Annotated in this window: 50 protein-coding genes and 1 tRNA gene (1 of these 51 running past the window's edge); 20 read left to right on the plus strand and 31 right to left on the minus strand. The window is 53.3% G+C overall.

What is annotated here, in order from left to right; translation table 11 throughout:
- Positions 1-266: 266 nt before the first annotated feature.
- The 4 genes from msrQ to FAP39_RS12465 all read right to left on the minus strand — a co-directional run bounded on the left by msrQ (position 267) and on the right by FAP39_RS12465 (position 3,572).
- Positions 267-851, minus strand: a complete 585-nt coding sequence (gene msrQ / locus FAP39_RS12450; protein ID WP_246059133.1) for a protein-methionine-sulfoxide reductase heme-binding subunit MsrQ — start codon at positions 849-851, stop codon at positions 267-269.
- A gap of 40 nt (positions 852-891) precedes the next feature.
- The gene (locus tag FAP39_RS17790) at positions 892-1,098 is read right to left on the minus strand and encodes a GDCCVxC domain-containing (seleno)protein (RefSeq protein WP_138016732.1); all 207 of its coding nucleotides are present in this window, start codon (positions 1,096-1,098) and stop codon (positions 892-894) included.
- A complete protein-coding gene (msrP, locus tag FAP39_RS12460) occupies positions 1,098-2,003 on the minus strand; it encodes a protein-methionine-sulfoxide reductase catalytic subunit MsrP (RefSeq protein ID WP_138016733.1) in 906 nt (301 codons plus the stop codon). Before msrP ends, FAP39_RS17790 begins: the two co-directional genes overlap by 1 nt.
- Positions 2,004-2,072: 69 nt before the next feature.
- Complete coding sequence (locus FAP39_RS12465; RefSeq protein ID WP_171006848.1) at positions 2,073-3,572, minus strand: FMN-binding glutamate synthase family protein; 1,500 nt, start codon at positions 3,570-3,572, stop codon at positions 2,073-2,075.
- Positions 3,573-3,696: 124 nt separating this feature from the next.
- Between FAP39_RS12465 and FAP39_RS12470 the strand changes: the two genes are divergently transcribed.
- Complete coding sequence (locus tag FAP39_RS12470; RefSeq protein WP_138016734.1) at positions 3,697-4,137, plus strand: DUF302 domain-containing protein; 441 nt, start codon at positions 3,697-3,699, stop codon at positions 4,135-4,137.
- Positions 4,138-4,180: 43 nt separating this feature from the next.
- Here the strand turns inward: FAP39_RS12470 and FAP39_RS12475 are convergent, their stop codons facing one another.
- Positions 4,181-4,678, minus strand: a complete 498-nt coding sequence (locus FAP39_RS12475) for an Lrp/AsnC family transcriptional regulator (protein WP_138016735.1) — start codon at positions 4,676-4,678, stop codon at positions 4,181-4,183.
- Positions 4,679-4,713: 35 nt separating this feature from the next.
- Positions 4,714-5,199 carry an Lrp/AsnC family transcriptional regulator gene (locus tag FAP39_RS12480; RefSeq protein WP_171006846.1) on the minus strand — a complete coding sequence of 162 codons (486 nt, stop codon included), beginning with the start codon at positions 5,197-5,199 and terminating at the stop codon, positions 4,714-4,716.
- A gap of 296 nt (positions 5,200-5,495) precedes the next feature.
- Here FAP39_RS12480 and FAP39_RS12485 point away from each other — a divergent pair, with 296 nt between their 5' ends.
- Positions 5,496-6,866, plus strand: coding sequence for an aspartate aminotransferase family protein (locus FAP39_RS12485; RefSeq protein ID WP_138016737.1), 1,371 nt, complete (start codon positions 5,496-5,498; stop codon positions 6,864-6,866).
- Positions 6,867-6,929: 63 nt separating this feature from the next.
- Here the strand turns inward: FAP39_RS12485 and FAP39_RS12490 are convergent, their stop codons facing one another.
- Both FAP39_RS12490 and FAP39_RS12500 read right to left on the minus strand, forming a co-directional pair.
- Positions 6,930-9,593 carry an AsmA family protein gene (locus FAP39_RS12490; protein WP_138016738.1) on the minus strand — a complete coding sequence of 888 codons (2,664 nt, stop codon included), beginning with the start codon at positions 9,591-9,593 and terminating at the stop codon, positions 6,930-6,932.
- 2,012 nt (positions 9,594-11,605) lie between these two features.
- Positions 11,606-12,738, minus strand: a protein-coding gene (locus FAP39_RS12500; RefSeq protein WP_246059129.1) for an IS3 family transposase whose coding sequence is annotated in 2 segments (ribosomal slippage) — positions 11,606-12,459 and positions 12,459-12,738 — 1,134 coding nt in all. Because the reading frame shifts where the segments join, the coding sequence is not laid out codon by codon here.
- A gap of 20 nt (positions 12,739-12,758) precedes the next feature.
- Between FAP39_RS12500 and FAP39_RS12505 the strand changes: the two genes are divergently transcribed.
- Positions 12,759-13,604, plus strand: a complete 846-nt coding sequence (locus FAP39_RS12505; RefSeq protein ID WP_212743424.1) for a hypothetical protein — start codon at positions 12,759-12,761, stop codon at positions 13,602-13,604.
- A gap of 497 nt (positions 13,605-14,101) precedes the next feature.
- Here the strand turns inward: FAP39_RS12505 and FAP39_RS12510 are convergent, their stop codons facing one another.
- Entirely contained in the window at positions 14,102-15,001 is a 900-nt protein-coding gene (locus FAP39_RS12510) for a LysR family transcriptional regulator (RefSeq protein ID WP_138016740.1), read from the minus strand.
- Between the two features lie 95 nt (positions 15,002-15,096).
- On the opposite strand from FAP39_RS12510, the gene FAP39_RS12515 reads away from it, so the two are divergent.
- The 3 genes from FAP39_RS12515 (at position 15,097) to FAP39_RS12525 (ending at position 18,143) form a co-directional block, all read left to right on the plus strand.
- Complete coding sequence (locus tag FAP39_RS12515) at positions 15,097-15,951, plus strand: MBL fold metallo-hydrolase (RefSeq protein WP_138016741.1); 855 nt, start codon at positions 15,097-15,099, stop codon at positions 15,949-15,951.
- A 344-nt stretch (positions 15,952-16,295) separates the two neighbouring features.
- Positions 16,296-16,931: a glutathione S-transferase N-terminal domain-containing protein gene (locus tag FAP39_RS12520; protein ID WP_171006847.1), complete on the plus strand. Its 636-nt coding sequence runs from the start codon at positions 16,296-16,298 to the stop codon at positions 16,929-16,931.
- Between the two features lie 24 nt (positions 16,932-16,955).
- Positions 16,956-18,143 carry an MFS transporter gene (locus FAP39_RS12525; RefSeq protein WP_138016743.1) on the plus strand — a complete coding sequence of 396 codons (1,188 nt, stop codon included), beginning with the start codon at positions 16,956-16,958 and terminating at the stop codon, positions 18,141-18,143.
- 126 nt (positions 18,144-18,269) lie between these two features.
- Here the strand turns inward: FAP39_RS12525 and clpB are convergent, their stop codons facing one another.
- Positions 18,270-20,885 (minus strand): ATP-dependent chaperone ClpB, encoded by a 2,616-nt coding sequence (clpB, locus tag FAP39_RS12530; RefSeq protein ID WP_138016744.1) that lies wholly within the window; start codon positions 20,883-20,885, stop codon positions 18,270-18,272.
- A gap of 224 nt (positions 20,886-21,109) precedes the next feature.
- Here clpB and FAP39_RS12535 point away from each other — a divergent pair, with 224 nt between their 5' ends.
- From FAP39_RS12535 to FAP39_RS12545, 3 genes are all read left to right on the plus strand, one after another.
- Complete coding sequence (locus tag FAP39_RS12535) at positions 21,110-21,811, plus strand: PEMT/PEM2 family methyltransferase (RefSeq protein ID WP_138016745.1); 702 nt, start codon at positions 21,110-21,112, stop codon at positions 21,809-21,811.
- Between the two features lie 60 nt (positions 21,812-21,871).
- Positions 21,872-22,570, plus strand: coding sequence for an orotidine-5'-phosphate decarboxylase (pyrF, locus tag FAP39_RS12540; RefSeq protein WP_138016746.1), 699 nt, complete (start codon positions 21,872-21,874; stop codon positions 22,568-22,570).
- 124 nt (positions 22,571-22,694) lie between these two features.
- On the plus strand, positions 22,695-23,951 hold the full coding sequence (locus FAP39_RS12545) for a DNA polymerase IV (RefSeq protein ID WP_138016747.1): 1,257 nt from the start codon (positions 22,695-22,697) through the stop codon (positions 23,949-23,951).
- A 3-nt stretch (positions 23,952-23,954) separates the two neighbouring features.
- Here the strand turns inward: FAP39_RS12545 and FAP39_RS12550 are convergent, their stop codons facing one another.
- Positions 23,955-24,812 carry an N-formylglutamate amidohydrolase gene (locus tag FAP39_RS12550; protein WP_138016748.1) on the minus strand — a complete coding sequence of 286 codons (858 nt, stop codon included), beginning with the start codon at positions 24,810-24,812 and terminating at the stop codon, positions 23,955-23,957.
- Between the two features lie 148 nt (positions 24,813-24,960).
- Between FAP39_RS12550 and FAP39_RS12555 the strand changes: the two genes are divergently transcribed.
- Positions 24,961-25,035: transfer RNA gene (locus FAP39_RS12555), tRNA-Val, on the plus strand.
- Positions 25,036-25,107: 72 nt separating this feature from the next.
- Positions 25,108-25,233 (plus strand): type B 50S ribosomal protein L36, encoded by a 126-nt coding sequence (gene ykgO, locus FAP39_RS12560; protein WP_009828855.1) that lies wholly within the window; start codon positions 25,108-25,110, stop codon positions 25,231-25,233.
- A gap of 74 nt (positions 25,234-25,307) precedes the next feature.
- Here ykgO and FAP39_RS12565 read toward each other — a convergent pair whose 3' ends face one another.
- The 9 genes from FAP39_RS12565 to FAP39_RS12605 form a co-directional block, all read right to left on the minus strand.
- Entirely contained in the window at positions 25,308-26,699 is a 1,392-nt protein-coding gene (locus FAP39_RS12565; RefSeq protein WP_138016749.1) for a peptidoglycan-binding protein, read from the minus strand.
- A 150-nt stretch (positions 26,700-26,849) separates the two neighbouring features.
- Complete coding sequence (locus FAP39_RS12570; RefSeq protein WP_138016750.1) at positions 26,850-28,070, minus strand: phenylacetate--CoA ligase family protein; 1,221 nt, start codon at positions 28,068-28,070, stop codon at positions 26,850-26,852.
- A gap of 188 nt (positions 28,071-28,258) precedes the next feature.
- On the minus strand, positions 28,259-29,083 hold the full coding sequence (locus tag FAP39_RS12575) for an ABC transporter ATP-binding protein (protein WP_138016751.1): 825 nt from the start codon (positions 29,081-29,083) through the stop codon (positions 28,259-28,261).
- A gap of 69 nt (positions 29,084-29,152) precedes the next feature.
- Positions 29,153-30,436: an ABC transporter substrate-binding protein gene (locus tag FAP39_RS12580; protein WP_138016752.1), complete on the minus strand. Its 1,284-nt coding sequence runs from the start codon at positions 30,434-30,436 to the stop codon at positions 29,153-29,155.
- A gap of 82 nt (positions 30,437-30,518) precedes the next feature.
- On the minus strand, positions 30,519-31,595 hold the full coding sequence (locus FAP39_RS12585; RefSeq protein ID WP_138016753.1) for a branched-chain amino acid ABC transporter permease: 1,077 nt from the start codon (positions 31,593-31,595) through the stop codon (positions 30,519-30,521).
- Positions 31,596-31,598: 3 nt separating this feature from the next.
- A complete protein-coding gene (locus FAP39_RS12590; RefSeq protein ID WP_138016754.1) occupies positions 31,599-31,853 on the minus strand; it encodes a hypothetical protein in 255 nt (84 codons plus the stop codon).
- Positions 31,854-31,859: 6 nt separating this feature from the next.
- A complete protein-coding gene (locus FAP39_RS12595) occupies positions 31,860-32,846 on the minus strand; it encodes a branched-chain amino acid ABC transporter permease (RefSeq protein ID WP_138016755.1) in 987 nt (328 codons plus the stop codon).
- A gap of 42 nt (positions 32,847-32,888) precedes the next feature.
- Positions 32,889-33,704 (minus strand): ABC transporter ATP-binding protein, encoded by an 816-nt coding sequence (locus FAP39_RS12600; RefSeq protein ID WP_138016756.1) that lies wholly within the window; start codon positions 33,702-33,704, stop codon positions 32,889-32,891.
- Positions 33,701-35,671, minus strand: coding sequence for an AMP-binding protein (locus FAP39_RS12605; RefSeq protein ID WP_138016757.1), 1,971 nt, complete (start codon positions 35,669-35,671; stop codon positions 33,701-33,703). The genes FAP39_RS12600 and FAP39_RS12605 overlap by 4 nt, the downstream gene beginning before the upstream one ends.
- Positions 35,672-35,866: 195 nt before the next feature.
- Here FAP39_RS12605 and FAP39_RS12610 point away from each other — a divergent pair, with 195 nt between their 5' ends.
- The 3 genes from FAP39_RS12610 (at position 35,867) to FAP39_RS12620 (ending at position 38,880) form a co-directional block, all read left to right on the plus strand.
- Positions 35,867-37,783 carry a PAS-domain containing protein gene (locus FAP39_RS12610; RefSeq protein WP_138016758.1) on the plus strand — a complete coding sequence of 639 codons (1,917 nt, stop codon included), beginning with the start codon at positions 35,867-35,869 and terminating at the stop codon, positions 37,781-37,783.
- Between the two features lie 4 nt (positions 37,784-37,787).
- A complete protein-coding gene (locus tag FAP39_RS12615; protein WP_138016759.1) occupies positions 37,788-38,492 on the plus strand; it encodes a response regulator transcription factor in 705 nt (234 codons plus the stop codon).
- 142 nt (positions 38,493-38,634) lie between these two features.
- Entirely contained in the window at positions 38,635-38,880 is a 246-nt protein-coding gene (locus FAP39_RS12620) for a WGR domain-containing protein (RefSeq protein WP_138016760.1), read from the plus strand.
- A gap of 87 nt (positions 38,881-38,967) precedes the next feature.
- Here the strand turns inward: FAP39_RS12620 and fdhF are convergent, their stop codons facing one another.
- The gene (fdhF, locus tag FAP39_RS12625; protein ID WP_138016761.1) at positions 38,968-41,745 is read right to left on the minus strand and encodes a formate dehydrogenase subunit alpha; all 2,778 of its coding nucleotides are present in this window, start codon (positions 41,743-41,745) and stop codon (positions 38,968-38,970) included.
- A gap of 204 nt (positions 41,746-41,949) precedes the next feature.
- Here fdhF and FAP39_RS12630 point away from each other — a divergent pair, with 204 nt between their 5' ends.
- Complete coding sequence (locus FAP39_RS12630; protein WP_138016762.1) at positions 41,950-42,609, plus strand: histidine phosphatase family protein; 660 nt, start codon at positions 41,950-41,952, stop codon at positions 42,607-42,609.
- A gap of 50 nt (positions 42,610-42,659) precedes the next feature.
- Here the strand turns inward: FAP39_RS12630 and FAP39_RS12635 are convergent, their stop codons facing one another.
- Positions 42,660-42,836, minus strand: coding sequence for a zinc-finger domain-containing protein (locus tag FAP39_RS12635; RefSeq protein WP_138016763.1), 177 nt, complete (start codon positions 42,834-42,836; stop codon positions 42,660-42,662).
- Positions 42,837-42,922: 86 nt separating this feature from the next.
- Between FAP39_RS12635 and FAP39_RS12640 the strand changes: the two genes are divergently transcribed.
- Positions 42,923-43,855: an ABC transporter ATP-binding protein gene (locus tag FAP39_RS12640; RefSeq protein ID WP_138016764.1), complete on the plus strand. Its 933-nt coding sequence runs from the start codon at positions 42,923-42,925 to the stop codon at positions 43,853-43,855.
- A 2-nt stretch (positions 43,856-43,857) separates the two neighbouring features.
- On the opposite strand, the gene FAP39_RS12645 is transcribed toward FAP39_RS12640, so the two are convergent.
- Complete coding sequence (locus FAP39_RS12645; RefSeq protein WP_138016765.1) at positions 43,858-45,435, minus strand: DUF5928 domain-containing protein; 1,578 nt, start codon at positions 45,433-45,435, stop codon at positions 43,858-43,860.
- 153 nt (positions 45,436-45,588) lie between these two features.
- Between FAP39_RS12645 and FAP39_RS12650 the strand changes: the two genes are divergently transcribed.
- Positions 45,589-46,407: a sulfotransferase family protein gene (locus tag FAP39_RS12650; RefSeq protein ID WP_138016766.1), complete on the plus strand. Its 819-nt coding sequence runs from the start codon at positions 45,589-45,591 to the stop codon at positions 46,405-46,407.
- Between the two features lie 273 nt (positions 46,408-46,680).
- Here the strand turns inward: FAP39_RS12650 and FAP39_RS12655 are convergent, their stop codons facing one another.
- From FAP39_RS12655 to nth, 6 genes are all read right to left on the minus strand, one after another.
- Complete coding sequence (locus FAP39_RS12655) at positions 46,681-47,292, minus strand: TetR/AcrR family transcriptional regulator (protein ID WP_138016767.1); 612 nt, start codon at positions 47,290-47,292, stop codon at positions 46,681-46,683.
- A 55-nt stretch (positions 47,293-47,347) separates the two neighbouring features.
- Complete coding sequence (locus FAP39_RS12660) at positions 47,348-49,087, minus strand: aldehyde dehydrogenase family protein (protein WP_138016768.1); 1,740 nt, start codon at positions 49,085-49,087, stop codon at positions 47,348-47,350.
- A 1-nt stretch (position 49,088) separates the two neighbouring features.
- On the minus strand, positions 49,089-50,717 hold the full coding sequence (locus FAP39_RS12665; protein WP_138016769.1) for a long-chain-fatty-acid--CoA ligase: 1,629 nt from the start codon (positions 50,715-50,717) through the stop codon (positions 49,089-49,091).
- Positions 50,718-50,754: 37 nt separating this feature from the next.
- A complete protein-coding gene (locus FAP39_RS12670) occupies positions 50,755-52,374 on the minus strand; it encodes a GMC family oxidoreductase (protein ID WP_138016770.1) in 1,620 nt (539 codons plus the stop codon).
- A 434-nt stretch (positions 52,375-52,808) separates the two neighbouring features.
- On the minus strand, positions 52,809-53,795 hold the full coding sequence (locus FAP39_RS12675) for an adenosine kinase (RefSeq protein WP_138016771.1): 987 nt from the start codon (positions 53,793-53,795) through the stop codon (positions 52,809-52,811).
- Complete coding sequence (gene nth / locus FAP39_RS12680) at positions 53,792-54,436, minus strand: endonuclease III (RefSeq protein ID WP_138016772.1); 645 nt, start codon at positions 54,434-54,436, stop codon at positions 53,792-53,794. Before nth ends, FAP39_RS12675 begins: the two co-directional genes overlap by 4 nt.
- A 180-nt stretch (positions 54,437-54,616) precedes the next feature.
- On the opposite strand from nth, the gene FAP39_RS12685 reads away from it, so the two are divergent.
- From FAP39_RS12685 to FAP39_RS12695, 3 genes are all read left to right on the plus strand, one after another.
- The gene (locus FAP39_RS12685) at positions 54,617-55,507 is read left to right on the plus strand and encodes a methylated-DNA--[protein]-cysteine S-methyltransferase (protein WP_425471427.1); all 891 of its coding nucleotides are present in this window, start codon (positions 54,617-54,619) and stop codon (positions 55,505-55,507) included.
- A gap of 83 nt (positions 55,508-55,590) precedes the next feature.
- Entirely contained in the window at positions 55,591-56,241 is a 651-nt protein-coding gene (locus FAP39_RS12690) for a YiaD family glycine zipper/OmpA-like lipoprotein (protein WP_138016773.1), read from the plus strand.
- A 109-nt stretch (positions 56,242-56,350) separates the two neighbouring features.
- On the plus strand, positions 56,351-56,896 hold the full coding sequence (locus tag FAP39_RS12695) for an NADPH-dependent FMN reductase (RefSeq protein WP_138016774.1): 546 nt from the start codon (positions 56,351-56,353) through the stop codon (positions 56,894-56,896).
- Positions 56,897-56,928: 32 nt separating this feature from the next.
- Here the strand turns inward: FAP39_RS12695 and FAP39_RS12700 are convergent, their stop codons facing one another.
- Positions 56,929-57,351, minus strand: coding sequence for a VOC family protein (locus tag FAP39_RS12700; protein ID WP_246059131.1), 423 nt, complete (start codon positions 57,349-57,351; stop codon positions 56,929-56,931).
- A gap of 69 nt (positions 57,352-57,420) precedes the next feature.
- Positions 57,421-57,671, minus strand: the final stretch of a protein-coding gene (locus FAP39_RS12705; RefSeq protein ID WP_138016775.1) for an NAD(P)/FAD-dependent oxidoreductase. 793 nt of this gene lie beyond the right edge of the window; the window shows 251 of its 1,044 coding nt (coding positions 794-1,044); the start codon falls outside the window, past its right edge — the gene reads right to left on this strand; the stop codon is at positions 57,421-57,423.

Below are 57,671 nucleotides of genomic sequence, written 5' to 3' on the forward strand. Positions count from 1 at the left end.
TACAAGAAATGTCACTTTTTCTTCAAAAATCACATTTTCCTAATAAAATCACAAACTTAACCAACCCGCATTTCAAAAACATACACCCAAACGCAACTTTATTACCAAACAACTCTCACCGCCACACTTACCCACAGACTTACCCACAGCACCCAATCCATCCCCCACATAAACAACAGGAATCAATACCCAAAATCAGACGAAAAAGAGACAACACAAGAACCCATAGAGGCAAATTCTCAGACTCAGACATTAGCAAACGATTCTTATCGTGACTTGGAAACTGCTCGCTTGTTCATGCGCGGCAGCCGCAACGCCAAAAGAAAGATAATGACTGCCAGATAGATCAGGGGTTCAAACTGAAACCCTTTTACAAGCATCACAAAATGCAGCCCACCTAGCAGCGCCACAACATACGTCAGCTTGTGCAGACGCCGCCAGCGCGGACCCAGCCGCCGCACCGAATACCCATTGGATGTAAGAGCCAAGGGAATCATCATCAGAAACGCCCCCATCCCGATCGTGATATAGGGGCGCTTGAGAATATCGGCCCAGACCTGAGACAGTATCTGTACGTCTAAAACCAACCAGACCAAAAGATGTGCCAGCACATAGAAAAAGGTCAGCACCCCAATTGCCCGACGAAACTTGAGTAGATTCAGGCCGACGTATTTTCGCAGAGGCGTGATCGCCAGCCCCGCCACCAATAACTGAAGCGCGGCCTCGCCCATCGCGTGCTCGAGCGCCTTAACAGGGTCCACACCCAGCCCACCAGTCAACCCGAGCCAGAACAACCATATGGGATAGAGCGCCCCCAAGGGGTAAATCGGCCAAGCAGGCAATCGTCGCATCAGCCGATTGGCGTGGTCGGTCAGATTTTGGGCCCTGATATCAAGCACAACAATTGTCGCCTTGCTGAACAGGGGGACACGCCACCGTTCCATACGAACAAAAGACGCAACAGTCGCCTGACTTGGGTCTCAGAACAATATGACAGTTCGGACATTCCAAAAACCACTGACACGTTTCAGTCGGCATTTGAAATGTCTCGGCATGGCCGCACTCTGGACATGTCAGAACTGATTCCAAGACCACCATTAGAAGTGTTTGCTGAGATCCATGCCCGCATACAGCTTGCCGACATCTCCCTCGTACCCATTCATCATAAGAGTTGGTTTGCGTTTGGCAAACAGCCCCCCGCCGATCGTGCGCTCTGACGCTTGTGACCAGCGCGGATGGTCCACCTGCGGGTTCACATTACTGTAGAACCCATATTCACGCGCGCCCGCCTTGTTCCAGCTTGTCGGCGGCTGCGTATCTGTGACGGTGATGCGCACAATAGATTTGATCGACTTAAAGCCGTATTTCCACGGGACAACCAAACGGATAGGAGCGCCATTTTGATTTGGGATGGGCTTTCCATAAATCCCTGTCGCCATAATCGTCAGAGGGTGCATGGCTTCATCCAAGCGCAGCCCCTCAACATAGGGCCACTCTAGAATTGGGTAATTCTGTCCACGCATTTCTTCCGGCCGGTGAAGCGTCTCAAAGGCCACGTATTTCGCATCACCCTTAAGGCCAGCCATTTGCAACAGGTCGGCCAATTCAAACCCATTCCACGGAACAACCATGGACCATGCTTCGACACAGCGGAACCGATAGATCCGTTCTTCGGTGGTCATCTTGGCCAAGATATCACCCAAGGCATAGGTTCCCGGGCGCTCGACCAGACCATCAATCTGAATGCTCCACGGATCAGTTGTCAAAGCGCGGGCATAGGTTGCAGGATCAGTCTTGTCGGTGCCGAACTCGTAGAAGTTATTGTAAGACGTGATCGTGTCCCACGTGTCTGGCTTCAAATCACCTGCTGCCAAGGCCGGAATCGCAGCACCACCCGCTAGGCCAATGCTGGCCAAACCAGCGATGATCTGCCTGCGATTAAGATAGTGTTCCTCGGGTGTGACATCCGCAGAGGTCAAAGTATTCTTCCAGCGCTTGGCCATCTTGTGCTCCTGTCATGGGTTCGATGTCAGAATTAGCCAGTGCAGATGCCCGTGCCAAAGCACAAAGTCTCACGAAGGCGTGGTTGTATTGTAACTTGGGTGAATTTTGTTCATCGGCACCGACCGCCCATTGGGTTGCACGATCCGTACATGGCGACGTCTCATCAGGCGCGGTTCGCTTACACCCACCGAATGGGCAATCGTTTCGACCTCTTTGATGATCGACTTGGCGTAATTTGCGACACGCTTGTATTTGCGATCCACCACGAGGCCTTTTTGGAACCGTGGATCATGCGTCGTGATGCCCGTGGGACAGGTGTTTTTGTTACATTTAAGCGCCTGAATGCATCCCAAGCTAAACATAAACCCGCGTGCCGAGGTGATAAAGTCCGCGCCTGCCGCCAAAGCCCACGCAATATCACCTGGATTCACCAGCTTTCCGCTGGCAATTACACGAATGCGATCCTTGAACCCGAACTCGTCTCGCAGATCCACAACCAAGGGAAGCGCCTCTCGCACTGGCATCCCGACCAGATCAATCAGGGGCATCGGCGCCGCACCCGTTCCGCCCTCGCCACCATCAATCGTGATAAAGTCGGGTGCAGCATCGGACCCACGGCGTTTGATTGTTTCGAAAAAGTTGCGGAATGTATCTTCTGCGCCAACAACTGTTTTGATGCCGACGGGTTTTCCGGTCACCTCGCGGATGCGCACAATCATATCGAGCAGGTGGTCGAAATTGTCGATCTCGCGATGACGGTTCGGTGAAATCCCGTCTTGCCCGACCTTCAGGCCACGAATGGCGGCGATTTCTTCTGTGACCTTTTCACCAGGCAAAATCCCCCCTTTGCCAGGCTTGGCGCCTTGGGCCATCTTGATTTCAAACATGCGAATGGTTTCGTGCGCCGCGATGGCTCTGAGTTTGTCATCACACAATCCCCCATGCTCGTCACGCACCCCAAACTTGGCCGTTCCAATCTGATAGACAAGATCGCACCCCCCCTCGAGATGAAAGGGCGATACGCCCCCTTCCCCGGTGTTCAGCCAAACACCAGCTTCCTTGGCCCCTTTACTCAGGGCCTGAACTGCGGGTTTCGAAATCGCGCCATAGCTCATCCCAGAGATATTAAAGATGGATGGCGCAATGAACGGTTGGCGCGCCGATGGCCCAATCTGCAGCGGTTCAGAGCTGGCAAACTGATCATCCAGCGGCGGAAACGGGTCATTTACAAAAATGGGAGTGCCCACCACGCTCAGATTGCGCGTTGATCCAAACGCAACCGTGTTTCCCTTGCCGTCGCCGGAACGCGTGACCCAGTCTCGCTGTGCTCGATTAAAAGGAAGCTCTTCGCGATCCATCGCAAAGAAGTACTGACGAAAAAACTCTCCCAGTTCACTAAAGATATGTCGAAACCGCCCGATCAAAGGATAGTTCCGGCGGATGGCGTCTTCGGTCTGAAAACGGTCGATGATGAACAGCACAATTGAAATCGCAAACACGACACCAAGGATAACAAGAAACACCAATCCAAGAATTTGTGCGATGTCGAAATCTGCATCCATAGACATATTCATATGTATCATCCTAATCTGTTGACCTGCATCAATGCCGTTCCATGGGCTGGCCTTACAGTGCGATGTCACCGACTGTGTCGCAAGTCACGAATACCCAAATTTTTCGGGAGGAAAAGTTATGAGAAAGTTTTTGTTGGCCTTGGGGCTTGTCGCATGCGCGAGCATCGCATCCGCAAATGACACCGCCGTTACATATACCGTTGACCAGGACTATGATGACGTAACCTTTGGCCTTGAAAGTGCCATCACGGACAAGGGGCTGGTGATTGACGCGGTGAACCACGTCAGCGAGATGCTGGAACGCACAAAGGAAGACGTCGGAGGCACTCAGACCGTATTCCTCAAGGCCGAGGTTTTTAGCTTTTGTTCGGCCACACTGTCGCGCAAGGTTATGGAAGCAGACCCGATGAACCTGCAGTTTTGCCCCTACGGAATCTTCGTGATGCAAACACCCGACGCACCGGATCAAACCACGATCGGATACCGCATTTTGCCCGAAGGCCCAATGAAAGAGGTTCAAGCCCTTTTGGATGATATTGTACAAGAAGCCATAAACTAAACCAGCCTGCCCGCCCTATATCGCGCGCTATGGAAACAGCAGTTTAGACCTCGTCCATTGACCACGTTGCCATCAACGCAACCATGGCATGCGACGACGGCGTTTTGACATCATTCAACACCAAATGGGAAAAATAGCTCTGAATGCCGATACCTGCCCCGAGCAGCGCTTCCATCAACGCCTGATAATCTGGCACATCCCGCGTGATTACTTGGAGAAGGTAATCAACCTGCCCCCCAATTGACCAACATCCGATGACATTCGGGATGTCTTGAATATGATGTTCGAATGCTTGCTCGGTCGCGGGCTTTTGGTCCACCAAACCAATCGTGACAAACATGGTGACGCTATTAAAGGCTCTGCCCAACTGCACGGCGGCATGATGGCCGGAAATAACGCCGGCCTGCTCCAACTTCTGGACCCGTTGCCAACACGGTGTCGCAGACAGGTTCACCCTGCGCGCAAGCTGCGCATTTGACACCCTGCCCTCTTGTGACAGGATCGATAGAATTTGAATATCTCGCGCATCCAATCGAAGCATTATTCTCTCTCGGCGGTCTGCAATGTGATTGTGCCCTAGATCTGATCCGCAAAGAGCACATTCAGATCGACACTTTGGGATTTGACGTTTTTGGTGACAACATGGGCACTGTATTTCTCGATATGCCCGTTGCGCTCAAGAAATCCGCTCAGGAAATCTTTGTATGCCTCCATTCCTGCAACCACGACTTCCAGAATATAATCAAAACCGCCCCCCACGGCGACGCACCTAACGACATGCGCAGATTTCTGGATGTCAGTCTCAAACTTTATGAAGTCATCCGCCCGATGGGTTTTGAGCGTGACCAGAACCATAAAGTTGATTGTTCCAGGTAATTTCTCAAGGGCGATCTCTCCAAGGTAGCGCCGGATATAGCCACGCGCCTCAAGCTTTTTGACCCGCTCCCAACACGCAGCAGGAGAAAGCCCAACACGCTCTGCCAATTGCACATTAGAAATACGCGCCTCATTCTGGAGTACCGACAACACGTTCAAGTCGCGTTTATCCAACTCTTTTTGCATGTCACATTCCGCCCTGAGCCAACACATATGCGCCCGAAGAACCCGCGCCGTACCAAGTGTTATCAACGCCAAATGGATTTGCAAATTCCAGAGCAGACAATTGACCAAAGAATATTCGGTATTGGCCCAATAATGCAGTCGTTTCATCTATCGGATGCGATGCATTCAAGAACTATCACAGGCCGCTTTACGCTAAAACTATCTCAGCAAGGAAATGGTGCATCACGCACCAACGCACCTTCCCCTCAAATACCATGCATCCGGCCCACACCGGAGACACGACAGCGGAGAACACTTTGATGAAAAACGATCAGCTTGATCAATGGGATCGCGAGAATTTTTTCCACCCCTCGACCCATCTCGCCAAACATGCGCGCGGCGAAACGCCTGCACGTGTCGTTACGGGCGGTTCGGGTGTCTATATTGAAGATCGCGACGGCACCAAGCTGTTGGATGCATTTGCGGGGCTTTACTGCGTCAACGTAGGGTACGGACGCACCGAGATCGCGGATGCCATTGCCGCCCAAGCTCATGAACTGGCCTATTACCATTCATATGTGGGCACTGGAACCGAGGCATCGATCACGCTTGCTAAAATGGTGATCGATCGCGCACCTGCCAACATGTCCAAGGTCTATTTTGGCCTTGGCGGGTCCGATGCCAACGAAACCAATGTGAAGCTGCTTTGGTACTATAATAACGTTCTGGGGCGCCCTGAGAAAAAGAAGATCATTTCACGGTGGCGGGGCTACCATGGATCGGGGCTCGTGACTGGATCCCTTACCGGGCTAGAGCTGTTCCATAAAAAATTCGACCTGCCCTTGGCGCAGGTGGTCCATACCCAAGCCCCCTATTACTTCCGCCGCGACGATCTTGATATGTCAGAGGCCGACTTTGTACAGGATTGTGTCGACAAGCTTCAGGCGCTGATCGCCCGCGAGGGTCCAGATACAATTGCGGGTTTCATCGGGGAACCGGTGCTGGGCACTGGCGGTATTGTTCCTCCACCCCAAGGATATTGGGACGCCATTCAAGCCGTTCTCAAAGAACATGATATCTTGTTGATCGCGGATGAAGTCGTCACAGGGTTTGGCCGCACAGGGTCAATGATGGGATCGACCCATTATGGCATGGAACCTGATATTATCACGATCGCCAAAGGCCTGACCTCTGCCTATGCGCCGCTCTCGGGGTCGATCGTGTCGGATAAGGTTTGGCGCGTCCTAGAGCAGGGCACCGACGAATTTGGCCCGATTGGACATGGCTGGACTTATTCTGCCCATCCGATTGGCGCTGCTGCGGGTGTTGCAAACCTCAAGTTGATTGATGATTTGAACCTGATCGAGAACAACGTTTCAACGGGGGGCTATTTACGCCAACGTCTGAACGAGGAACTCGGGGACCACCCGAATGTGGGGGATATTCGCGGTGTCGGCATGCTTGCGGCCATCGAGTTCGTAGAGAAAAAAGACGGTCGCCAGTTTTTCGACCCCAAAACCGCGGTGGGGCCTGCAGTTGCCACGGGACTTGCCAGTCGCGGTGTCATAGGTCGCGCCATGCCCCAAGGCGACATTTTGGGATTTGCGCCGCCATTCTGCCTCAGCAAAGATGAAGCAGATATCATTGCAAGCGCCACTGGCGCGGCCGTGCGCGACGTCTTTGCCTAAGACAGCATTTGCATGGGCCTCAGAAGTAAACCGGGGCCCATGCAGAATGCGCGCGCAAGCGCGCTATTGCAGTTGCAAGATGTCGGGCACGCAAAGCTTGCGTTTGTCAGGCATCGTCGACGCACCATCTTTCCGCCGCACACGCTTTGGGCCATCTTTGACTTTGACCTTTGGCTTTGCCAGTGCCCCCGCCAAAGAAAACGGCCACGGGCTGCGAGACAACGGTTTCCCGATCCGTCTGGGCTGTCCATGTATATCAAGCGTCTTACCCTTGAGGTCGACATGCCCGTATACGACAACCTGCACGTGGTCGGTTTCCACCACAGTTTCCTTGGTCGACACCTGCCCGTTCGACACATGAAGCGGCATCCGCGCACAAATGATGGGCGCTGTCGGGCCCCGATCTTTGGTAAACAGCCAGGGTAAAATTCCCAAACCGGCCAAATCCAATAGCTGCGTATCAATTGTTCCATTGCGCATTGATACCAAGGCAGAGCCATTCATCGTTCCGACAAAATCTTTCACTGTTGCGTGGCTGCCCGACACATCAAAATTGGCGTTCAATATCCCGCTGGCGCCTTTCTTAAACTTGATCGCATGCATGATTTTGCCAAAATCCCAGCCGCCCGTTGCTCCAGAGATCGAAATTGTGTCTGGGTTTTTCTCAAGGTCCATCTCGGCGCTTACGTTGAAAAACCCGCCACCGTATTCAAATTCGACCGGGCCAAGCCGAGCTGTATCGCCCTTTAACTCAAAATTGCTCTTAAGGCTGGTGGTGCCCTTGTCACCTTCGATTTTACGCAGGTCAATTCCAACTTCCATGTCCATACCGGACAACAAAATTGCCTGCCCCAAGGGCTGCAGTGTCACATTTCGGATGGGGCCAGTTGGCGTCGGAGGATCATTTGACTGCTCCTCTTCACTTTGCGCTTCCGCAGCTTGTTCCGTTTTGTTCAACTTACCGAACTGGATGGCAACGGCGGCGATGTCACGCAGGTGATTTACTCGGATGACATCGCTCTCAATTGCCCCGCGCACCACAGATTCGGGGTCGTCCAAATCAAGATCTGCGTGAATACCCAAAGACGAAGTATCTACGCCAATATTGGCTTTTGCCTGCCATGATGTGCCTTGGCTTTGGATACTTGTGGTCAATTTGACTTCACCAGTGTCAATCGGTTCGAGATCAAGTGCCGACAACAAGGCAGCCCCGGATGGTACATCAGCCGCAATATTCAATTCAATGTCGGCAAATTTCAACGCGTTCTTGACCGATCCGTCGACTTTCAAGTGCCACAAATCCGTCTCGCTCGAGGCGACATCCAGATCATTGATACCCAAAGCTTCGAGGTTTCCCTTAACCGTGAAACCTCCGGTGATGCTTCCGAGTGCTGCAGATGTTTGGAATTTTTCCGGTGCCAAAAGGCTAGCCGCAGGCAAGTCGACTGTGGCGTGCCCGTTTACCCCGTCAAGCTGCAGCACATCTTCGACAGAGGCTTCGAGAACCAAAAAATGTTTTTCGGGTGGCCCAATGCGCAGCACAACGGCCCCTAAGCGCAGTAATCCATCTGGTGTCCGCGAGATCTCGGCGACCGAGATCGGTGGGGGACCTTCGCCCTCGGTATCCAAGGTAAAGCCATTCGTTTCAATGACCATGGCACGCTGGGGGATTCCACCCGGATTCGCCATCAACTTCATATCAACCGCAACCAGCTTAAGATCGCGGCGCTGAAGAGCCGCCGCAGGGCGGTTATCATCGGGATAAAGCTCGATGCGTGTGTCGATCGACATATCCGTCGGATCGCCCAGCTTTCCCATATCTCCGGTCACTTCAACACTTTGTCCGGTGTCAAGTTCCGCGCTAACATTTAGATCAGTAATAAAGGTCCCCTCGGAACCTGCCTTCAGGGTCGCGCTGACATATCCCTTGCCCGAGACTGTTTTGTTCAATTTCAGCACATCCAACAGTTGCCCCAACTCAACGACGTCAAGCGTCACCCCAGCAGTGACGTCGCCTGCCTCAAGCGTGCCTTCAACCGCGACGTTAATCTGGCCAAAGTCCATCGACAGCTTATACGGATCGGATTTTGGGAAAGTGCCGTTCAACGTGAAGGCCTCGCCGTTCAATGCCCCTTGCCCGCTTAACACAACGGGCGCTGTCCGAGACTCTTGACTTAAGGCCGTCGTTGCCAGCTCCAGCGACAAATCCAACCCGTTCCGGGCATCAAGATAGGTGACGCCTGTGTTTGTGAAGCCAAAGCGATGCCCTGCCAGAATGTTTGCCAGATCTGCGGTTGTGGTCTTGCCTTGATCAGATGATCCTTGCTTGGTTCGGTGCCATGAAGATGTGCCATCATCGGCAACGATTAACGAAATTTCGCTCTGATCGACACTCAGGTCCAACAAATCCAAGTGACCTTTGAGCAAATCCATAAGATCGACATCAAAATCCAGCTGCCCGATCGACGCCAACGTTTCTTGGGGCATCGCTTGGCTTGGCAAAACGACATCTTCAGCGCGGACATGTAAAACCGGACCTAGGTCGATTGCGACACCGCCTTGAATTTCGACGATCTGCCCGCCCAAGACATTGGTCAGCATGCGTGCCGTGAGGTGACCGCGTGCGGATGCCAGAATTGACGACGACAGCAGCAACCAAACAAGGACAATACTTCCCATCAATAGACAAAGAGCCGAAATCAATATTCGCTTAAGCCAAAGTCGCATGGAAATCTCCGCTGGATTGAGTGGCCCAAAATTGGCCCCTTAGCAACACAGCTAGCACACCCAGAAATGCGAAACTAGATTTACTCCAGCTCAACCAAGAAACGACCAAGACTCAGCAACACTGCAAACGAAAACGCCGCCCCAAAGGGCTGGCGCATTCTGGGTTTTGGGACACAAAAGCAACGCCTGTCGAGTAATCGCTCGGCAGGCATTTGATTTTCAACAAACTTTTCGACTATTGAACGCCATGCCGTTCGGGAGAAAAGTCCCGGAGACACACAATTTAGAAAAATTCTGATGAGGCTTTGGTTTTGGGGACTTTGGCCAATATCAGCACTGCCTGCCGGAGGCCCACTTGACGAAACGAAACAGAATGAAAGGCTGTGTCGTGGTGAAATCTGTGCCCAATCTATCTCTTTCTCAAATATACCCCGATTTGGGAAAGACAATCAACCTCAACTGCTGCGGTGATCCAGATTGCGGTAACTACGGCGTTGCTCCTGATTTCATGTATCAGTCCTTCGTAGGTAGAAACGCCCAAGCAAGAAAACAAACGGCTTATGCGGTCAACCAATCAGTGGCCAAAGGACTTGGTAAATACACCATTACGGGTGACAAGAAAGCACAGGTCGTTTCAACCGCTCTGGAATATGCGAGTTCTCCTCGTCAATGGGAGGATGGCAAGTCCTTGCTTTGCCATCACCAGCGAGGAAACCGCGATTGCAACGTTTCTTTCAGCGTTTTATCCAACACGCATTTTGACGAAGAATATGACCGACTGACCACTCAGAATGGCATCCTTGAGGGACCTGTTTGCGGACATTGCGGAGCAAGATACCTGGAGCGGACGGAAGAGTTCATTTTCAACGGCACACATGGCAAGATCCCCGCCGGGAGAAATGGTCGAAAGGCAAAGCCTTCGGGATTTCGTGTCATTCATAAGCCCTGCAAAGGCAAACCTGGCGCCTGCTTTTCAGTGTCGCTTGACCATCAACAACAAGACAAGATGCATGATAACGTCAGGCTACTTAGAGCTCTGGTCAACGGTGCGAGCATAACAGCGCTGCGCCGCCTTCTTGCGGACCCGGACACCGGAAAGAAATGTGGTGTCGAGCGTGTTTATAATCGGATATTCTGGCTTGAGAAAACTCTTCTTGCCTTCGAGCGAGCCAAATTGAAAGAATGGCGTGAGAATAGCGAGGCTAAGGGTGGCCACGCACATATGCGTATCGCACATGATGACGTCGTCATCAGCGTGAATTGGGAAACAAGTGCAGACCGTCGCTTAACTCCACTACAATGCTCCGTTAGTGCCAATATCGACACTGGCTATGTTTTCCGCATCGACGCAAATTTCGATACAACTGTCGACCCTGCTCGAACAGTCCAAGATCAATATCTCGACAATCAGCTGAACCCGATCAATGTTCGGCGATCTTATTCAAAGAAATCTGGCCACACGTTTACGACACCTTCAATGCACTTCCAAAGGCCAACAGGCCGCTTTGAGGAAGCCTCCCTTTTTGCCAGTGCTGAGAACCATTGGCGTGTTTTCAGTCAACGTATTGAAAAGGCGTATAAGGCCCAGGATGTAGCGCAGCTTCCAAGGGATGCATTAGTTGAAATTTCCAATGCTGAGAAGCATCGCAAAGTCATCGACCTTCTGCGCCACCGATATTTCAGCTTTCAGGATGCTGACCGTGACTCTCGCGGAAGCTTCAATGGTGCTGTGGTTAAGGCGACCTATACCAAAGCCGCCCACTTATCATACCTGCGCGACCTACTGCCAGCGAAGCGTCTTACGATTGTCGGTGAACAAGAAGCATCAATGGGCCGGGTGGTTCCACATGTTTTCCAAGATTGGATCAATGAAGATCGTTTTGAATGGCACGTCATGAGTTTTGACAAGAACGCGAGTGATCCGGAGAATTCTCGTAGAGAAAAGCGATATAAGAGGTGGTCCTGCTTTTTAGACCAGTTTACAGCCGACTTAAGATGGATCTGGGTTTCAATTAGGCTGCTAATTTCATCGGTTCTGTTTTGTTTTCATAGGCCTCATTTGGCGTCAATACCCCGTGGGTGGAATGTGGACGCTCAGAGTTGTAGTACGTCAGCCATTTTCCGATCCCCGCACGCATTTCTGAACCCGTCTCAAAGGCATTCAAATAGACGCATTCATACTTCAGGGACCGCCAGAGTCTTTCGATCATACGGTTGTCGCGCCAAGCACCTTTGCCGTCCATGCTGATCTTGATTTTTGCATCCATCAGCACGTCGATCCACGCGCCGCTGGTGAATTGGCTACCCTGGTCACTATTGAAGATTTCTGGCGTGCCGTGGTTGGCCAAAGCCTCTTTCAGGGCCTCGACGCAGAAGTCCGCATCCATGCTGTTTGACAGCCGCCACGCCAACACCTTTCGGCTGTACCAATCCATGATCGCCACCAAGTACAGAAAGCCACGTCGCATAGGAATGTACGTAATATCTGCGCACCAGACTTGGTTCGGGCGGTCGATGATCGCGTTTCTAAGCAGATATGGCCAGATCTTGTGCTGCGGGTGCTTCTTGCTGGTGTTGGGTTCCTGATAGATCGGGACCAAACGCATAAGGCGCATCAAGCGCCGGACACGATGGCGACCACACCGGTGATTATTGCGCTTCATGTAACGCGCCATCTGACGCGACCCATACCAAGGCGTTTCGAGGAACTGTTTATCAATTATTTCCATGAAACACAGGTTCTCAGCGCTTTCGCCGACAGGCTGATAGTAAAGCCGTGATCGCGACAACTGCAACAGTTCGCACTGTTTACGCATGCTTAACTTATGGTCTCGGATCACCATTTTTTGCCTCGCGTCCCGAGTAACTGATGCGAGGCTTCGGCTAAAAAATCCCGTTCCACGACCAACCGGCCAATCTTCGAATGCAGCTTGTCCACATCTGCGGCGCTGACCTGCTCAGGAGCCGCACCACGTCGCGTAAAGGCTGTTGCCATGTTTTCTATCGCTGCCCGCTTCCAGGTTCCGATTTGCGTGGGATGCACACCGTACTTCTTGGACAGCTCCGCCAGCGTCAGCTCCTCGCGGATTGCTTCAAGAGCAACCTTCGCTTTGAACTCAGGCGAATGGTTCTTTCGTTTCTTCATTTTGGATCGTCACTTTCATCATGCGATCCACCTTAGCGGCTGGTCCAAATTTTCGCGACCACCTCTATAAAGTAGCTTTTGAAGCCTACAAAACAAGCGCACTCACGTCGACGCAGACACAACAGCGTGATTATCAGCACCTAATTCAGTTTTGCGCCCACACGATGACCCCAGAAGTGAAGAAAGATTCAGATAACGTCATCACTCCATCTCCAATTAGGAACTTTCTTTCGTCCCAATTCCCGCAGCTTTGGGTTAAGTCTGGCGTCGAAATTCACGGCGAGACACGTAAGGTTGTCGGCTTTCCAGTCATTCGAAAGGAATACCGGAGAAAGCTAAAAACCAGTTCTTTTGACGTGATGCCCACGGATCCAGATCTTTGCGAGGCTCTCGCTCGTCGGTATCTCAAGGCAACGATTCATCCGGTCTCATCATTTATGAACTCCATTCGCGAGCGCGTGAACCCAACGAAACGTGCGGGTGGTCGATCTGCTCGGAATGGCCCGAGTTACATTAACGGAGCAACATTCAACCCTGCAGTTTTGGTGGCTTTTTTGAACATCTACCGCATTTACTTCAATTGGTTTGAGGAGCGCCCTTATTCGAGCGCGTCTGCGCGTTCATCAAATTCCGCCGAAGTTTCCGAAGGGCAGCAGTCGATCCGTCGTCCCGGCTCAAAACAGAAAGTGAAAGTCCCCAAAATGCGCAAAGTGGCTCCGAAACAAAGCACACCAGCGCTAAGGCTGGGTGTTGACACACGCTCGATTCATTCGACGACGCGAGCCACTCCAGATCCACGACGCATTTTGTATCGTCCTTGGCTGTATCACGGGACGCCACTCTGGAAAAAGTTTGAAAGCAGGTGAGATTGTGTGCCGCAGATACAAAGAAGTGCGCACAATAACTCAAAAGCCATTTACACCTTGAAATAACCGCAACTGAACTTTTGGCTGTGTGGCCTTGGCCGCTTTCAAAATTTACTCATTTCAGGAAACTTTATGGATCCGATTTTAATTTTAGTATTGCTTTGGCTGCTCCGCTCCCCCGTTTTTTTGGCGTTGTGGATGATGGCAAAAAAACAGCTGAAAAAACCAACTCCGAATTGGAACTGAAGAACGATGAACTCGCGAAGTTGAAGAACTACCAGCCGAGATATAATCGCAGGTGTAGGGTCGGGAAAAACTTTGCACTTGGAGCATAACTTTGCACTCAGGCAGACTGCGTTATCCAATTAGAACGTGCGTGCTTGTAGTGACTTTTGGCTGCTTGAATGGGGTTTCTAATAGATGGATATAGCTGGCCGCCTACGGTGCAGTTTGGGCGGAGAACCGTCATTCGCCCCAAACCGCGCCAATGTCTTATATCAAGTAGGGTGCGCTCTGATCTGCCTCCGAAGATGATCCAGAAACTGGCCAACCCGGCGGGGTTGGAAGGCTCTGTTGGGGTAGACGGCAAAGATGCCGACTTGCGGGAATTGCCCCGTGAGATGGATTGGCCGAAGTTGCTCGGTTGCCACCAGATCCGCCGCCATGATGTCGGGCAGCAGACCAATCCCCATCCCGCGCACCAGCGCTTCGCGGTAGGTGTGGGTTTGGTTCATGACAATTTTCCATGGCTGGTGCAGCTTTTGCAGCCCCTTTTCTGTCATGAGCGGCCAGCTGTCACCAAAGCGCGAACCGCCAAAGACAAGGCAGCGATGATCGTCCAGATCTTCCACGGTTTCAGGAACTCCATGTGCTTTTAGATAAGCCGGCGCAGCAAACAGCGTGAGGCTGGTTTCGGCCAGTTTGCTGACAATCAGGCTGCTGTCTTCCAGCTTGATCGCAAGACGAATGGCCAGATCCATCCCGGAGCTGACAAAATCGGTTTGCTCATTCTCAAAACCAAGATCGAACAGAACCTCGGGATGCAGCACCTGAAAGCTCTGCACTGCGTCCAGAAGCATCGGCACGCCGATACCTTCCGGCGCAGCCACTCGGATCACCCCGGTTAGTTTCGTCCCTTCTTGCGTCGCCACATCCTGTTCCAGCGCCTCCAGCTGTTCGAGCATGGATTTGCAGCCTTGGTAATATCGGGTTCCCGCCTCGGTCACCTCCATCGACCGCGTGGTGCGGTTGATCAGGCGCAGATCAAGCAGAGCTTCAAGATCGGCCACGTGACGCCCCACAATAGCCGGTGTCACGTTTAGGTCATTGGCGGCGCGGGCAAAGCTGCCCAGTTCAACCACACGGGCAAACACGGCCATTTTTTTCAACTTATCCATTCGATACCTTTTATATCATATGAATTGATATATGCGCCGATTATTTTTATTTCCATAAATAGTATCTTGTCTCCTGCGAAAAGGAGGCACCTGCCATGAAACGCATTTTGACGGCCATCGCCGCAACCATGACCATCGCCGGCACCGCTTACGCGGCTGATGATGAGATGAAACCAGTCATGACCGAACTGAAAGACGGGATCTATCAGTTTTACATGGCCCATTACTCCAGCCTGGTCGTGATCACCGACGAAGGTGTGCTTGTTGTCGACCCGAACCACGAGTTCCGCGCCGAGGCCATGCGCGCCGAGATTGCCAAGCTGACCGATCAGCCGGTTGTCAAGGTGCTCTACTCGCACGACCATTTCGATCACTCCCGCGGGGGGCAGGTCTTCAAGGTCGAGGGGGCCGAATTCATCGCCCATGAGGGCTGCGTCGAACTGATGAGCCGCGACTTGGAAGGCCGGGTTGTTGTGCCTGACGTCACCTATTCCGACACCCACCGCATCGAGCTGGGCAACAAGGTTGTCGAGATGAGACACTTCGGCTCAAGCGACGGCCAGTGCCAGAGCGTGATCCACATGCCCGAAGACAAGGTGTTGATGGGCGTTGACTGGCACCTGCCACGCTATCTGGTGTCTGACGGCCGCCTGAACACCTATGACTATATCGGCGCGCTGAACACCCTGCGCCGGGTCAGTGCCGAGCTGGACTATGACACAGTGATCTCCGGTCACCTGCCCGCCTCTTCGCCGGAGCTTCTGGCCGAAGAACTGGCCTTTGTCGAGGCGCTGTATGCGGCTGTCTGGGGTGGCCTGCAGAACGGCAAGACGGTGGAAGAGTTGAAACAGACGGTCAAGCTGCCCGAATTCAGCGCCTGGCTGTTCTACGAAGAAAACCTGCCCGCACATGTCGAACGCATGGCCTATGCCATCTGGCACGGCCACTGAGACCTTGGGCCGGGCTGCCTGTCAGCCCGGCCTACCGGTTCTCGGCAGCACTTACCTGTATGGACGGAGTTGAGGAAGCCCTGGCAGAAGCCGGTCGCTAACCGGTTTGCACCGACCCTGACGGCAGCGGTCGCACCGAGATCCAGGGAAAGATTCTTGATAAACTCTCTACCAAACTCGGACTGTAGTAACCCTGTGACCACGGCTGTTTCTGTTGCGGAAGGCGGCAGAAACAGTCTTCGGTCATGCCGTTCAACCTTCTTCAAAACAGCCCAAGACGACCCGTGGTGCGCATGAGCTTCGAAGTTGCGCCCCGTTCTCTTCTTTACCTCTGGACCCCTGCAATGAATCTCTATGTTTTCGAAACCTGCCCCTACTGCGTCCGCACCCGTGTCATGGCCGGGCTGAAAGGGCTCTCGCCCGAGATCGTCCATGTCGAACCGGGGAAGATCCCCGAGGAACTGAAAGGTCGGATCGACAGGTTGACCGTCCCGATCCTGGTGGATGGCGAGACGCTGATCCAAGACAGCACCGAGATCATTCGCCGTTTTGACAAGATTGGTGCACCGATCTTGTCCTCTTATGATCCAAGTGGCGACCTTGAGGACTGGCGCGCCACCTTCGCCGCAGCTCTGAATGCGCTCTGTTATCCGCGCATGCCGCATCTGGGCGTGCCAGAACTCGCATCGCCCCAGTCCAAGGCGTTTTTTGGCCAGATGATGCCGGAACGGATTGGCATGTCATTTCCCGATGCCCTTGCAAAAACTACAGAGCTTGTGCGCGAAGTCGAGGCCGCCTTGCCCGGGGCCGAGCCCTATTTGTCTGGTGACACCATCAGCTTTGACACGCTGGCCGCACTTGCGGACTTGCAGAGCCTCACCATGGTGGCAGAGATCGACTTCCCGGTGCAGATTTCCATCCCCTTCACACAGCTGATGGTCCGCGCTGGCATCCCACCTTTCCAAGCCGTTGCTGCATAACCCCCATTTTTGAAAGCGCGAACAATGACCCGTAATACGCTTGCCCTAATTGTTGTCTTCTCGCTGATCCCGCTGGGACCGCTTGCAATCGACATTTACCTGCCTTCGATGCCCGAGATGCAAACCGCTTTTGGCGCAAGCGAGGCCGAGATGCGCCTGACGATCCCGTTTTACGTCTATGCACTGGGGGTCGCGCAGTTGTTTGGCGGTCCGGTGTCAGACCGTTGGGGGCGGCTTGCCTCGGCAACGCTGGGGCTTGGGGCTTATGTGGCAGGCAGTGTGGCCGCCGCCTTTGCGCCAGATCTGGTCTGGCTTTATGCCGCACGAATACTGCAAGGGCTTGGCGCGTCTTTCACCATGGTGACCGCCTTTGCCTGGGTGCGCGACAACTTCGAGGGCGACGAGGCCGGGAAGTGGCTGAGCTATATGAGCGGCCTGACCGGATCTGTCCCGATGATCGCACCAGTCATCGGCGGCGTATTGGCAGGGATCTGGGGGTGGCAGGCATCATTTGTCATGATGGCATTGGCCGTTGCGATCATCCTTGCGTTGGCGCCATTTACATTGCGCAGCGACCGGAGCACCGTCACTGACACGGCGATTGATGCAGAACGGTTAACCTGCAACCTGCGCAGCCTCATGAGCAACCGTCCTTTCCTGGTCTACAGCCTCGCCAATACCACAACCTTTGGCGCTCTGATGGCCTATGTGTCGATTGCGCCCGAGGTGGCAATGACACGAGGCGGAATGGACGAGATGACGTTCGCCTTTACGCTGGGCGGCATTGGTCTGTTGCAAATGGTCTTCAGCTTTGCAGCCCCCGTTGTTGTTGCGCGGATCGGCGCACGCAGGACCGTCCTGACCGGATTGGCAATGTCTGTGGCAAGCGGCGCAGGACTGCTGTTTGTCAACGAGACTGCCACCGCCGCCTTCTTTGCCCTCGCGGCTCTGGGCAGCGGCGGGTTCAGCCTGATGATTGGCATCTCAACCGGCCTGACCCTGCAACCGTTTCCCCATTGCGCTGGATTGGCCGCATCGGTAGGTGGGTTCCTGCGCATGTTCGGAGGGGCGTTGGTCGCAACTATCGTTGGGTTGACCGACCTCACTGGCCCCCAAATGCTCGCATTGGCCCTCTTGGTGTCGATGCTCCCGATGGTGTTGATACTGTTTAGCACGGGTCTTAGGATAGTAGTTTCCGACGCCTTAAAATGAGAAGCGGATCTTGGCTGGTCCAACAAATGAAGGGCCCCAGCAAAAAAAATGCTGAAGCCCAAATTGTGTCCCAAAATCCGGAATGCGCCACCAAAGGGCGGCGCCAATCTGTTTTTCAATGTCAGCTTAATGCACAACGGCATCATCTGGCTTTGAGCGTTCAGAAGTGCCCACGCGGTCCCCAATGATCAGACCTTCGGCTCCCGCTGTGATTGGCACAAGATCACCATCTTTGATGTCGCCAGACAAGAGCCCCTCTGCCAACGGGTTTTGCAGAGCCCGCTGGATAACACGGTTCAAAGGCCGCGCACCGAACACTGGGTCATACCCCTCATCCGCCAACCAAGTCTTGGCACCCTCATCCAATTCCAGAATGATTTTGCGGCTGGCAAGACGTTTGCGCAATTGCCCCAACTGAATCTCGACGATCCCATCCATATCTGCCCGCGCCAGGCGATCAAAAATAATGGTCTCATCCAACCGGTTCAAGAACTCTGGACGGAAGTGTGCCCGCACCGCATCCATCACATCGCGGCGCGCATCTCCTGCATCCGCCCCTTCCGGGAGCATCGACAAAGCCTGCGCCCCAAGGTTGGACGTCAGAATGATCAGCGTTTGTTTGAAATCTACGGTCCGGCCCTGACCATCTGTCAGCACGCCATCATCAAGGACCTGCAACAAGACGTTAAACACATCTGGATGCGCTTTTTCGACTTCGTCAAACAAGATGACCTGATACGGGCGGCGACGCACCGCTTCGGTCAACACGCCACCTTCGTCATATCCGACATATCCGGGAGGTGCCCCAATCAGACGCGCAACCGAATGTTTTTCCATGAACTCAGACATATCGATCCGAACCATCGCGTTTTCATCATCAAACAAGAACTCGGCGACAGCCTTGGTCAGTTCGGTTTTCCCAACACCCGTTGGCCCAAGGAACAGGAACGATCCCAAGGGGCGGCTCTCGTCATTTAGACCAGCACGCGCACGCCGCACCGCATTAGACACGGCTGTCACCGCACTGTTCTGGCCGATGACACGTGCATGAAGATCATCTTCCATGCGCAACAGCTTGTCGCGTTCACCCTCAAGCATTTTGGACGTCGGAATGCCAGTCCAGCGCTCGACAACAAGCGCGATCTGTTCAGGACGGACCGCTTCTTCTGCGGCTTTGTCTGATCCGGTTTCTTCAGCGAGTTCCAACTGTTTTTCCAGCTCTGGGATTACGCCGTAAGACAGTTCCCCAGCCTTGGCCAAATTGCCTTCGCGCTTGGCGATGTCAAGTTCAGCACGGGCTGTATCCAGCCGTTCTTTTAGGTCTCGCGCGGATGCCAGCTTGTCACGGCCAGCCTGCCACTGCGCTGTCATCTCTGACGAACGTTCTTGCAAATCGGCCAGATCTTTCTCAAGCGTTTCAAGGCGATCTTTGGACGCCACATCATCTTCCAAACGCAAGGCCTCGGCCTCAATCTGCATTTGCAAAATTTGACGATCAAGCTGATCAAGGTCTTCTGGCTTAGAGTCGACTTCCATGCGCAAACGCGATGCGGCTTCGTCTACCAGATCGATAGCTTTGTCTGGCAGAAAGCGATCCGTGATGTATCGGTTCGACAAGGTTGATGCCGCGACAAGCGCGCTGTCTGATATGCGCACACCATGGTGCAGCTCATATTTTTCCTTGATGCCACGCAAGATCGAAATGGTGTCTTCGACAGTTGGTTCTTCGACGACAATGGGCTGAAACCGCCGCGCAAGGGCCGCATCTTTTTCAACGTATTTACGGTACTCATCCAGCGTGGTCGCCCCGATGCAATGCAACTCGCCACGCGCGAGCGCAGGTTTGATGAGATTTGCAGCATCCATCGCGCCATCGGACTTTCCGGCACCCACAAGTGTGTGCATTTCATCGATAAACAAAACGATTTCACCGGCAGCTTCGGTCACTTCAGTCAAAACCGCTTTCAGTCGTTCTTCGAACTCACCACGATATTTGGCGCCTGCAATCAACGCGCCCATATCCAACGCCAACAGTTTTTTGTTGCGCAAAGATTCTGGTACGTCTCCATTGATGATCCGCAAGGCCAAGCCTTCGGCAATCGCAGTTTTACCAACACCGGGTTCACCAATCAAAACCGGATTGTTCTTGGTGCGGCGCGACAGAACCTGCATTGCGCGGCGAATTTCCTCGTCGCGGCCAATGATAGGGTCGATTTTTCCCTGCTCGGCTGCGTCGGTCAGGTCGTGCGCATATTTCTTGAGGGCATCATAGCCATCCTCGGCGCTTGCCGTATCGGCAGTGCGCCCCTTGCGAATGTCATTGATCGCCTCATTGAGCGACTGTGCGGACACACCGGCAGATTGCAGTACCTCTTTGGCTTTAGATTTGACCATGACTAGCGCCATCAAAATGCGCTCGACCGGTACAAAGCTATCGCCAGCTTTCTTGGCGATTGTTTCAGATTCTGCCAGTACTTTGGCCGTTGCCGAGTCAAGATACACTTGACCAGCATCACCACTCACTTGTGGAATCTTCGAAACCGCCAACTCTACGGCCTCGCGCACCTGTTCGGACGCGCCCCCCGAACGGGTGATCAAATTGGCTGCAAGCCCCTGATCATCGTCCATCAATGCTTTTAGAATGTGTTCTGGGGCCAAACGCTGATGGCCTTCCCGTGTAGCGATTGTCTGCGCAGCTTGAATAAAACCGCGAGACCGCTCCGTGAACTTACCTAGGTCCATGGTTACTCTCCTTTTTTACAAGCGCCCAATAAATATTGTGGTGCCCGCTTGGCGGCACACCCTTGGTCTGGGCCTCGATAGAAATGTGGCAATTGCGCAGGCGTCATTCAAGATCACCACATCACAAAAGCCAGATTTCAGCGTAAAAATTTCGGCCAATTTCCGACATTACAAGACGCGGTTGGAACTGGACAAGTCACGCCATTGCGGAAACACTCTTATCTATGACATCCCTTGCTGACATACGCGCCAGATCGAATTGGCGCGACATCTTTGAAGGTCAACTGCAACATCTGGGTTTCACTATCTTACTTGCTGCGGGTGCCGGTGCCTTGCTTGTTCAAGACAGTGAAAGTGCGCGCCTATTTGGCCTAAGTTCTCGATATTGGGCATTGCTCTCGATGGGTCTTGCAATCCTGCACCAATGGCTTGTCGCCGCGGTGTTTCGACTGGAACTTCACCGCAACTTGGTCAGCCGCGTCTTTCGGGGCCGCGACCTTCAAGTATGGACAGCGATATTTTTGCCGTTGCTGATTGCGCGCCCCATTACGTTGCTTTTCACTGGATGGGCCGAGAGCCCGCCTATCGGGGGCCCATGGTGGGCACGCTTGATCGTTGGCATTGTATTCATCGGCATTTCGATTTGGACCCTTCATTCTGTTCTGATCCATTTTACCATTCGTCGAGCCGTCGGAGGTGATCATTTCCGCGACGAGATCGCACAAATGCCATTGGTGACCCAAGGTGCCTTTCGATGGACCAACAATGCCATGTACGGGCTGGCTTTTTTGGGGCTCTGGGGCATTGCTCTGCTTTGCAATTCTTGGAACGCGCTTGTGCTCGCACTCTTTCAACACTGCTATATCTGGGTTCACATGTATTGCACTGAAAAGCCGGACATGGACTGGATATACGGCGATCGCTGAGGCTTGCGGCTCTTTCGTTGCACGGGTAGACAGCACTCGCCCTTATTGCCGGAGAATAACATGACCTCTGATGACCGCCTGATCGTCGCCCTTGATGTACCCAACGCATTAGAAGGCCTGAAACTGGCCGAGACGATCTCGGACGCTGCGTCGTTCTATAAGATCGGATTGGGAATGCTGACGGGTGGCGGGCTAGCCTTGGCCAATGAGCTTAAACAAGAGCATGGCAAGCGCATTTTTCTGGACATGAAGCTGTTTGATATCGGCGCAACTGTCGAAAACGCGGTGCGTGGCTTGGCTCAGTTTGATCTGGATTTTCTGACCGTACACGGCGACCCGTATGTTGTGCGCGCCGCCAAAGAAGGTGCTGCGGGAAAAGACTTGAAAATTCTGGCGGTGACGATTTTGACGTCCTTGGATCGTGCCGATCTGGATGGCGCCTTGATAAAAGACGGCGCGATCAAAGATTTGGTACAGGAACGCGCAGGCAAAGCCTTTGACGCGGGTGCAGACGGCGTGATTGCATCCCCGCAAGAGGCCGCTCTGATCCGTGCGTTGCCGGAATCAAAAGGGCGTTTGATCGTAACCCCCGGTGTACGCCCAACGGGTGCGGCCCTTGGTGATCAAAAACGCGTCGCAACGCCGGCCCAAGCGATCAAAGACGGTGCCGATCATATCGTGGTCGGTCGCCCGATTTGGCAAGCCGCCCAACCCAGAGCCGCCGCACAAGCGATTCAGTCGGAACTCGCAAATCTGTAACGAGAATCACCGGCCCGCGTACATCGTGGACGTCTCCGCAAGACCTGCATGAATTGCCTATGCACGACTGTGTCGTGTTCTGTTAAGATGTCAGGATCAATCCTGCCGTATTTCTTGAGGTCACATGCCTGCATTTTGCCGAGATTGCCTGACCCTCCAGCCGCCGCAGACCCGAAGATGTGTCAAATGTGGCCGGATGCGTATTGCGGAACATCCCGAGCTGTTTGATCTGTCGATCGCACACATGGATTGCGATTCTTTCTATGCCAGTGTGGAAAAACGCGACAATCCCGACCTGAAAGACAAACCCGTCATTATTGGCGGGGGGCGGCGCGGCGTTGTCTCCACGGCATGTTACGTCGCGCGCATTCGTGGTGTGAAATCTGCGATGCCAATGTTCCAAGCACTGAAGCTTTGCCCAGACGGGGTGGTGATCAAGCCGCGTATGTCTGTCTATAGCGACATCTCGCGCAGCATCCGCCAAATGATGGACGAGCTTACGCCAGACGTAGAGCCGTTGTCGTTGGACGAAGCCTTTATGGACTTATCCGGCACACAAAAACTGCACGGCGTCGCGCCTGCCGTCATGTTGGCGCGGCTGGTCAAACGCATGAAGGACGAACTGGGGCTGACAGGATCTATCGGACTAAGCCACAACAAATTCCTCGCCAAGGTTGCTTCGGATCTCGAGAAACCCAGAGGGTTTTCTGTCATTGGCCAAGCCGAAACCGCCACGTTCCTGCGCGACAAACCTGTACGATTAATCTGGGGGATTGGACCCGCGGCACAGGTTTCACTGGAAAATGCCGGCATTCGAAGCTTTGCAGATTTGCTGAGATGGGACGAGTCAGACTTGAGCGCACGATTTGGAACCATGGGGCACAGGCTATGGTATCTTGCGCGGGGCTTGGATCATCGCCCCGTCTCGTCCCGCACGCCGATCAAAAGCATCAGCAATGAAACTACGTTTTACGAAGACACAAACGATGCGCACATTCTCGATGGGCATCTATGGCGCATGTCCGAAAAGGTCTCGGCGCGCGCCAAGGCATCGCGCAAAGCAGGGCGCGTCGTCACCCTTAAGCTAAAACGAGCCAACCACACCTTGATCTCGCGACGCCTTGCGCTGCGCGACGCGACGCAAATGGCTGATACCATTTATTCCGTGGCTCTGGGGTTATTCAATCAAGTGGGCAAACAAGGCCCCTATCGGCTCCTTGGCGTTGGTTTGGCAGATTTGGTCCCAGAAGACGCTGCCGATCTGTCAGCTGACATGCTCGACCCGAAGGCTGCTCAACGACGACAAGCCGAGCGCGCGACAGATGCAATCCGCGCCAGATTCGGCGAAGACGCGATTCGCAAGGGCCGCGCGATGCAGTAGCCCCTATTCGGCGGCCAGCTGTTGGGAGGTCAATCCAAGTTTCGCGATTTTGCCAACCACCTCGCGAATCAAACCTTGAAAGTCCGCAAAAGAGTCGTGCGGAGCCACATTTTTTTCATCCATGTACAGAGAGCGATCAATCTCTATCTGGATGGCATGCTGTTTGCGAGACGGACGACCGTATTGTTGGGTGACGTAAGCCCCCGCAAACGGCGTGTTGCGCGACACTCGAAGGCCCGCATCGACAAAGGCCGCCTCGATGGCATCTACAATTTCACCATCGGACGATGCGCCAAACCTGTCCCCCAAGACCACCTGGGGTGGTGCGCCAGCGAACGACACATTTTCAATCGCTTCATGGGGCATCGAATGGCAGTCCACCAAAACAGCACGTCCGAACTGTTGGCGCGTTTCATCAAGCAGACTTGTCAGTTTAGCATGATACGGGTGCCAATACCCTGTGATACGCTCCTGTGCCTCTGCAAGTGATAGCTTGCCGCTATAAATAGGTCGACTGTTGGCCACGACACGCGGGATCACCCCAAGCCCTGAAGCCACCCGAGGATTAAGGGCCATCTTACGCACCCCACGTATAAGGGCAGGATCAAGTTCGTCGGCCGCGCGGTTCAAATCCAGAAAGGCGCGCGGGGCCCCTGCCAACAATAAGGGTGCTCCGAATTCCGGCGCTGCATCAAACAGTTGGTCGACAAATGCGTCTTCTGAACTACGAATCGTATCGGCGCACAGCAGAGAGCGACGCACAAACCAATCAGGATAATCATTCCCACTATGCGGCGATGCGAAAACCACAGGAGAGGTTCGCACAAGGGGCATTTTGATCGTATAGGCGTGCTTTGGCATGGTGTCTCCGCTTAGACAAACTATAGACTAAAAAATATAGTCATCAAAAGCCCTTGATCCCCCCGCCGACTCCTTTTATAGACGCCGCTACTGGCGCGGAATTTCGCGCCCCCTTTTGTTTAGGGGACGAATTTCCAGTCGGTTTCATGGGCGCTTAGCTCAGCGGTAGAGCACTTCGTTGACATCGAAGGGGTCACAAGTTCGAACCTTGTAGTGCCCACCATGAATTCATTGCCCCGTTTACGGGGTGCCCGTTAACCAGGCGCACGTCGCGCCGCGAACTGAGGAAATGGCCATGAAGGTTAAGAACTCGCTCCGCTCGCTGAAGTCGCGCCACCGTGACTGCCGCATTGTGCGTCGCAAGGGCCGCGTTTATGTGATCAACAAAACGCAACCACGCTTTAAGGCTCGTCAAGGTTAATCCTGACGTCTTAAACTAAATACAAAAGCCGCCTCTAGAGGCGGCTTTTGCTTTTTCTGGATGTGCCTTTGCTCTTAACGCATCTCGCTGCGTAAGATTTGATAGGTGTCCGCATCAACATATCCCGTCACGGTTCTTCCCAACTTGCGTTGTAGCGCACGAATCGCGTCACGCGTCTGCTCATCGATCACGCCATCTATGGGGCCGGGTTGGTATCCCAACTTTCGCAAGCCCTGTTCCATTTGCATACTCAGACTTGGATTCGGTCCAAGCAATGACTCTTCATACTGCCGCGCACGCTCAATCTGCGCGTTTGTGTGGTCCGGTAACGGTGTCGCCGCTGCCAAGTCCCCTAGACGTGCTCTGGCGGTGCTCGCATAGCGGCTGTTGGGATAGTGCCGCAAAAACGTTCGATAGCCTTGCAGGGTGTGAATACGGTCGGCGTCGCGCCATGCGGCATCCTCTCTGGCTGTTCGGGTCTGATACTCGAGATCAGACAAGCGCCGTTCGGCAATCGACACATAAGCACCGTTTGGATTGCGGCGTAGATATTCGCGATACCCAGCTATCGTATCCGAACGCTCGGCACGCACCCAATCGGCACCATCACGGCTCGCTCGCTCGACCTCTTCCAACTGACGTCTTGCGGTACCTGCATAGACGCCGTCGGGATATTCGCGCAAATACCGACGCAGGCCGTCGGCATCCCCGCGGGCCCCTGTGCGTTGCCAGTATGCGCGATCCTCTGCATCTCGTTGTGCTGCCAATTGTCGGCGGGCGTCTGCGGCATAAATTCCCTTGGGATATCGGCGAAGATAGTCGTTAAGGCCGCTTACAGACCCGGCCGATCCTGTCGCCCGCCAATACGCACGGTCGTCTCGCTCTTGTGCGGCCTGTTGGTCTCTGCGTGCGTTTTCTTCCTGCGCGCTCAGTTGCCGACGGGCATCACGCGCATAAGCCCCATTGGGATAGCGTTCGAGATATCGGTTTAGCCCCCATGTGGACCCCAACGCGCCTGTCGACTGCCAAAATGCCTTATCTTGCTGTGCACGCTCGCGCTCTTGTGCTCGATCATCGCGTGCTAGCCTCTCGCGCTCTTCGTCGGCCAACCTTCCAATTTCATACAGCTGATTCCCCGTGATGTATCCTGTGACATCATATCCGCGATCATTCTGCCATCGTGCGATAGCTTGCCGCGATCGGCGCCCCAGAACCCCATCTGCAGATCCGGGGCTATAGCCCAAAGTGCTCAGATCGCGTTGCAAAGCCCGTCGCTTGGAATAGGAAAGAGATAGCCTGTTTTCGACGCGGCGCGCCGCGTCAAGATCGGGCGAGTACTGTACCAGAATGGCCCCATTTGGTTGGACCGTGGCAAGTCCATCAATAACCGTACCGCGCGGCGCCCCAATCGCAGGTGTCATCGCCAGAGCGCCAACCCCCAAAATGATACATGCCCTAATATCCATATTTCCCTCGCGACGCAAAACAACAACAATCTTAAGCACATACTAGACTGTTGCCTCCACAAGAAAAGGCACAAGATAGATCACAAGTGAAGATCACCCGTTCAATATCTTGTGCCTTCATCTCTCGAGGGGGAGAGAACTTGTACCAGTTTAGTCGTATTTGCGTTGATCTTCGATCACGATGCCATCCTTTGGAAGGCTGCCGACAGAGACAAGCTCGACCTTGCCCTTCAACTTAAGGGTTTCGGCAATCGATTTTGCGTAAGCGTCAGCATCGGTCGAGTCGGTTTCAATCTGAACCGTCATTACATCCATCTCGCCGGACCGTGTCGCAATGACTCGTGCCTTTTGGATGTCATCGTGTTTCCCGACAAGTGCCGCGACCTGTTCAGGGCGTACAAACATGCCCTTAATTTTCGCGGTTTGATCCGCGCGACCCATCCATCCTTTGATCCGCATGTTCGTGCGTCCACACGGGCTTTGGCCTTCCAAAACAGCAGACAGATCACCTGTCGCAAACCGGATTAAGGGATAATCAGGATTCAGTGTGGTTACGACAACGTCACCGACTTCGCCCGGAGCCACGGGATTGCCCGTGCCCGGTGTCACGATCTCGACGATGACGTTTTCATCGACGATCATGCCTTCCATCGAAGGGCTTTCGTAAGCGATATTGCCAAGATCCGCGGTTGCATACGACTGCAAGCAGGTGATGCCACGATCCGCATACTCTTGACGCAAAGACGGGAACAACGCGCCCCCACCAACTGCGGCCTTAGTGATGTTCAACGTCACGCCCATCTCGGCCGCTTTGTCGAGAATGATTTTGAGATAGTCTGGCGTACCCGCATAGGCAGTCACACCAATCGCAGCAGCCGCTTGAACCTGAAGTTCAGTTTGGCCGATACCCGCGGGCACGACGGCCGCGCCAACAGCTTTGGCAGCGTTTTCAAAGATCATGCCGGCAGGGGTCAGATGGTACGCAAAACAGTTCTGCACGATATCATCAGACCCGAATCCCGCCGCATGCATCGCACGTCCCATACGCCACCAATCGTGGCCGTTCCCACCGGGTTCATAGATCGGACCGGGAGATTGGAAAATATGCGCGAAATCACTGACTGGTATGGCGTTAAACCCGCCAAGCGGGGGGTGTTCGGATTGGGCCTTGCCAAGCTCTGATTTGCGCAGCACGGGCAATGATGCCAAATCCGCAACGGTCTTGATCGCGGAAGGGTCTACGTTTGCAAAAGATCTCGCATACCCAGCCAAAGCCTTGGCGCGAGCGATTTGTTCGGGCAACGCTTTGGCAAGATCGGACGCACGGGTTTCAGCCGAGCGGGTTTCCAAATCATCAAAATACTGGCTCATTCGCCGTCCTCTATATTTGCTCAAGCCGGTTCGGCTGTTTGACGTCCGGCACTGGGCATCGGACATAAGTTAGCTGTGGACGAGCCAAAGGCATGTCCCTGTTATGATGCGATCATGGTTTATTGTCTGGTCGCTTTATGAGTGGGACAATTTTAGGCGGCTGTCCCCAACGCCATACCTATAAAGGCTTAGCTCAGCCAACGCTTGCGGCGGCGATACGAGCGAACATCACGGAAAGACTTGCGGCCGTCATCTGACATACCAAGATAGAATTCTTTCACGTCTGGGTTCTCGCGAAGCTCCGCTGCGGGGCCATCCATCACGACGCGGCCTGATTCCAGAATATAACCATAGTGTGCATATTTCAGCGCAACATTGGTGTTCTGCTCAGCCAAAAGGAAGGACACGCCTTCTTTTTCATTGATGGATTTCACGATCTCAAAAATTTGCTCTACGAGCTGCGGGGCAAGACCCATGGAAGGTTCGTCCAGCAAAATTGTTTCTGGGCGGCTCATCAGTGCGCGACCCATTGCAACCATTTGCTGTTCACCACCCGAGGTGTATCCAGCCTGTGATTTACGGCGTTCTTTCAGGCGTGGGAAATAGTCATAAACCATTTCAAGATCCCGCGCGATATTTGCACTGCCGTCTGCACGGGTATACGCGCCCGTAAGCAGGTTTTCTTCGACGGTAAGGTGCTCGAAACAGTGGCGACCTTCCATCACCTGGATCACACCGCGCTTTACAAGTGCCGCAGGATCAAGTTCCTGAATGCGATCCCCGCGATAATGGATCGATCCTTTGGTGACTTCGCCACGCTCGGAATGCAGCAAATTTGATACCGCCTTGAGCGTAGTAGTTTTGCCCGCACCGTTCCCGCCAAGTAGCGCGGTAATACCGCCCTTGGGCACGCTGAGGCTTACACCTTTGAGAACGAGGATCACGTGATTATAGATCACCTCGATGTTGTTGACCTCTAGTAGGGTCTCGTCAGTGCGACCGGCGTCAAGCATGTGAATCGTCTTTCTTAACGTTTAAGGGATTCCCGGCCGAAACCTGTCCGGCCGGGAACTGTCAAAAGCTTACTTACAGCCTTCGGCAATTTTGTTTTCAGCAGCATATGCGGCAGAGTCAGCATCGATCAGAGGCTGGATCACTGACATGTCTGATTCAGAGAAATCAGAGATCAGCGACCAAGACTTAGCCGAAGCGTCCCACTGAGCGATTGCGCCAGTACCCGGACCACCATGGTTTTCACAGCTCACTTTGAAGCTAGGACCAAAGTTTGGCATACCCAGTTCACCCATGCGGGCTTCTGTGATTTCCAAAGCTTCCATGCCATCACGCATCATCGCTGGTGTGATGTCTGCAGTGCCGTGAATTTTCTGAGCATTGGCTGCAGCTTCTGCTGCGAGCATTGCTGCATACAAACCGCGGTTGTACAGAGCTGTACCAATTTGGTCGCCAGCGCCGGCTGCGTTACCTGCATCAACAACATACTTTTGGATGTCGTCGAATACTGGGAAGTCGGATCCCACATTGTGGAACGTCACAGCTTTATAACCGTTTGCCTTGTCGCCTGCTGGAAGAACGTCGTTCTCAGAGCCAGACCACCATACACCAATGAAGTTTTCCATTGGGAAACGGATGTTTGCAGCTTCTTGAACAGCAACCTGGTTCATAACGCCCCAGCCGTACATGATCACATTGTCAGGACGCTCGCGGCGGATTTGCAGCCACTGCGACTTTTGCTCCTGACCAGGGTGGTCAACGGGGATCAAAGTCAGGTCATAACCGTGCTTTTTAGACAGCTCTTCCAATGTGCGGATCGGCTCTTTGCCATAGGCAGAGTTGTGATACAGAAGCGCAATTTTCTTGCCCTTAAGATCACCACCATTTTCTTCCAGAAGGTGGTTCACAATCAGCGACGCACCATTCCAGTAGTTGGCTGGATAGTTAAACACGTTCGAGAAGACTTTGCCGTTTGCGGCAGATGTCCGGCCATAGCCCATTGTGTGCAACGGAATTCCGTCTGCCGTCACTTTGGGGATCAGCTGGTATGTAATACCTGTGGACAGCGGTTGATAAACCAGTGCGCCTTCGCCCTTGGTCGATTCATAGCATTCCACACCTTTTTCGGTGTTATAGCCTGTTTCGCATTCCAAAAGCTTTGTAGGGACGCCGCCGATACCACCATCACGCGCGTTCAGCAGAGTAAAATAGTCTGCATAACCATCAGCGAACGGGATGCCACCAGCCGCATAAGGACCAGTCCGGTAAGACAGTGATGGGAATACCAGGTCCGCCATTGCCGGAGCCGCAGCCATCACAGCGCCAAGCGCCATAGTTGCCAGTTTCAATTTCATCGGGTTTTTCCTCCCTTAGGTTTTTCCGATTTAGTTCGGGATCTCCTCCTGATCCCGAAATTCTTTTGGATATGGCCCCGCCTTAGTGCGGGAAGGGCCACAGCCGTAGTTTTTCCTTGGTCACACGCCACAGTTGGGCAAGACCATGCGGTTCAGCGATCAGGAACGTCACGATCAACGCACCAACGATCAGGAATTCCAGGTGTGCCGCAGTGTCAGTTGGCCATCCGAGGCCACCAACAAGCACGTTCTTCAAAAGCACCGGAAGCAAGACAAGGAATGCTGCGCCCGCAAAAGATCCAAAGATCGAACCCAAGCCACCAATAATGACCATGAACAGCACGAGGAACGATTTGCTAATGCCGAAGGCTTCGCCAACTTCTACAGCGCCAAGGTACACAGCAAAGAACAGTGCGCCAGAGATACCGATAAAGAACGAGCTCACACCAAAGGCTGTCATTTTAGCCTTGAGAGGGTTCACACCGATAATTTCAGCCGCAATATCCATGTCGCGAATGGCCATCCATTTACGACCAGCCATTCCGCGGGTCAGGTTGCGTGCAACCAAGGCACACAAGACCAGGAAGACCAGACAGAACAGATACGTGGCCCATGCGCTGGTGTTTGCTCCGGTGACAGGCACGCCAAACAACGTACGCTCAGGGGCACTGATCTGACCAGATGCAGAATAGTTATAGAACCATGGCACACGGTTGAACAACCAGACCAGGAAGAACTGCGCAGCCAGTGTCGCAACCGCAAGGTAAAACCCTTTGATGCGCAAGCTCGGCAACCCGAACAGAATTCCGACGATGGCTGTAATTCCGCCTGCCAAGATAACGTGGAAGAAGATGTTCACTTCGGGGAAGGATGTCATCAGCTTGTAGCAGGCGTACGCCCCTACAGCCATGAAACCACCTGTACCCAACGAGACCTGACCACAGTAGCCGACCAGAATGTTAAGCCCGATCGCCGCAATGGCATAGATCAGGAAAGGTAGGAAGATCGCGTTAACCCAATAGTCGTTGATCATGAATGGAACAACTAGGAACGCAACCAGAAGTGCAACGTAATACCCAATCCGGTCGAATTTGATCGGGAATGTTTGGTTATCGGCGTCGTAGGACGTTTTGAAATCGCCCGCTTCACGGTAAAACATATTTTAGCTCCCTTGCGCTTGCGCGCGGTGGCGCGCCTCGGCGTCAAGTTGATTGGACTTCTTGGCATAACCGCTGACTTCGGCGGCTCGCACAAGTTTGAGATAGGCCGCTATGCCGGTCATAAGACCCACAAAGGCAAGTATCGCAGCCACTGTCAGTTGCCCGGAGGTCAGATCCTTTGCCGAAATGGCGAGGTATCCAAAGGCCCAGAAGCCGGACCAGGCAATCACATTGATAATGGCTACGAGTTTGGTCATTGGTCTCTAGACCCTCTCGATGATTTTTTCGCCAAACAGGCCTTGCGGACGGAAGACGAGGAAGATCAGAGCCAGAACGTAAGCGAACCAGTTTTCTGTCGCACCACCGACCATTGGGCCAATCGCGAATTCAAACAGTTTCTCACCGACACCGATAATCAAGCCACCGACAATCGCACCTGGGATTGACGTAAAGCCACCCAACATCAGAACCGGAAGCGCCTTAAGAGCAATCAGAGACAGCGAGAACTGAACGCCTGATTTTGTGCCCCACATAATGCCAGCCACCAGAGCAACGAAGCCTGCGACCGACCATACCATAACCCAGATAAAGTTCAGGGAGATGCCGACCGACAATGCTGCTTGGTGATCATCCGCCACGGCGCGCATCGCACGACCTTGTTTGGTGTACTGCGCAAAGATAACCAGCGCCACAACAAGAAGAGCCGCAATAACAGTGGCAACGATATCAAGGTTATCGATAAAGAAGCCGTAACCGAAGATGCCGTATGTCACCTCGTCGATGGCCAAGTTCATACCCTGAGGCAGGCCAACATTCATGGTCTTGATCTCAGATCCCCACATCAGGTCGCCAAACCCTTCGAGGAAGTAAGCCAAACCAATGGTCGCCATGAACAGGATAATAGGTTCTTGACCAACAAGGTGGCGGAACACAACTTTTTGTACAAGCCACGCCAGAATGACCATGACACCCATCGTCAGCAAGATCGCCACGAACCCGGGGACATGCCAACCAAAGTGGTGAATGTCAGTGCCAAGTGCCGCATTGATCAGGTGGCTAAAGGGAACCTGCCCTTCCATGATGCCCACAAGGGTCAACGCCGCGAACAACGCCATCACACCCTGAGCATAGTTGAAAATTCCAGAGGCTTTGTAGATCAATACAAACCCCAACGCGACCAGAGCGTACAAAACACCCGCCATCAAGCCGTTGAGGAAAACCTCCATCGCAAAAATCAGCTGTTCGGGCATCAGACTACGCCTCCGGTTTTCATGTTGGTTTCAATGGATAGATTAGTCATGTGCCACCCCCAGATAGGCGTCAATCACCGCCTGGTTGTTGCGTACTTCATCCGGGGTGCCGTCACCGATCTTTTTGCCATAGTCCATCACGACCACGCGATCCGAAAGGTCCATAACAACGCCCATATCGTGTTCGATAAGCGCAATCGTTGTGCCGAATTCGTCGTTCACGTCCAACACAAAGCGAGACATGTCTTCTTTTTCTTCGACGTTCATGCCCGCCATCGGTTCATCCAAAAGCAGAATGGATGGTTCGGCAGCCAAAGCACGCGCAAGCTCAACACGCTTTTTTAAACCATAGGGCAAACGACCAACGGGTGTTTTCCGGATGGCTTGGATTTCAAGGAAATCAATGATTTTCTCGACAACTTCGCGGTTTTCGACTTCTTCCTTCTGCGCCTTACCCTTCCAAAGGGCTTGGCTGAGGAGACCCGCATTCATCTGACGAATACGACCTGTCATCACGTTGTCCAGAACCGACATACCTTCGAACAATGCGATGTTCTGGAAGGTCCGAGCGATGCCCTGCTGTGCCACTTCGTAAGGCTTCATCTGCGGGCGCTTGGCGCCTTTGTACCAAACTTCGCCTTCTTGCGGGACATAGAACCCCGAAATCACGTTCAGCATCGACGATTTACCGGCGCCGTTCGGACCAATAATGGCACGAATTTCGCCTTCGCGGATATCGAAAGAAATATCGGTGATTGCGTTCACACCGCCAAATCGCAGCGTGATGTTCTTCATTTCCATCACTGTCGGGCCGATTGTACGGCCGTCATCGGTGACGTAGCTTTCTTGCGTACTCATTCTGCTGCTACCTTGCTGGCGGTGGACACAATCGCAGCATCACGCAGGTCTAGCGTGGCTTTGATCGCGCCTTTACGGCCGTCTTCATAGGTGACTTCTGTTTCTGTCGAAACTTGCGGAGACCCGTCATACAAACCTTCGATCAGGTCGCTGAATTTATTTTCAACGATCACACGACGTACTTTACGCGTACGGGTCATTTCCCCATCATCTGCATCCAGTTCTTTGTGCAGAACAAGGAAACGGTGAATCTGGCAACCTGACAACATCGGATCAGCGGCAACCGATTTGTTTACAGCCTCCACGTGCTCTTGAATTGTATCCAGCACCCGCGGATGACCAGCAAGTTCCTGATACGACGCATAGGCCACGTTGTTGCGCTCTGCCCAGTTCCCGACAGCCGTCAGATCAATGTTGATAAACGCGACACACCGGTCTTTGCCGTTCCCAAACAGAACCGCCTCGAGGATATCGGGGTAGAACTTGAGTTTGTTCTCAACAAACTTTGGTGCAAACATCGCCCCATCAGCCATTTTGCCAACGTCTTTTGCACGGTCGATAATCCGCAAGTGGCCTGATTGCTCTTCAAAGAAACCAGCATCACCTGTCGCGACCCAACCTTCTGCATCTTTGGTCGATGCCGTGGATTCAGGGTTCTTATAGTATTCAACAAACGTACCCGGCGAACGGTAGAAAATTTCGCCATTGTCGGCGATTTTGATTTCTACGTCAGGCGCAGGAACGCCAACCGTATCGGCACGCACTTCGCCATCGGGTTGAACCGTGATGAAAACCGTGGCTTCCGTTTGACCGTAAAGCTGTTTCAGGTTGATGCCCAACGACCGGTAAAATTCGAAAATCTCCGGACCGATTGCTTCGCCAGCGGTGTATCCAACACGCACACGACCAAAGCCAAGCGTATCTTTAAGTGGACCATAAACAAGGAAGTCACCAAGCTTGTATTTGAGACGATCCATGAACCCGACAGGTTTGCCATCAAGAATATTGGGGCCAACTCGCTTGGCATGCTCCATAAAGTGATGGAACATTTTATATTTGAATTTTCCAGCGTCTTCCATGCGGATCATCACATTGGTCAACTGGGTTTCAAATACGCGCGGAGGTGCAAAGTAATATGTCGGACCAATTTCACGCAAATCGGTCATCATTGTCTCTGGGCTTTCTGGACAGTTCACACAGAAACCAGTCCAGTATGCTTGACCCAACGAGAAGATAAAGTCACCGACCCATGCCATCGGCAAATAGGCAAGGATTTCATCGTCAGCGCGTAGATTATCAAACTCTGATGCGTTTTTCGCAGATTCAACAATATTCCGGTTGGACAGAACAACGCCCTTGGGCTTGCCCGTGGTACCAGATGTATAAAGCATCACGCATGTGCTGTCATATGTCAGCTTGGCGCGGCGCTCTTTCAGGTCCACAATCCATTCATCATAGGCCGCACGACCCTGATCTTGGATGTGGCTATACTCGTGCAATTGGTGGTGATCGTATTTACGCATTCCGCGCGGATCGACATAGATCATGTGCTCGAACTGGTGCAGCTGATCTTGGATATCGATCACCTTGTCGACTTGTTCCTGATCTTCGGCGATCACAAAACGCGCCCCACAATGACCCAGAATATAGGCCATCTCTTCGGCCGAGCTGTCATTATAAACAGGTACTGGAACGGCACCAATCGATTGCGCAGCGACCATAGCCCAATAGAAATATGGGCGGTTGCGACCGATAATGGCAATAAAATCGCCTTCGTTCACACCAACGTTGATCAGACCAAGCGCCAACGCCTCGATCTCTTTTTCGGTCTCGGCCCAAGTCCAGCTCTGCCAGATACCGAACTCTTTTTCACGGTACGCGTCTTTTTCCGCAAAAAGAGTAGCGTTCCGTTGCAAAAGCGCCGGAATGGACGCAAGTCCACCGGTCGCCTGTGACGACTGTGACAAATTCAAATCCTCCCTAAAGCCCGCCTCCACGGGCCCAAACCGCAAAAGCGATTCCTTCACCTCATTAGGTGTGCAGTAACCTTGGTCGTCAACTTTTTCTTGAACATTTCCTAATTCTTACAAATTGTAACAAGACCACTTTCCCACTTTGCCCCCCCTCCTCACAATGTTAGCCATGAGACAGGAGGGACGTAAATGGAGCCGAATTCTTCGACGACACAGGCAATGACCGTTGCGGGACTCAACCTGATTCAACAAGCGCTTTCGATATATGATAGTGATCTAAGACTTGTTGTATCTAACTCGCGTTTTCGCGAAATGTTCGAGCTCCCTAAGGCGCTGGTCACACCTGGCGCGCTGTTTGAAGATACCATTCGTTTCATGGCCGAGCGCGGCGAATATGGTACTTTGGCGGTCCCGGAAGAGCTTGATGCATTTGTTCAGGATCGCGTTGAACGGGCATTGGCGTTCGAAGCCCATTACCTTGAACGACAGCGCCGCGACGATAGCTGGATTTCTATTGAGGGCTCGCCGCTTCCCGAAGGCGGGTGGGTGGCTGTTTACACGGACATCACGCGTACAAAGCGACAAGAAGAGTTGTTGCGTGATCACTCGGAAGTCCTCTCCGAACAGCTTTTGGCCTATGCCGAAGAACTTTCGGCGACGAACCGCAAACTAGGCAGCACCGTCACCGCACTTGAAGAAGCAAAGCGGCAGCTGACAGAATCCGAAGCCCGCATGCGGCTAACTGCCGAAATGATGCCCGCGCACATCGCGCACGTCGGCCTTGATCGGATTTACACGTATTCAAACCGACGGCTTTCCTCGGTGATGACAGGGCGCCCTTCCAACATTATCGGCATGCACATCCGAGATGCGTTAGGCGAAAACGCATATATCGCGATCAAACCGCATCTGGACAAAGCTTTTCGCGGGGATCCTTCGGTATTTGAATTCACCTATTACCCCAGCACGCGGCGCATCCGCGTGGCGTTCACCCCCGACAGCGACACCAGCCAAAATCGCGGTGTATACATTCTGTCGATGGATATCACCGAAGAAACGCAAACCCGCGTCGCCCTGCAGCAAACGCGGCGTCGCGAAATTGCCGCACAGATGACCAGTGGCCTCGCGCATGATTTTTCCAATTTGCTCACCATCATCCTAGGCATGCAAGCCAAGCTACAACGTATGCCAATCGGGGATGACGCCAGCAAACTGGTCGAGGCGACGTTGAATGCGTCGCGGCGCGGCGGCACATTGCTGAACCGTATTGCGGATATGACGGGCCATCGAGCACCAGAGATGCAACCTACTGATATGGTTGGATTTCTTGATGACTTGCGCACACTTGCTAAGTCAACATTGTCTCCAGATATTTCGTTTACGATCAACAACCACATCTCGGAAGGGCCGCTGTTGATCGACCCGGGTATGGTTCAGGACTCGTTGGTAAATTTGATCCTGAACGCGCGTGACGCCTGCGAAGGACAAGGGGAAATTACACTTGATGCCCAAGTTCTGCACGATACCTGGATCGAGCTTAAGGTCTCTGACACGGGTACGGGGTTTTCGCGTGAAGCCCTGAAGCAGGCTCTCAATCCGTTCTTCACCACAAAGGGGAGCGAAGGGTCCGGCCTTGGGCTTGCAATGGTGTACGACCTTACCAAAATGTCCGGTGGTGAAGTTCGCTTGCAGAATACAGACGTCGGCGGCTCGGTCACCCTGCGACTGCCTCTCAGACGCGCCCGCCTAGACGCCACCCCGGGTTTGGCTCTGTTGGTGGAAGACAGCACCGACCTTCGCGGATTGATCCGCGATATGCTCACCGAATTGGGCTATAGCGTGATCGAAGCCGAAAGCGTTGACGAGGCGCATAGCTTGCTCGCCGAGATTCCAGATATTTCGCTTGTGCTTTCAGACATTTATCTTACGGGCGAAGCCACAGGCGTCGACCTTATTCGATCCTTACCCATCGACGGTATGTCTTCATTTTTGATGACGTCTCTGCCCAAATCGCACCCTCTCTATGTTGAAGGTGCCGCTCGCGTTCCGATTCTGCCTAAGCCCTTTACAGCAGAGCAACTCTCAGCATTTCTAAACTCGAGGTGATATCATGACCGCCCCCCTTGTCACCATTTTGGATGATGAACCCGAAATTCGATCCATCCTATCAGAAGCCCTTGAGGATGCGGGTTTCCGAACCATGGGCTTTGGGCGCGCAACAGAATTCGAAGCGGCTCTTAAAACGTTTTCACCAGATGTTTGCTTGGTGGATCTCGGGTTGCCAGACAAAGACGGTCTGACATTGGTGCACCGTCTGGCCTTAGAGCAGGGCGCCGCGCTTATTATCATTTCCGGACGCGTTCAGGTTCAGGATCGTGTAACCGGGCTGGAACTGGGTGCCGATGATTACATCATTAAACCCTTTGATCCGGCCGAGGTCGTGGCACGTGTCCGCGCGCGACTGCGCAACGGGCGCTCTGCTGCGAAAACCGTCAGCAATACCGCAAGCTTCAATGGGTGGACCGCGTTTTTTGACCGCTATATTCTCAAGGATGATACTGGCATCGAAACACCGTTCAGCCATGCGGAAGGCGAAGTTCTACGCCTGTTTCTGGACAGCCCCAAACGCTTGATCAGTCGCGCACACATGCAAGAGACACTTGGTGGCACCGCCGGCGAAAGCTTTGATCGCGCGATGGATGTTCGTATCTCAAGACTGCGTACCAAGCTTCGCGAGGATCCGAAAAACCCACGCTTGATCAAGACGATCTATGGAGCCGGATACATCTTTCTTGGCGATGTCACGTGGTCCTAGAGCCCGATACGCACACGTGTGTCAAAACCGTGTTTTGCTTGCAAAGCTTGCATAAGAGAACGAGCCACAAGAAACACCAGAGATATTAATGACGACGCTTGCGTCTATTGCGCTGCGAATCGCGGTGGCCTAAAGTTTCCGCATGGCGATTTGCATTCTTTACCGGCGCACACGCGCAAGGCACCCACGTTTTTACAGGATTGAAATAGCGTATAACCTATTCAACGAGATTTCTGTGATGCGAGAATGGGGCATCGCAGGTGGTAAAGGCCGAAGCATGATCTCGATCTATGGCAACCTCAAAGATGCCTCTGTGGCCGCCGACAAATGGCGCACGCGCGCGCAAAAACGGGGCTATGCACGATCAGATCGCATGCTGATCTCTTAGCCAACAGAACACAGCGTCAGAAATTTGGTGTCACCTCTGGCAGCGGCCCCGAAAGGCCGCCGCAGGTCGTGATACAACGAGTGCTGCCTACTGGGCGGCGATTTCTGTTTGTGCCTTTTCAATACGCACCGCAGAAAACTTGAACTCGGGGATTTTGCCATACGGGTCAATCGCCGAGTTCGTCAGAATGTTGGCGGCCGCTTCAACGTAAGCAAAAGGCACGAACACCATGTCTTCAGCAATGGCACGATCTGCACGAGCCATGATGTTGATGGACCCCCTGCGCGTGGTCAAACGCACCATTTCCCCAGGTTCCACACCCATGCGGCGCAACGTCTTCGGGTGCAACGAACAGTTAGCTTCGGGCTCTACTGCATCCAAAACCAAAGACCGACGTGTCATAGACCCCGTGTGCCAATGCTCAAGCTGCCGCCCCGTGGTCATAATCATCGGGTACTCTGCATCCGGAACTTCATCAGGCGGGATCACACTTGCGGGCGTAAAGCGTGCACGCCCGTCTTCACGTGGGAAGCCATCACCGAATACAATGGCCTGACCGGGGTCGGTCGGGGTCAACGACGGATATGTAATGGTTTCGGTTTTCAAACGATCCCATGTGATGTTGTTCAACGACTTCATATTGATTTTCATCTCATCAAACACTTGGGACACATCTTCGTACGCCCAGTCGAGGCCGATACGCTGCGCCAGTTCGACGGTAATTTTCCAATCTTCGCGCGCATCCCCCGGGGGCGTCACGGCGGGACGGACCCGTTGCACCTGACGGTTGGTGTTCGAAACCGTACCATTTTTCTCGTACAGGGCAGATGCTGGCAAAATGATGTCTGCAAAGTTCGCGGTTTCGGTCAAGAAAATGTCCTGAACGATCATCAAATCCAGTTTGGCAAACGCATCACGCGCGTGATCAACATCAGGGTCAGACATGGCAGGGTTTTCACCTTGGATGTACATCCCTTTGATATTGCCCGCATAAACTTGATCCACGATCTCGGTAACTGTCAGACCTTTTTCATTGCTGAAATCATCGCTGTCCCAGACATCTGTAAACGCTTTGCGGATACCGTCATCTGTCACAGATTGATAATCCGGCAAGAACATCGGTATCAAACCAGCATCAGATGCGCCTTGCACATTGTTTTGCCCCCGTAGCGGATGAAGCCCCGCCCCGGGTTTCCCAACGTTGCCAGTCATCAAAGCCAGCGAAATCAGGCACCGCGAATTGTCAGTCCCGTGAATATGTTGTGAAACACCCATACCCCAGAAAATCAAACCAGCCTTGCCATTGGCAAAGGTACGCGCGACTCGGCGCAGCTGGTCCGGGTCGATGCCGCAAATTTCGCTCATGGCTTCTGGCGAGAACCCCTTGAGATGCGCTTTTTCGGCCTCCCAGTTCTCGGTGAACTTTTCAATATATGCCTGATCATAGAGTTCTTCTTCGACGATGACATGCATGATCGCATTCAACATCGACACATCTGCTCCCGGACGGAATTGCACCATCTCGGTTGCAAAGCGGCGCAAGCCGACGCCACGTGGATCCATCACAATCAGTTTGCCACCACGTTTAGTGAACTGTTTGAAATACGTTGCCGCAACCGGATGGTTTTCAATGGGGTTTGACCCGATCACGATCGCCACATCCGCATTTTCAATTTCATTGAAGGTTGCTGTCACAGCCCCAGACCCGACATTCTCGATCAGGGCCGACACCGAAGACGCGTGGCACAGGCGCGTACAGTGGTCCACGTTATTGTGCTTGAACCCCTGACGGATGAATTTTTGGAACAAATACGCTTCTTCGTTGGTGCATTTTGCCGACCCGAAGCCAGCAACAGACCGGCCACCGTGCGTATCGCGCAGCTGACTCAGCCGATCACCCGCAAGCGCCATGGCCTCTTCCCACGTTGCTTCTCTGAAATGCGTGGAAAGATCGCTTGGGTCCACGTTCAAACCTTTTTCCGGCGCATCATCGCGTCGAATCATCGGCGTTGTCAGGCGATGGGGGTGATGGATATAGTCAAACCCGAACCGGCCCTTGACGCACAGGCGACCCTCATTGGCAGGGCCATTGATACCTTCGACGTATTTAACTTTGCCATCTTTGACCTTGAGCGACACCTTACAGCCGACGCCACAAAACGGGCACACGCTTTCGGTTTCTGAGTCGAAATCATTCAGATCGCCAACTTGCGCGTCATCCAAAACGGCTGCGGGCATCAATGCGCCCGTCGGACATGCTTGCACGCATTCGCCACATGCCACACAGGTGGATTGCCCCATCGGGTCCATGATGTCGAACGTTGGATAGGCATCATGGCCACGTCCGGCCATTCCGATGACGTCGTTCACTTGGACTTCTCGGCAGGCACGCACACAAAGACCGCATGAAATACACGCATCAAGGTTCACATTCATTGCAACGTGCGAGTCGTCCAACAGCGGAATGCGCCCGTCTTCCAGCTTGGGAAAGCGGCTTGTGGAGACCCCGTTCAAATCGGCCATATCCCAAAGGTGGCTGGATTTGTCGTGGGCTTCCTCGCGCGCGGGTTGGTCCGCGACAAGCATCTCGATCACCATATTGCGCGCGGATGTCGCGCGGGTCGAATCCGTTGTTACGACCATGCCCTCCACGGGTTCGCGAATACAGGACGCGACCAATGTGCGTTCACCTTCGACTTCGACCATGCAGGCCCGACAGTTGCCGTCCGGACGGTATCCCGGCGCAGGCTTGTGGCACAAATGCGGGATCACAAGGCCACGCCCATTGGCGACTTCCCAAATGGTTTCGCCTTTGCGGGCCTCGACGGTTTGCCCATCCATGGTAAATTTGATTGTGTCGGACATGCGTGCCTCCCTATTCAGAGCCTACATTACCCCAGACTCGGAATACGTCGAGCCACCCAATCCGACAGACCAAACCCATTTTGCGCCAATACCAGCCGTTTACCGGCACAGCGCACCCCGTACATGATATCACGTTCGGGTCGAAAATTCCCTTTTCGCCGACGCGACAGTGGCATAGGCAGGGCATAACATCAGGAGTTACATATGCCCCATATCACCCTTGTTCGCCATGGCCAGGCCAACACCGAAGCCCGTGATGAAGTCAGCTATGATCGTTTGTCAGACCTAGGTCATCAACAAGCCCGCTGGCTGGGGGATCACATGACCAAAACGGGCGATCGGTTCGAACGGGTCTATACGGGCACAATGACTCGGCATCTGGAGACGGCGCAAAGTATGGGGGCAACGGATCATGCAACAATAGTTCAAGATCCTCGGCTGAATGAATTTGCGTATTTTACATTATCTCACCTGATGGAAGAACAGCATGGCCTAAAGGTTCCACAGGAACGCGAAGGCTTCATCGAGCATCTGCCGCGGGTATTGGGTGCATGGCAAGATGACGCCATCCAAGGTGCCCCTGAATCATATCAAGACTTTGCCGCACGTGTGAGCGCTGCAATGTCGGACATCGCAGACGGCCAAGGCCGCGCATTGGTCGTGACATCGGGGGGCTTAATCGGAACTGTTTTGCGTCAGACGCTAAACTTGGATGTTCAGGGCTGGTCGCAGATGTGCCTTGCGATTATGAACACGTCGGTTCACCGCTGGCAGATGGTTCTGGGTAACCCATTGCTGGTGCAATTTAACGCCATTCCGCATTTGGAAGCGCCAGACCGACATACGGCCCAGACTCATCTGTAAAGGGGCGCACGCCCCTCCACATACTCAGCCAACATTAAAGATTAATCAGATCAGGCCGCAGCGTCTTGATGATCTTTGTGCACAAACTTGCAGTCACAATACGGGCACTCCACCCAACCATGTTCGTTTGGGATCTGCAGGTAGACGCGCGGATGCCCGCCTTCGCCGCCGTCACAGGCCACCTTGTAGGTGTCAACGATCTTGGTTTCTGGCGCTTGCGTAGTCATCTTGGCGGGGTCCTTTTGGTTGTCGTTCCTGGCCGATTTGGATATGCCGAATATGAGCGATCCAGAAGCTGGGGGCAAGTGCAGCCATGACGCAGAATGCAATCGAAATTCGCGACCTGCAAAAAACATACGGTGGTGGGCGCAAAGAGCCAGCCAAACATGCCCTCAAGGGGATTGATCTGGATATTCCAGCCGGCTCAATTTTTGGCCTGTTGGGGCCGAATGGTGCGGGAAAATCCACCATGATCAACATCATGGCCGGCTTGGTCACCAAAAGCTCTGGCAACGTGAAAATTTGGGGGTTTGATCAAGACAGCAACCCGCGACAATCCCGTGCGGCCATTGGCGTTATGCCCCAAGAGCTAAATCTTGATCCGTTTTTCACTCCGCGCGGCGCTCTGGAAGTGCAGGCAGGGTTGTATGGCGTCCCTAAATCCCAGAGATACAGTGATGAAATTCTGGAGATGGTTGGGCTAACTGACAAAGCCGAAGCCTATGCCCGAACCCTGTCTGGTGGTATGAGACGGCGCCTGTTGCTGGGCAAGGCATTGGTGCATCGCCCGCAAATTCTTGTCTTGGATGAACCCACCGCGGGCGTCGACATTGAACTCCGCCAGATGCTGTGGAGCAATATTCGCAAGCTTAACAACGATCACGGCACCACTATCATCCTAACAACGCATTATCTGGAAGAAGCAGAAGAGATGTGCGACGAAATTGCGATCATCAATCAAGGTACGCTTGTCACGCGCGACAGCACCGCCAACTTGTTGGGGCAAATTGATGCAAAAACCATGGTGATCGACCCGGCTTCGCCGCCCACACAGCTTCCTCAAGCACAAGGCATCAGCGTCGAACGGCGCAGCGATGGAACGCTCGCCTTAAGTTATCACGCCCAAGAGACCAGCGCAGAGCAAGTTCTCGAGGCGGTACATGCCGCAGGTATTCTGATACGGGACGTCAAAACCGAACAAGCAGATCTGGAAGACGTGTTCTTAAAGCTCACCGCTAAGCCATAAATTTAGTCTGCAAAAAGATGATCTGTTTCTGCGATCTTTTGGGATACTTCAGAAGTTTCAGACAAAAATGCCTGCACCGCAGCAATGTGGCTTTCCGGGGTTCCCGATTGCCGCAAGCGTACATGGTTCGCAAAATTCGCATCCCGAATACGATCCGCTTCCAAAACCATATCTTGCTGGATGGTCGGCAACAGTCGTTCCAAGGTTTCGCGCGGTGTCTGAGGGCCTGCCAACCCAATACGTGCAGCATGCCCCACAAGATATTCGTCAGAGAAATCGCACTGAATTTCCAATAACCGCGTCATGGAGCGGTCCCCGAAAAAGTCATGCAGCAAATCCAACGACGATGGATCAAGACACATCACCAAACGGTTGGTGTCATAATAATCGAATAGCATACGCATCAACGCGCGGCGGTGGCGGGTACGTTTGCCAAGGGTGGCTTGAATCCCCCCCAAGTCAGGGAGAGGTGTAGATTCTTCGTTGAACAAATAGGCAACCGTCGGAATGTTTGTTTCCTGTCGAACCATTTCCAACAATCGCTTAGCAACGTGCCACTTCTTGCACACAATGATCATGAGTTCGCGATCACGCCCCAATGTGGATTCGGTTTCCCAAAAACGGCTAGCGAACCGCCGACCAATACGGCCACGGCCCGTCAGAAATGTGAACAGGCTCGGCCCTTCGGCAGAGATTTGAAATTCTACGTCGTGTTCCGCATATAGCTTACCCAGGCGTTCTTTGAGTTCTTTGGCCTCAGGGCTGATCTTGCGCGCAAACAGATAATCCTGACTCAGCAACAGATCATAATGGTCGTTATAGAACGTCAAAGGCATTCCATAATCTGTGAACATCAAGAACGTCAGCGTACGTGTACGGATGTCTTTTTCCGGAATGAGATGGCGTACAATCGTTTGAAAAAACGTTTCGTCGGGAATCCACGTTGTCCGGAAAAACCGCATAACATCTTTACGTTCATGCGTGAATTCCAGAACAGCCTCGATGGTTTGGCGACGCAGGCACCACCACTGTGATCCAATTTGAATTTGCACATCATGTGGTATCTCGCGCGTCAATCCGAACCGTTTTTGCAGGTTAAATGACGTATAAAAACGCCACTTCTGAGTGCGCTCATTGAAGAAGTGGCGATAGATAAGCCGCTCTTCTTTCATGCCTGTCTTGATCCAATCGCTGTCGAAATAGTCAAAGCTCTCGATGAAATCGCAATCATTATTATCGAGATAGTCATGAATATAGTCGGCGGTTTTGATCGGCTGGCAGTCACCAGACAACATATAAAAATGAGTGGCACGTGGAAACGTATCAACTGCAGCCTGCACCGCATACAGCGTCGCCTGAACAAGAGACCATTCCCCCCAACCACATTTGATACGTTTTACGGCAAAGGCCACGTTTGGATTATCTGCCAATGCGTTACGAATAGTGCGGTAATGATCTTGCTTGGCGCTCGCATCAAAGTGAATCGCGATGTAATCGCCAGCTGCAGTAAGCCTCTCTGCCTGCTGCACAATGGCCTCGGGATCCTTGTGGCAGAGCAAAATGAAAGCGATTTTTGCCATATTGGAAACCAATACCTCGTTTTTACATTGATTGTTTACCTAGATAATGATGAACGGGCGTTGAATAAACCGACTTTCTTTGCTTTTTTGTAAGCAATACAAACTGTGGCCAATTTGCTAAGAAACCACAGACCAACTGGAGGCAAAGTAATTATGGGGTTTCCCGGCACCTGGATGACCGAAAGCGAAAGCGTTGTGTACCGCGTTGTACCCAAATGCGCCTGTTCGACAATCGGCCAGATCATGTATTATTCAGATCACGGCGAGTTTTTTGATGGCGACATTCATGACGCGGTCGGCGGAATGCACAAATGGGCGCTCGAAGAGAGCCAAGACGCGATTACGCGTAATGTGCAAGGGCACGAATCCTACGCCTTTACCTGTGTGCGCAACCCGTATACCCGCATCTTGTCGTCGTTCTTTGACAAAATTTGCGGCATTCAACGTAACGGACGCCGATACCGCGGAAACCTTGTCCCTCTTTTGATCCAGAAATATGGCATCGAAGTCGGTGGTGACGACGGCAAGCAAGACTTTGACCAGATCAAGAGCTTTCGTCGGTTTTTGCTTTTTGCGCGCGACACCATTCGTTGGCGGCGCCCTATGGATCCCGATATCCACTGGTCCGCAATGTCTGGCCATGTGTCGACATATATTGTCAACGGCGGGCGCTATGATAACATTTTTTGGACCGAGCAATTCAATGACGGCATGCAATCTGTCTTGGACAATATCGAAACGCCGCACAGCGTAGATCTCGCCAACATTCCAAGATTCAACGAATCTGAAGGACATGGCCCAAAACGCGCGCATCCGGTCGAAGATTACTTTGATGATCTCTCGATGCATCTCATCTATGAAATATTCAAACGGGATTTTGATCTGTTCAAGTACGATTTCAAAGACCCGTCCAACAAGATGCCCATCGGGGAAATCGATCTGGATGAGGTTCACGCGAAACTGGGGCAATAGCGCCAAGCGCCACGATCCGAAATGCTCAACCCTCTCTGACGCGCGCCGCTAAACAGCCTGACGCGCGCCAATACACGTCGCAATCGTTACGCCAGTGGAACGCAGGTCATCGGCAAAGCGCGTCAGGAGTGGTTATTACCATCTGTGGCACACGCATGCCCAGCACGGGCACAAATGCGTCCAAATGATCAGCGCGAGCACTGGACACAGGAAGTGCCCCATAGTTGTGCGTGCTATTGGTATGCACTGCGCCGTTCACGACGCCAATTCATGCTATAGAAATTGTGCCAGAAGTGCCCCAAATACGGATTTCAGATCCCGTCGTGGCATCGGGTGGCCCATTATCTGGTGCTGCATCATCTGACGAAACACCCCATCCAACAGCGCATAATGAATTGCGACATCCCCAACGGGGTCTTTCCCGGCCTTCTCGAATGCCAATTGGACGATCCCAATAAGTTTGGCCTCGATTTCGGCGACGACCGGCCGAAAGGCCACATCAAATAGGGCCTGATTTCGGATGTCGTACCAAAGCCGATGTGTCATCTCGTCGTCAATGATCGAGGTCACCAGCGCTTCGGAGAACGCTTCGACAACCTGATCACGACCAGACACACCTTCCAATGCTTGAAACAGATCATTCACGAACTGTTCTTTGTAAATCTCAACGCAATAGATGATCAGCTCAGCGCGATCCTCGAAATAATAATGCAACATCCCCAACGACTGATCGCTGTGGGCCGCAATATCGCGCAGGCTGGTATTGGCATACCCCAACTCCTTGAGCGCCTCGATTGCGCTTTCTGCAATCCTGCGTTTTTTTTCGTCGCGCTTGGCGGTCTTGCGCTGAGCGCGCGCCTGTAATTTGGATGGCATTTCATTCATTGCTCAAACCTCCGCGTCCGCACCGAACTACTTTAATCCAGTGCGGGCATGATCGTCACCCCAGAAGCGCATGGAGAAAGATGCGTGGCAACTTAAACCAACTGGGGCTGTGCTGGAATTTGGTCAGCGCTTTGCCAATTTTATGCTGGCGTGTGTTCGTGATAAAAAACGGCGGTCGCGGCAAGAGTGAAAACTGGCCAGACAAAAGACCGCGCGGAAAAGGTCGCCAAGGGGCCTGTACGACCACCTTTTCAGTATTTTCCAACATGAAAGCATTGTGAACCGTGCCAATTCCCGACCCGATGTCATCAAGCGTATGCCCGGGATACGCACCCCAAGGGCAGGCCGAGATCAGAAAACCCAACCCACACCAGCCATTCACCCCAATGGTGCCATACCGCAGGTCCGCAAGGATTTCTTCGAACCGTTTTTTACCGATTGCACGGATCGTGCGAGGGTGAATCAAAATGTTTGCTCCCAACGTCCCCCACAGTTCCGTATTGGCATATTCAACCGCCGCAATCAAAAACGTTTCGGCGTCGGTCCCATCCAGTTCTTTGATGCCCAGCGCGGGGCCAAAGACCTCGCAAGACCGATTATATGTATCTTCGGTTATCTCACCAATCACCACAGCGGGCGCAAGGCGACCCCGATCAATTTTTTCAACTGTCCCACCGTGTTCAGCATAGCTGTCCAGCCGTTGTGTTGCTCCTGGATACCATGTCGGGCGGGTTGAGTGACTGATGACTTGCTTCACTTCCTCAAGCAACGCGGCGCCTTTTTCCCACCCTTTGGGCATCACCAGCGCTTGGGTCGCAATACAGTTGTGGCCGGAATTATGCAGTTTCATCGTCGCAATGTTTTCGGCCTGAAACCGAATATCGGCGGATGTCCACGGCCCCGGCACGACAATTGTCGGACTGACTGAGCCAAGCTCGGACGTAAACCGTTTGTTATTCTTAGGCGTCCCTGCCTTTTTGTTTGCGCGTCCCTCATCCCCAACGCCCCAGACGATTGCATCGTGTGTCGCATCCGAACCCGTGATGTGCAGTTCTTCAACAATGGGGTGTTCACACAGGTATGCCCCGCCTTTTGCGTCGCCTTTGACGATCCGCAAGAAACCACCGTCAATGAACGGTTTCATGGCGATCTTGTAGTACTCGGTCAGATAGTCATTGATTGGATTCATTTTGAGGATCACGACCTGATCTTCGAGGACCAGTTTTTGCAATACATCCAATGGGGTGATCGCCGCGACATTCCCCGCCCCCAGAACCAGCGCCACTTTGCCAACACGCTGGTTCGCGGGGACATCATAGGCAACCGCTGCGTGTTTCTTAAGGTTTGACGCATTTACGCCCTTTTGCATCCACACCTCGGCAGACACACCTGACAACAGCAGACGATCCCAAATCGAGTGCGGCAACACCTTGACGCCCAGTTGCCCCGTGCACAATTCGCGTGTCGGAAGGTGGTCAACAAAAGCTTTGCCATCCATCTGCGAAAGCGTAGCCATCAAGGCGTTGACACCCGCGATTGTTGCATACGGCCCGGCGATCCATTCTTCTCCTGCCGTTGGTGTGTTCGGCGTCAGGCCTTTCTTGCGTGCAGATATGTCGGCCCACCCTTCGGCGACCTTCATGATCCCGTCTTTCATGCCCGACAACAACGTAATCCGATCGGCGACAGACACCTGCACCCATTTGTCTTTGCCGATGTTCAGATCAGCCAGAGCAATGTCATATTCTTCAAACAGGGCTTCTTGCCCCGCAAAGCTTAGTTGCGCGCCATCCATATCAGAGTCCTCTCTCAATCAGAGTATTGCCGAATTGCTCGCGGAGTTTGTTCTTGAGCATTTTTCCCGTGCCGTTCAGCGGAATTGCACCCGTAAACACCACTGCATCTGGGGTTTGCCATTTGGCTATTTTGCCTTCGAACATCGCGATAATGTCTTCTTCGCTTGGGTTCGCGCCGTCGGCCTTGACCGCTACAATGATCGGGCGCTCGTCCCATTTGGGATGTTTGGCACCAATGGCAGCAGCCATCGCCACCCCCGGATGCGACACCGCGATCCCTTCCAAATCCACAGAAGAAATCCATTCACCGCCGGATTTGATAATATCTTTGGTGCGATCCCGAATGACCATAAATCCGTCTACATCAATCGTGGATACATCTCCTGTATCGAACCAGCCGTCTTGAGTTAGAGTGCTGTCTTCATTGCCAAAATAGGTGTCGACCACCCAATGCCCTCGACATTGGAGCGCACCTTCGGTTTTGCCATCGTGAGGCAAAGCAACACCGTCTTCGTCGACAATGCGAATATCAATCCCGAACGGCGGGCGGCCTTGCCCCAACCGAAGCTCTGCAAGCGCATCCACATCCAAATCCGCGTGTTTGCCCTTGATTTGATTGGCCGTACCCAGCGGAGATGTTTCGGTCATCCCCCACGCATGGATGGTTTCGCAATCATATGCATCGCGGAAGGTGGCGATCATCGACGGGGCTGCGGCTGATCCGCCGATCACATTCCGCCGCAACGAAGGCATCGTGGAGCCGGATTTCTCCGCTGAGGCCAACAACATCATCCAAATTGTGGGAACACCAAGTGCCAACGTTACCTTTTGCTCGTCGATCAAGCCAAGCAGGCTATCTCCATCAAGCCCGGGTCCGGGCATCACCAGCTTGGCCCCGGTCATGGCCGCAGCATAGGGAATTCCCCATGCGTTGGCATGAAACATCGGAACCACAGGCAAGATAGTTTCACGCGACGATAGGGAAAGCGCATCCGGCAACGAAATCGAGAAGGTATGCAGCATCGTCGAGCGGTTGTTATACAAAACCCCCTTTGGATGGCCCGTTGTGCCAGACGTGTAGCAAAGCGAACATGGCGTTTCCTCCGAAAGCTCGGGCCACTCGTACCCGACATCCCCGGTCTCGATCAGATCATCGAAAAACAACACCCCCGGAACTGCGGCGGCGACCTCTTCATCATGGGCACCCATGTAAATGAAGTGTTCAACCGTCTTGAGGTGGGCACGTGTCCCCACAATCAGCGGCATAAACGTCTTGTCAAAAAACATGGCTTTGTCAGCCGCGTCATTACAGATAAAAATGAATTGTTCTGGGAACAGGCGCGGGTTGAGCGTGTGGCAAATCATGCCCCCACCTGACACCGCAAACCAAATCTTGAGATGACGGTGATTGTTCCACGCCAAGGTTGCGACGCGATCCCCCATACCAAGCCCTAGCGTCCCAAGCGCCGACGCCAGTCTGCGCGAGTCAGCAGCGACATCGCGCCAGTTTGTGGTGCTCATGGCCCCAGAGGTTTCTCGCGACACGATCTCGGTGTCGGCGTGATATTTTCCTGCGTGCTCGATCAGATCGCTGATCAACAGGTTTTGTGTCATCATAGAACCCAGCATGGTTCGTCTCCCGTTCGTTTAAGATGCCAGCTACCGGTTAAGCCGCGTAGTCAGCTTTGATCAGATCGGCACATTTTTCGGCAATCATGATGGTCGGCGCATTGGTATTTCCCGACACAAGCAAAGGCATGATCGACGCATCCACCACGCGCAACCCGTCAAGCCCGTGCACCTTTAGGTCCGCGTCCACGACGGCCATGTCATCATGGCCCATCTTACAGGTCCCCACCGGATGATATACTGTATCGGCTCGGTTGCGGATTTGATCTTCCCAATCGGCGTCGGTCATTGCGTCATGAACGCCAAACAGTTCTTTGTGTTTGTATTTTTCCAATGCCGGAGATTCGAGTGTGGCACGGGTGATTTTCGCACCCTTGATCAAGGTCTGCAGATCACGCTCGTCTGACAGGAACCGTGGATCGATCCCCGGAGCGGCCATCGGATCAGAACTCTGCAAGAATACTTCCCCACGTGAATGCGGGCGCAAAATACACACATGGCACGAATACCCATGGCCGTAATGCAGTTTACGTGCATGATCATCGACCACCGAAATCACAAAATGCGTTTGCAGGTCAGGGCGCGTGACAGAAGGATCGCTTTTGAAAAAACTCCCACTTTCAGTGATCGTCGACGCAAACATAGAGTTGCCGTCTTTCATCCACTTAAAGAACTCGGGAACCATTTTTAGGCCCGCTCGCAATCCTATCCCAAGATTGTCACGATCTTTGGTCTTATATGCCAAAACGAAATCAAGATGATCTTGCAAGTTTTGCCCGACACCCGCCAATTCGTGAGTCATTTCAATGCCAAGCGGCGCAAGATCCTGTGACCGACCCACCCCGGACAACATCAACAGTTGCGGAGACTGAAACGCGCCCCCGCTCAGGATGACTTCTTTGCCCGCACGTACTTCCTTGTTTTGGTTGTCTTGCCGATAGGTCACACCCACAGCCCGCTTGCCGTCAAAAATAATCTTGGTCGCATGCGCCTTGGTAATGACTGTCAGGTTGGGGCGTTGGTCCATGACCGGATGCAGATAGGCTGCTGCCGCCGAACATCTCTCGCCATTTTTTTCTGGTGTATGGAACAAGGTGCTTTGCCACATGCCGGCACCTTCATTGTCCCCATCGTTAAAGTCCGCCTTGCTGCGCAACTGCATCTGGTTGCTGGCTTCGACGAAGTCCTTTGAAATCTGGCGCGGAGCCTTTTGATCAGACACTTGCAATGGGCCGTCGGCGCCATGCGCGATATCCGCGCCACGCACATTGTTTTCCGCTTTGCGGAAATATGGCAACACGTCATCCCAGCTCCAGCCTTGGTTCCCAAGCTCGGCCCAGCTGTCGTAATCTTCTTTTTGTCCGCGAATATAGACCATGGCGTTGATCGCACTGGAGCCGCCAAGCGCCTTGCCACGCGGCTGGTATCCCTTGCGGCCATTCAGTCCAGGCTGAGGAGTTGTATGAAAGGCCCAGTTGTTGATTTTGGGGCGCCCAGGCAACATCGCTACAACGGCCATCGGCGTACGCACCAGCGCACCATCCCCCTTACCGCCTGCTTCAAGCAAGCAGACATTTACATTCGGATCTTCCGTCAAACGAGACGCAAGCGTCGCCCCAGCAGACCCTCCACCAACAATCACAAAATCATAAACCATTCTCATCCCTCTTTCACGATAGGTCACGTCAGTGCCCATAACCGTGACTGCATTTGATGCAGCCCCTCCTCGGTGAAATTATTCAAACACATAATTCGGTCAATTGTCCAAATAATTGACATGACGTTACGTCTGCGAAAATGGGATGGCCCAAAAATGGAAGTTATTATAATTTAATTTCAAACACATAACTAAGTATCGAGTCATACACGACACTCTGCACGAATCCTGACCTTAAGGCTGTTATTCCGATCACACACAGGTGAATCGCCCCGCTGGCGGGATAGGTCGCGCCACGTGTGCGCTCTTCAGCTTTGCATGAAATTCAGATTAGGGAGAGGAAACACGCGTGGGAGCTTGCCCTCGGATTGCGTCATCGGAATGAACCGCAGCCCTGCATTCCCAATCAAGAAAAGCAGGGCCGTATAGCTTGGTTATGCAATAAGCCCGTTTTGGCGGAACAGCTCTTGCATGTCTGTCTCTGGTCGTGCGCCAAAGTGGCCAATGACTTCTGCGGCAGAGACACATCCCATGCGGCCCGCCACGTCCAGAGATTGACCAGTCGCAATTCCGTAAAGGAATCCGGCCGCGAATTGATCGCCGGCCCCTGTGGCGTCCACGGGTACAATTTCCGTCACCGGAACAACTGCCTCGTCGTTGCCCTGAACCAAAACAACATCCTGACCGGATCGCGTACACACAATCAGACCGCTTTCGGCTGCAGCTTGTTCCAACGCAGAAGACAGATCGGTTTGGTACAACGCCTGCCACTCGTGTTCGTTGCCGATCACATAGTCCAGTTCTTTTACCAAACGGCGGAAATCATCGCGGTGACGCTCTACACAGAATGGGTCAGACAGGGCGATACCAGCCTTACCACCACCTTGACGGCAGAGCCGTGCAGCGGTTTCAAAAGCCTCTTTGCCTTTGGGTTTGTCGTATAGATAGCCTTCCAAGAACAAGAGCTCTGCCATTCCAGCCACATCTGTAGGGACGTCATCAGGCCCAAGCTCTGCAGAAATACCCAAATAGGTATTCATGGAGCGTTCGCCATCAGGCGACACAAAAATCATCGAACGCGATGTCGGAAGCTCACCACCCGTGATGGGGGCATTCACAAAATCGGTACCGCCGGCTTGGGTTTCACTGGCGTAAAACTGGCCCAGCGCATCGTCATGTACACGCCCAATAAAGGCTGTGGACAGCCCCAGATTTCCAAGCCCCGCGATGGTATTGGCAACCGATCCGCCGGGGGCCTGTGTGCGCTCTTTCATGCCAGCATAGAGCAATTCACCACGCTCGCGTTCAACCAGTTGCATAACACCTTTCTGGATACCCATCAGGTCCAGAAACGCGTCATCTGACTGGGTGATCACATCCACAACGGCGTTGCCGATGCCAACAACTTGATACTTGCTCATAGGTTCTTGTCCTCAAAATCACAGAGATCACGGATGATGCAGGTACCACAGAGGGGCTTGCGTGCCTTGCAGGTATATCGCCCGTGCAAGATCATCCAATGGTGGGCATGTTGCTGAAAATCAGCGGGAATATTGTCTTCGATTGCGCGCTCAACGGCGACCACGTCTTTGCCGGGGCATACACCCGAGCGATTGCCGAACCGATAGATATGAGTATCAACTGCCTGTGCTGGGACATGCCACCACATATTCAGAACGACATTGGCGGTTTTGCGCCCGACACCAGGAAGGCTCTCTAGGGCAGCGCGCGAATTCGGCACCTCGCCACGATAGTCATCGACCAGCATGCGGGACATCTTGATCACGTTTTTGGCCTTGTTGCGATATAGGCCAATCGTCTTGATATGCTCGATCAATTGGGCCTCGCCCAAGTCCAACATCTTTTGCGGTGTATCCGCAATTTTGAACAGCTCTCGCGTGGCTTTGTTGACACCGACATCTGTTGCTTGTGCAGACAGCGCCACAGCGACCACCAACGTATACGCATTCACATGATCCAGCTCGCCCTTGGGTTCGGGTTCGGCCTCATGAAAGCGCGCGAATATCTCGCGAATTTGATGGTATCCAAGCTGTTTTGCCATTCTGCTCTAATGCACGCGACATTGCGTGCAGGCAAGCCCCCAAGGCAGTATTCATCAAGATTTGGCGGAGCTGTGACACATTCTATAAATCCCAACGGCCATGATATCTTTGCGCAAAAAACGGGTCGTTCTAACCGCCGTCAGGCTCTATCTATGGAGAACACTCTTGCGGAGACACCCATGACCGAAATGGAACAAGCCTATCATTACCAAGTCATGCGTCGCGCTATCGACTTTGTCGATCAGAGCGATCAAAACCTGAAGCTCGAAGACTTGGCCGCGGCAATGGATATGAGCCCCACGCATTTTCAACGTCTGTTTTCACGGTGGGCCGGGGTGTCCCCGAAAAAGCTTCAACAATATTTGGCCTTGGGCCACGCCAAGGCGTTGCTTCATGACCGCTTTACCACATTGGAGACATCAAATTCGGTTGGGCTGTCCGGCAGCGGGCGCCTGCATGATCTGTTCCTAAAATGGGAGGCAATGAGCCCCGGCGAGTATGCAAGACGTTGCGCAGGCCTGACGATATATTGGGGCTGGTTCGACAGCCCCTTCGGGCTTTCATTGGTGATGGGAACGGACAAAGGTATTTGTGGCATCGGTTTTGCAGCAGAAACCGGAACCCACGAGGCGATGCAAGACTTGGTGTCACGCTGGCCACAAGCCACATTCGTCGAAGATCCGATGCGGCTGCGCCCGTGGGTTTTATCGGCCTATAGCGCCTCAAGCCGCGATCTAGAGAAGACCCCTGTCTATATGATCGGAAGCCCGTTGCAGATCAAAGTATGGGAAGCCTTGATGCGCATCCCCTCCGGGCATGTCAGTACGTATTCCGAGATCGCGGGCCACATCGGCGCACCGCGCGCTGTTCGGGCTGTCGGTACAGCTGTGGGGCGCAACCCGGTCAGTTGGCTCATCCCATGTCACCGTGCTCTTCGAAAATCAGGGGCATTGGGCGGATATCATTGGGGATTGCCAGTCAAACGGGCGTTGTTGGCTTACGAGTCTGCACGTGCGGACGCCGATGAAGAAGACAACCAAGCGCAGAAACCCGCCGAAGAATCAGCCTGATTCATTTGGGACTTGGCGCGAGATCGCGTATAGCTCAAGCCAGAGCCGGACAAACTGGCCACAGAACCAAAGGCACGAGCATTATGACCCGACTGACACTTTCCCTTGTTGCGCTTTCCGTCGCAGGCCTAAGCGCATGTACTGACCCGGCATATGTGACCGGTGATTATGAATCCCGCGATAAGAACCGAAATGCGAAAACCGGTGCAATCTTTGGCGGTATTCTAGGCGCAGGCGCCACGAAAATTGCGGGCGGAAATGCCGTCGCAGGCGCGGTCATCGGTGCCGGAGCTGGCGCCCTGATTGGCAACCAACTTGACAAACAAGAGGCAGAACTGCGCGGGACGCTGGATAGCGATGTAAAAATTGAAAATACCGGGGATCGGCTGATTGTCACGCTTCCTCAGGATATTCTGTTCGACAGCGATAGCTTTGCTGTGCGCGCGAGCTTGACCGACGATCTGAGAAAAGTTGCAGACAGCCTTACAAAATATCCCGACTCTGTTGTGCAGGTGCTTGGCCACACAGACAACACCGGCTCGGCCGAACACAATCAGCGTCTCTCCGAGCAACGAGCAAATGCCGTCGCAGATAAATTGATGGATGCAGGCGTTGCCTTTGAGCGGATCGAAACCATCGGTCGCGGCGAAGACCAACCTGTCGCGTCCAATCTGAACGAAGAAGGCAAGGCACAAAACCGGCGTGTTGAAATTGTCATTCTACCCAACGGCTAAGATAGTCATCGATACATTGATCTCTGGTGCACACCCCCTGTGCGTCAGAGATTGTTGCGTTCTGCGCCTGTCAACTTAAGGTCTTTCTCATGCACCTGAGGATATTGCCATGACCATGATGACGTTACTGGGCCTGTCTGGCTCGCTTCGCAAAGACTCGACGAATACACAGCTCTTGCAAGAAGCCGCACGCATCTTTGGCGATGCCACGTATATCCAGGCCGACTTGAATCTGCCCCTGTATGACGGTGATCTAGAAAACCGCGCAGGTTTGCCCCAAGCGGCACAAACACTGGTTACGCAAATCGCCCAAGCTGACGGTGTTCTGATGTCCACGCCCGAATACAATAGCGGCATCTCTGGTGTGCTAAAGAATGCCTTGGACTGGATAAGCCGCTCGGATGGGTCCCCTTGGCTTGGCAAGCCCGTCGCGGTCATGAGCGCAGCAGCAGGACGCGCAGGCGGCGCACGCGCTCAAACCATGCTGCGCAGTTGCATGGTGCCATTCCGACCCCGTATCGCCCATGGACCAGAGATTTTGGTCGCCGACGCCAGCGCCCAATTCGATGATATCGGTCGCCTGAATCCACGGTATGAAAAATCTCTGGGGGCGCTGATGCAAGCCTTGCGCGCAGACATCGTGCAGACCCGATAACGCACGGGGCAAGCTATCTGGATCGCCCCAATTTAGCGGGCAACACCCAAGTTGCTGATTTCAATAAGATTGCCGTCAGGATCTCTTAGATAAATCGACCTAAGCGGTCCCGTTGCGCCCGTGCGCGTTACGGGGCCTTCTTCGATTGTGACGTCACACGTCTTGAGGTGCTGTTGCCATGTGTCCAGCGACACATCACTCAAGAAACAAATATCCGCCGACCCAGCGCGTGCATCGCGTGCTTTGGGATCAAATTCGGCACCGCGTTGATGCAAATTTATTTTCTGATTACCGAACTTCAGCGCCCAGCGAATGCTGCCATCCGCGGGACGGAATTCTTGCGCACCCATACCCAACACACCCTGATAAAATGCAAGGGTTGTGTCGATATCCGCAACCGTCAGAACAATATGATCTATGCCAGAGACCGTTGGCTTCATGTCAGGATAATCCATTTACACGCCTATACATTCGTTAGGCACCTCTCGGCGCTTGTACCCTAAGTTCGGACAACTGGTCAGCCTTCAACGATCAAACAGTGCTGCATCCGGCTTGAATGGCTCGGGAATAGCGTCACGCCCCTCTAGAACAAGGTCAGCCATGAGTTCGGCAACTTTCGGAGCAATACCGAAGCCAATTTTAAACCCGCCATTTGCAATGAACTGACCATCTCGGACTGGATGGAGCCCCAACACGGGCGCACGGCTTTTGGTACGCGGTCGCACGCCTGCCCAGCGCTCGATAACTTTTGCTCCGGCCAACTCTGGCACAACCC

Source organism: Shimia litoralis (assembly GCF_005518135.1).
Taxonomy (GTDB): domain Bacteria; phylum Pseudomonadota; class Alphaproteobacteria; order Rhodobacterales; family Rhodobacteraceae; genus Shimia_E; species Shimia_E litoralis.

Bases quoted from the DNA above. Each gene is read 5' to 3' on its own strand.
- FAP39_RS12480 (WP_171006846.1), bottom strand. From the start codon at position 5,199: ATGCAAAAAGAGTTGGATAAACGCGACTTGAACGTGTTGTCGGTACTC.
- FAP39_RS12575 (WP_138016751.1), bottom strand. From the start codon at position 29,083: ATGCTTGACGCCGGTCGCACTGACGAGACCCTACTAGAGGTCAACAAC.
- FAP39_RS12690 (WP_138016773.1), top strand. From the start codon at position 55,591: ATGACCCGACTGACACTTTCCCTTGTTGCGCTTTCCGTCGCAGGCCTA.
- FAP39_RS12470 (WP_138016734.1), top strand. From the start codon at position 3,697: ATGAGAAAGTTTTTGTTGGCCTTGGGGCTTGTCGCATGCGCGAGCATC.
- FAP39_RS12525 (WP_138016743.1), top strand. From the start codon at position 16,956: ATGACCCGTAATACGCTTGCCCTAATTGTTGTCTTCTCGCTGATCCCG.
- FAP39_RS12580 (WP_138016752.1), bottom strand. From the start codon at position 30,436: ATGAAATTGAAACTGGCAACTATGGCGCTTGGCGCTGTGATGGCTGCG.
- FAP39_RS12650 (WP_138016766.1), top strand. From the start codon at position 45,589: ATGGGGTTTCCCGGCACCTGGATGACCGAAAGCGAAAGCGTTGTGTAC.
- FAP39_RS12590 (WP_138016754.1), bottom strand. From the start codon at position 31,853: ATGACCAAACTCGTAGCCATTATCAATGTGATTGCCTGGTCCGGCTTC.
- FAP39_RS12595 (WP_138016755.1), bottom strand. From the start codon at position 32,846: ATGCCCGAACAGCTGATTTTTGCGATGGAGGTTTTCCTCAACGGCTTG.
- FAP39_RS17790 (WP_138016732.1), bottom strand. From the start codon at position 1,098: ATGGTGGTCTTGGAATCAGTTCTGACATGTCCAGAGTGCGGCCATGCC.
- FAP39_RS12505 (WP_212743424.1), top strand. From the start codon at position 12,759: ATGCGATCCACCTTAGCGGCTGGTCCAAATTTTCGCGACCACCTCTAT.
- pyrF (WP_138016746.1), top strand. From the start codon at position 21,872: ATGACCTCTGATGACCGCCTGATCGTCGCCCTTGATGTACCCAACGCA.
- FAP39_RS12665 (WP_138016769.1), bottom strand. From the start codon at position 50,717: ATGCTGGGTTCTATGATGACACAAAACCTGTTGATCAGCGATCTGATC.
- FAP39_RS12640 (WP_138016764.1), top strand. From the start codon at position 42,923: ATGACGCAGAATGCAATCGAAATTCGCGACCTGCAAAAAACATACGGT.
- FAP39_RS12475 (WP_138016735.1), bottom strand. From the start codon at position 4,678: ATGCTTCGATTGGATGCGCGAGATATTCAAATTCTATCGATCCTGTCA.
- FAP39_RS12550 (WP_138016748.1), bottom strand. From the start codon at position 24,812: ATGCCAAAGCACGCCTATACGATCAAAATGCCCCTTGTGCGAACCTCT.
- FAP39_RS12490 (WP_138016738.1), bottom strand. From the start codon at position 9,593: ATGCGACTTTGGCTTAAGCGAATATTGATTTCGGCTCTTTGTCTATTG.
- FAP39_RS12620 (WP_138016760.1), top strand. From the start codon at position 38,635: ATGGCGATTTGCATTCTTTACCGGCGCACACGCGCAAGGCACCCACGT.
- FAP39_RS12585 (WP_138016753.1), bottom strand. From the start codon at position 31,595: ATGTTTTACCGTGAAGCGGGCGATTTCAAAACGTCCTACGACGCCGAT.
- FAP39_RS12685 (WP_425471427.1), top strand. From the start codon at position 54,617: ATGACCGAAATGGAACAAGCCTATCATTACCAAGTCATGCGTCGCGCT.
- FAP39_RS12465 (WP_171006848.1), bottom strand. From the start codon at position 3,572: ATGTCTATGGATGCAGATTTCGACATCGCACAAATTCTTGGATTGGTG.
- FAP39_RS12700 (WP_246059131.1), bottom strand. From the start codon at position 57,351: ATGGATTATCCTGACATGAAGCCAACGGTCTCTGGCATAGATCATATT.
- FAP39_RS12630 (WP_138016762.1), top strand. From the start codon at position 41,950: ATGCCCCATATCACCCTTGTTCGCCATGGCCAGGCCAACACCGAAGCC.
- FAP39_RS12570 (WP_138016750.1), bottom strand. From the start codon at position 28,070: ATGAGCCAGTATTTTGATGATTTGGAAACCCGCTCGGCTGAAACCCGT.
- FAP39_RS12545 (WP_138016747.1), top strand. From the start codon at position 22,695: ATGCCTGCATTTTGCCGAGATTGCCTGACCCTCCAGCCGCCGCAGACC.
- FAP39_RS12510 (WP_138016740.1), bottom strand. From the start codon at position 15,001: ATGGATAAGTTGAAAAAAATGGCCGTGTTTGCCCGTGTGGTTGAACTG.
- FAP39_RS12655 (WP_138016767.1), bottom strand. From the start codon at position 47,292: ATGAATGAAATGCCATCCAAATTACAGGCGCGCGCTCAGCGCAAGACC.
- fdhF (WP_138016761.1), bottom strand. From the start codon at position 41,745: ATGTCCGACACAATCAAATTTACCATGGATGGGCAAACCGTCGAGGCC.
- msrQ (WP_246059133.1), bottom strand. From the start codon at position 851: ATGCGACGATTGCCTGCTTGGCCGATTTACCCCTTGGGGGCGCTCTAT.
- FAP39_RS12610 (WP_138016758.1), top strand. From the start codon at position 35,867: ATGGAGCCGAATTCTTCGACGACACAGGCAATGACCGTTGCGGGACTC.
- FAP39_RS12600 (WP_138016756.1), bottom strand. From the start codon at position 33,704: ATGAGTACGCAAGAAAGCTACGTCACCGATGACGGCCGTACAATCGGC.
- FAP39_RS12635 (WP_138016763.1), bottom strand. From the start codon at position 42,836: ATGACTACGCAAGCGCCAGAAACCAAGATCGTTGACACCTACAAGGTG.
- nth (WP_138016772.1), bottom strand. From the start codon at position 54,436: ATGGCAAAACAGCTTGGATACCATCAAATTCGCGAGATATTCGCGCGC.
- FAP39_RS12615 (WP_138016759.1), top strand. From the start codon at position 37,788: ATGACCGCCCCCCTTGTCACCATTTTGGATGATGAACCCGAAATTCGA.
- FAP39_RS12535 (WP_138016745.1), top strand. From the start codon at position 21,110: ATGACATCCCTTGCTGACATACGCGCCAGATCGAATTGGCGCGACATC.
- FAP39_RS12675 (WP_138016771.1), bottom strand. From the start codon at position 53,795: ATGAGCAAGTATCAAGTTGTTGGCATCGGCAACGCCGTTGTGGATGTG.
- msrP (WP_138016733.1), bottom strand. From the start codon at position 2,003: ATGGCCAAGCGCTGGAAGAATACTTTGACCTCTGCGGATGTCACACCC.
- ykgO (WP_009828855.1), top strand. From the start codon at position 25,108: ATGAAGGTTAAGAACTCGCTCCGCTCGCTGAAGTCGCGCCACCGTGAC.
- FAP39_RS12645 (WP_138016765.1), bottom strand. From the start codon at position 45,435: ATGGCAAAAATCGCTTTCATTTTGCTCTGCCACAAGGATCCCGAGGCC.
- FAP39_RS12660 (WP_138016768.1), bottom strand. From the start codon at position 49,087: ATGGATGGCGCGCAACTAAGCTTTGCGGGGCAAGAAGCCCTGTTTGAA.
- clpB (WP_138016744.1), bottom strand. From the start codon at position 20,885: ATGGACCTAGGTAAGTTCACGGAGCGGTCTCGCGGTTTTATTCAAGCT.
- FAP39_RS12670 (WP_138016770.1), bottom strand. From the start codon at position 52,374: ATGGTTTATGATTTTGTGATTGTTGGTGGAGGGTCTGCTGGGGCGACG.
- FAP39_RS12520 (WP_171006847.1), top strand. From the start codon at position 16,296: ATGAATCTCTATGTTTTCGAAACCTGCCCCTACTGCGTCCGCACCCGT.
- FAP39_RS12515 (WP_138016741.1), top strand. From the start codon at position 15,097: ATGAAACGCATTTTGACGGCCATCGCCGCAACCATGACCATCGCCGGC.
- FAP39_RS12695 (WP_138016774.1), top strand. From the start codon at position 56,351: ATGACCATGATGACGTTACTGGGCCTGTCTGGCTCGCTTCGCAAAGAC.
- FAP39_RS12565 (WP_138016749.1), bottom strand. From the start codon at position 26,699: ATGGATATTAGGGCATGTATCATTTTGGGGGTTGGCGCTCTGGCGATG.